Source organism: Nonomuraea sp. NPDC004702, from assembly GCF_053601695.1.
In genome coordinates, this window is the sequence record NZ_JBSGCE010000060.1 from 1 (window position 1) to 55,192 (window position 55,192).

52 protein-coding genes are annotated in these 55,192 nt (G+C 72.9%); 29 read left to right on the top strand and 23 right to left on the bottom strand.

Translation table 11 applies throughout. The features are described from left to right. Positions 1 to 47 precede the first annotated feature (47 nt). The 3 genes from ACWEJ6_RS42910 to ACWEJ6_RS42920 all read right to left on the bottom strand — a co-directional run bounded on the left by ACWEJ6_RS42910 (position 48) and on the right by ACWEJ6_RS42920 (position 3,368). Positions 48 to 530 carry a hypothetical protein gene (locus tag ACWEJ6_RS42910; protein ID WP_452431283.1) on the bottom strand — a complete coding sequence of 161 codons (483 nt, stop codon included), beginning with the start codon at positions 528 to 530 and terminating at the stop codon, positions 48 to 50. Positions 531 to 648: 118 nt separating this feature from the next. Then, entirely contained in the window at positions 649 to 1,761 is a 1,113-nt protein-coding gene (locus ACWEJ6_RS42915) for a DUF5925 domain-containing protein (RefSeq protein WP_358293268.1), read from the bottom strand. 56 nt (positions 1,762 to 1,817) lie between these two features. After that, positions 1,818 to 3,368, bottom strand: a complete 1,551-nt coding sequence (locus ACWEJ6_RS42920; RefSeq protein WP_452431284.1) for a serine/threonine-protein kinase — start codon at positions 3,366 to 3,368, stop codon at positions 1,818 to 1,820. 95 nt (positions 3,369 to 3,463) lie between these two features. Between ACWEJ6_RS42920 and ACWEJ6_RS42925 the strand changes: the two genes are divergently transcribed. From ACWEJ6_RS42925 to scpA, 5 genes are all read left to right on the top strand, one after another. Then, the gene (locus tag ACWEJ6_RS42925) at positions 3,464 to 5,329 is read left to right on the top strand and encodes a CASTOR/POLLUX-related putative ion channel (RefSeq protein ID WP_387669961.1); all 1,866 of its coding nucleotides are present in this window, start codon (positions 3,464 to 3,466) and stop codon (positions 5,327 to 5,329) included. Between the two features lie 41 nt (positions 5,330 to 5,370). Continuing rightward, positions 5,371 to 6,309 carry an S-methyl-5-thioribose-1-phosphate isomerase gene (gene mtnA / locus ACWEJ6_RS42930; RefSeq protein WP_452431285.1) on the top strand — a complete coding sequence of 313 codons (939 nt, stop codon included), beginning with the start codon at positions 5,371 to 5,373 and terminating at the stop codon, positions 6,307 to 6,309. A 78-nt stretch (positions 6,310 to 6,387) separates the two neighbouring features. After that, positions 6,388 to 7,167: an N-acetylmuramoyl-L-alanine amidase gene (locus tag ACWEJ6_RS42935; protein WP_397164170.1), complete on the top strand. Its 780-nt coding sequence runs from the start codon at positions 6,388 to 6,390 to the stop codon at positions 7,165 to 7,167. A gap of 45 nt (positions 7,168 to 7,212) precedes the next feature. Further along, complete coding sequence (locus tag ACWEJ6_RS42940; RefSeq protein WP_452431286.1) at positions 7,213 to 8,928, top strand: methylmalonyl-CoA mutase family protein; 1,716 nt, start codon at positions 7,213 to 7,215, stop codon at positions 8,926 to 8,928. Continuing rightward, complete coding sequence (scpA, locus tag ACWEJ6_RS42945) at positions 8,925 to 11,069, top strand: methylmalonyl-CoA mutase (RefSeq protein WP_364334009.1); 2,145 nt, start codon at positions 8,925 to 8,927, stop codon at positions 11,067 to 11,069. Before ACWEJ6_RS42940 ends, scpA begins: the two co-directional genes overlap by 4 nt. Before the next feature lie 91 nt (positions 11,070 to 11,160). Here scpA and ACWEJ6_RS42950 read toward each other — a convergent pair whose 3' ends face one another. Next, positions 11,161 to 12,888, bottom strand: a complete 1,728-nt coding sequence (locus tag ACWEJ6_RS42950) for a protein kinase domain-containing protein (RefSeq protein WP_452431287.1) — start codon at positions 12,886 to 12,888, stop codon at positions 11,161 to 11,163. Between the two features lie 101 nt (positions 12,889 to 12,989). Between ACWEJ6_RS42950 and meaB the strand changes: the two genes are divergently transcribed. The 6 genes from meaB to ACWEJ6_RS42980 all read left to right on the top strand — a co-directional run bounded on the left by meaB (position 12,990) and on the right by ACWEJ6_RS42980 (position 19,532). After that, positions 12,990 to 13,958 carry a methylmalonyl Co-A mutase-associated GTPase MeaB gene (meaB, locus tag ACWEJ6_RS42955; protein WP_352354119.1) on the top strand — a complete coding sequence of 323 codons (969 nt, stop codon included), beginning with the start codon at positions 12,990 to 12,992 and terminating at the stop codon, positions 13,956 to 13,958. Positions 13,959 to 14,266: 308 nt separating this feature from the next. Then, a complete protein-coding gene (locus ACWEJ6_RS42960) occupies positions 14,267 to 14,893 on the top strand; it encodes a hypothetical protein (protein ID WP_452431288.1) in 627 nt (208 codons plus the stop codon). A gap of 2 nt (positions 14,894 to 14,895) precedes the next feature. Continuing rightward, on the top strand, positions 14,896 to 16,503 hold the full coding sequence (locus ACWEJ6_RS42965; protein WP_452431289.1) for a CehA/McbA family metallohydrolase: 1,608 nt from the start codon (positions 14,896 to 14,898) through the stop codon (positions 16,501 to 16,503). A 177-nt stretch (positions 16,504 to 16,680) separates the two neighbouring features. Continuing rightward, entirely contained in the window at positions 16,681 to 17,301 is a 621-nt protein-coding gene (locus ACWEJ6_RS42970) for a TetR/AcrR family transcriptional regulator (protein ID WP_452431290.1), read from the top strand. Continuing rightward, positions 17,298 to 18,365, top strand: a complete 1,068-nt coding sequence (locus ACWEJ6_RS42975) for an acyltransferase family protein (RefSeq protein ID WP_452431291.1) — start codon at positions 17,298 to 17,300, stop codon at positions 18,363 to 18,365. Before ACWEJ6_RS42970 ends, ACWEJ6_RS42975 begins: the two co-directional genes overlap by 4 nt. 105 nt (positions 18,366 to 18,470) lie before the next feature. Further along, positions 18,471 to 19,532 (top strand): glycoside hydrolase family 19 protein, encoded by a 1,062-nt coding sequence (locus ACWEJ6_RS42980; protein WP_387669951.1) that lies wholly within the window; start codon positions 18,471 to 18,473, stop codon positions 19,530 to 19,532. A 19-nt stretch (positions 19,533 to 19,551) separates the two neighbouring features. Here the strand turns inward: ACWEJ6_RS42980 and ACWEJ6_RS42985 are convergent, their stop codons facing one another. Then, entirely contained in the window at positions 19,552 to 19,953 is a 402-nt protein-coding gene (locus tag ACWEJ6_RS42985; RefSeq protein WP_452431292.1) for a MerR family transcriptional regulator, read from the bottom strand. An 87-nt stretch (positions 19,954 to 20,040) separates the two neighbouring features. Here ACWEJ6_RS42985 and ACWEJ6_RS42990 point away from each other — a divergent pair, with 87 nt between their 5' ends. Further along, entirely contained in the window at positions 20,041 to 20,931 is an 891-nt protein-coding gene (locus ACWEJ6_RS42990) for an NAD(P)-dependent oxidoreductase (protein ID WP_452431293.1), read from the top strand. A 76-nt stretch (positions 20,932 to 21,007) separates the two neighbouring features. Here the strand turns inward: ACWEJ6_RS42990 and ACWEJ6_RS42995 are convergent, their stop codons facing one another. Continuing rightward, positions 21,008 to 22,777: an AMP-dependent synthetase/ligase gene (locus ACWEJ6_RS42995; RefSeq protein WP_452431294.1), complete on the bottom strand. Its 1,770-nt coding sequence runs from the start codon at positions 22,775 to 22,777 to the stop codon at positions 21,008 to 21,010. Positions 22,778 to 22,827: 50 nt separating this feature from the next. Then, on the bottom strand, positions 22,828 to 23,010 hold the full coding sequence (locus ACWEJ6_RS43000; RefSeq protein WP_352354135.1) for a hypothetical protein: 183 nt from the start codon (positions 23,008 to 23,010) through the stop codon (positions 22,828 to 22,830). 25 nt (positions 23,011 to 23,035) lie between these two features. Between ACWEJ6_RS43000 and ACWEJ6_RS43005 the strand changes: the two genes are divergently transcribed. The 3 genes from ACWEJ6_RS43005 to ACWEJ6_RS43015 all read left to right on the top strand — a co-directional run bounded on the left by ACWEJ6_RS43005 (position 23,036) and on the right by ACWEJ6_RS43015 (position 26,445). Next, a complete protein-coding gene (locus tag ACWEJ6_RS43005) occupies positions 23,036 to 23,572 on the top strand; it encodes a CGNR zinc finger domain-containing protein (protein WP_358293235.1) in 537 nt (178 codons plus the stop codon). A 223-nt stretch (positions 23,573 to 23,795) separates the two neighbouring features. Then, positions 23,796 to 25,406 carry an ABC-F family ATP-binding cassette domain-containing protein gene (locus tag ACWEJ6_RS43010; protein WP_452431295.1) on the top strand — a complete coding sequence of 537 codons (1,611 nt, stop codon included), beginning with the start codon at positions 23,796 to 23,798 and terminating at the stop codon, positions 25,404 to 25,406. A 37-nt stretch (positions 25,407 to 25,443) separates the two neighbouring features. Next, entirely contained in the window at positions 25,444 to 26,445 is a 1,002-nt protein-coding gene (locus ACWEJ6_RS43015) for a hypothetical protein (protein ID WP_387669945.1), read from the top strand. 72 nt (positions 26,446 to 26,517) lie between these two features. Here ACWEJ6_RS43015 and ACWEJ6_RS43020 read toward each other — a convergent pair whose 3' ends face one another. After that, a complete protein-coding gene (locus ACWEJ6_RS43020) occupies positions 26,518 to 26,775 on the bottom strand; it encodes a TFIIB-type zinc ribbon-containing protein (RefSeq protein ID WP_352331027.1) in 258 nt (85 codons plus the stop codon). Positions 26,776 to 26,834: 59 nt separating this feature from the next. Next, complete coding sequence (locus ACWEJ6_RS43025; RefSeq protein ID WP_364389668.1) at positions 26,835 to 27,689, bottom strand: phosphotransferase; 855 nt, start codon at positions 27,687 to 27,689, stop codon at positions 26,835 to 26,837. 40 nt (positions 27,690 to 27,729) lie between these two features. Here ACWEJ6_RS43025 and ACWEJ6_RS43030 point away from each other — a divergent pair, with 40 nt between their 5' ends. Both ACWEJ6_RS43030 and ACWEJ6_RS43035 read left to right on the top strand, forming a co-directional pair. After that, on the top strand, positions 27,730 to 28,041 hold the full coding sequence (locus tag ACWEJ6_RS43030) for a hypothetical protein (RefSeq protein ID WP_452431296.1): 312 nt from the start codon (positions 27,730 to 27,732) through the stop codon (positions 28,039 to 28,041). A 162-nt stretch (positions 28,042 to 28,203) separates the two neighbouring features. After that, the gene (locus tag ACWEJ6_RS43035; protein ID WP_452431297.1) at positions 28,204 to 29,100 is read left to right on the top strand and encodes a TIGR03619 family F420-dependent LLM class oxidoreductase; all 897 of its coding nucleotides are present in this window, start codon (positions 28,204 to 28,206) and stop codon (positions 29,098 to 29,100) included. On the opposite strand, the gene ACWEJ6_RS43040 is transcribed toward ACWEJ6_RS43035, so the two are convergent. The 3 genes from ACWEJ6_RS43040 to murQ are packed head-to-tail and all read right to left on the bottom strand — an operon-like array spanning position 29,097 to position 31,531. Continuing rightward, positions 29,097 to 29,477: a VOC family protein gene (locus ACWEJ6_RS43040; RefSeq protein WP_358293224.1), complete on the bottom strand. Its 381-nt coding sequence runs from the start codon at positions 29,475 to 29,477 to the stop codon at positions 29,097 to 29,099. The genes ACWEJ6_RS43035 and ACWEJ6_RS43040 overlap by 4 nt on opposite strands. A 4-nt stretch (positions 29,478 to 29,481) precedes the next feature. After that, complete coding sequence (locus ACWEJ6_RS43045; protein ID WP_452431298.1) at positions 29,482 to 30,576, bottom strand: serine hydrolase domain-containing protein; 1,095 nt, start codon at positions 30,574 to 30,576, stop codon at positions 29,482 to 29,484. A gap of 55 nt (positions 30,577 to 30,631) precedes the next feature. After that, the gene (gene murQ / locus ACWEJ6_RS43050; RefSeq protein ID WP_358293220.1) at positions 30,632 to 31,531 is read right to left on the bottom strand and encodes an N-acetylmuramic acid 6-phosphate etherase; all 900 of its coding nucleotides are present in this window, start codon (positions 31,529 to 31,531) and stop codon (positions 30,632 to 30,634) included. Positions 31,532 to 31,588: 57 nt separating this feature from the next. On the opposite strand from murQ, the gene ACWEJ6_RS43055 reads away from it, so the two are divergent. Continuing rightward, positions 31,589 to 32,701 carry an exo-beta-N-acetylmuramidase NamZ family protein gene (locus tag ACWEJ6_RS43055; RefSeq protein WP_387669941.1) on the top strand — a complete coding sequence of 371 codons (1,113 nt, stop codon included), beginning with the start codon at positions 31,589 to 31,591 and terminating at the stop codon, positions 32,699 to 32,701. A 2-nt stretch (positions 32,702 to 32,703) separates the two neighbouring features. On the opposite strand, the gene ACWEJ6_RS43060 is transcribed toward ACWEJ6_RS43055, so the two are convergent. The 8 genes from ACWEJ6_RS43060 to ACWEJ6_RS43095 form a co-directional block, all read right to left on the bottom strand. Beyond that, positions 32,704 to 33,558: a GNAT family N-acetyltransferase gene (locus ACWEJ6_RS43060; RefSeq protein WP_452431299.1), complete on the bottom strand. Its 855-nt coding sequence runs from the start codon at positions 33,556 to 33,558 to the stop codon at positions 32,704 to 32,706. Then, the gene (locus ACWEJ6_RS43065; RefSeq protein WP_352354161.1) at positions 33,558 to 34,568 is read right to left on the bottom strand and encodes an ABC transporter ATP-binding protein; all 1,011 of its coding nucleotides are present in this window, start codon (positions 34,566 to 34,568) and stop codon (positions 33,558 to 33,560) included. Before ACWEJ6_RS43065 ends, ACWEJ6_RS43060 begins: the two co-directional genes overlap by 1 nt. Next, complete coding sequence (locus ACWEJ6_RS43070) at positions 34,565 to 35,551, bottom strand: ABC transporter ATP-binding protein (RefSeq protein ID WP_387669939.1); 987 nt, start codon at positions 35,549 to 35,551, stop codon at positions 34,565 to 34,567. The genes ACWEJ6_RS43065 and ACWEJ6_RS43070 overlap by 4 nt, the downstream gene beginning before the upstream one ends. 3 nt (positions 35,552 to 35,554) lie before the next feature. Then, complete coding sequence (locus ACWEJ6_RS43075) at positions 35,555 to 36,460, bottom strand: ABC transporter permease (RefSeq protein ID WP_452431300.1); 906 nt, start codon at positions 36,458 to 36,460, stop codon at positions 35,555 to 35,557. Next, positions 36,457 to 37,464, bottom strand: a complete 1,008-nt coding sequence (locus ACWEJ6_RS43080) for an ABC transporter permease (protein WP_364333937.1) — start codon at positions 37,462 to 37,464, stop codon at positions 36,457 to 36,459. The genes ACWEJ6_RS43075 and ACWEJ6_RS43080 overlap by 4 nt, the downstream gene beginning before the upstream one ends. A gap of 3 nt (positions 37,465 to 37,467) precedes the next feature. Further along, positions 37,468 to 39,300, bottom strand: a complete 1,833-nt coding sequence (locus ACWEJ6_RS43085; protein ID WP_452431301.1) for an ABC transporter substrate-binding protein — start codon at positions 39,298 to 39,300, stop codon at positions 37,468 to 37,470. Positions 39,301 to 39,470: 170 nt separating this feature from the next. Next, positions 39,471 to 40,436, bottom strand: a complete 966-nt coding sequence (locus tag ACWEJ6_RS43090; protein WP_452431302.1) for a zinc-dependent alcohol dehydrogenase family protein — start codon at positions 40,434 to 40,436, stop codon at positions 39,471 to 39,473. Further along, positions 40,436 to 41,629: a M20 metallopeptidase family protein gene (locus tag ACWEJ6_RS43095; protein WP_452431303.1), complete on the bottom strand. Its 1,194-nt coding sequence runs from the start codon at positions 41,627 to 41,629 to the stop codon at positions 40,436 to 40,438. Before ACWEJ6_RS43095 ends, ACWEJ6_RS43090 begins: the two co-directional genes overlap by 1 nt. Positions 41,630 to 41,729: 100 nt before the next feature. Here ACWEJ6_RS43095 and ACWEJ6_RS43100 point away from each other — a divergent pair, with 100 nt between their 5' ends. From ACWEJ6_RS43100 to ACWEJ6_RS43120, 5 genes are all read left to right on the top strand, one after another. After that, entirely contained in the window at positions 41,730 to 42,470 is a 741-nt protein-coding gene (locus ACWEJ6_RS43100) for an HAD-IIA family hydrolase (protein WP_364334674.1), read from the top strand. Between the two features lie 163 nt (positions 42,471 to 42,633). Next, the gene (locus ACWEJ6_RS43105; protein ID WP_358293204.1) at positions 42,634 to 42,816 is read left to right on the top strand and encodes a hypothetical protein; all 183 of its coding nucleotides are present in this window, start codon (positions 42,634 to 42,636) and stop codon (positions 42,814 to 42,816) included. Positions 42,817 to 42,901: 85 nt separating this feature from the next. Continuing rightward, positions 42,902 to 43,825, top strand: a complete 924-nt coding sequence (locus tag ACWEJ6_RS43110) for an acyl-ACP desaturase (RefSeq protein ID WP_449920255.1) — start codon at positions 42,902 to 42,904, stop codon at positions 43,823 to 43,825. A gap of 64 nt (positions 43,826 to 43,889) precedes the next feature. Further along, positions 43,890 to 45,857, top strand: a complete 1,968-nt coding sequence (locus ACWEJ6_RS43115; protein WP_358293201.1) for an ABC1 kinase family protein — start codon at positions 43,890 to 43,892, stop codon at positions 45,855 to 45,857. A 96-nt stretch (positions 45,858 to 45,953) separates the two neighbouring features. Beyond that, a complete protein-coding gene (locus tag ACWEJ6_RS43120) occupies positions 45,954 to 46,487 on the top strand; it encodes an NADPH-dependent FMN reductase (RefSeq protein WP_352327446.1) in 534 nt (177 codons plus the stop codon). A 24-nt stretch (positions 46,488 to 46,511) separates the two neighbouring features. Here ACWEJ6_RS43120 and arfB read toward each other — a convergent pair whose 3' ends face one another. Continuing rightward, positions 46,512 to 46,922, bottom strand: coding sequence for an alternative ribosome rescue aminoacyl-tRNA hydrolase ArfB (gene arfB, locus ACWEJ6_RS43125; protein WP_387669927.1), 411 nt, complete (start codon positions 46,920 to 46,922; stop codon positions 46,512 to 46,514). A gap of 145 nt (positions 46,923 to 47,067) precedes the next feature. On the opposite strand from arfB, the gene ACWEJ6_RS43130 reads away from it, so the two are divergent. After that, a complete protein-coding gene (locus ACWEJ6_RS43130) occupies positions 47,068 to 47,847 on the top strand; it encodes a hypothetical protein (protein ID WP_387669926.1) in 780 nt (259 codons plus the stop codon). Positions 47,848 to 47,867: 20 nt separating this feature from the next. Here the strand turns inward: ACWEJ6_RS43130 and ACWEJ6_RS43135 are convergent, their stop codons facing one another. Next, positions 47,868 to 48,134, bottom strand: a complete 267-nt coding sequence (locus ACWEJ6_RS43135; RefSeq protein WP_387669925.1) for a helix-turn-helix domain-containing protein — start codon at positions 48,132 to 48,134, stop codon at positions 47,868 to 47,870. A gap of 155 nt (positions 48,135 to 48,289) precedes the next feature. Here ACWEJ6_RS43135 and ACWEJ6_RS43140 point away from each other — a divergent pair, with 155 nt between their 5' ends. From ACWEJ6_RS43140 to ACWEJ6_RS43150, 3 genes are all read left to right on the top strand, one after another. Further along, positions 48,290 to 49,111 carry a hypothetical protein gene (locus ACWEJ6_RS43140; RefSeq protein WP_387669924.1) on the top strand — a complete coding sequence of 274 codons (822 nt, stop codon included), beginning with the start codon at positions 48,290 to 48,292 and terminating at the stop codon, positions 49,109 to 49,111. Continuing rightward, complete coding sequence (locus ACWEJ6_RS43145; protein WP_452431304.1) at positions 49,108 to 49,698, top strand: HAD family hydrolase; 591 nt, start codon at positions 49,108 to 49,110, stop codon at positions 49,696 to 49,698. Before ACWEJ6_RS43140 ends, ACWEJ6_RS43145 begins: the two co-directional genes overlap by 4 nt. A gap of 95 nt (positions 49,699 to 49,793) precedes the next feature. Beyond that, on the top strand, positions 49,794 to 51,338 hold the full coding sequence (locus ACWEJ6_RS43150) for an alkaline phosphatase D family protein (RefSeq protein WP_452431305.1): 1,545 nt from the start codon (positions 49,794 to 49,796) through the stop codon (positions 51,336 to 51,338). 144 nt (positions 51,339 to 51,482) lie between these two features. Here the strand turns inward: ACWEJ6_RS43150 and ACWEJ6_RS43155 are convergent, their stop codons facing one another. Continuing rightward, entirely contained in the window at positions 51,483 to 53,420 is a 1,938-nt protein-coding gene (locus ACWEJ6_RS43155) for an efflux RND transporter periplasmic adaptor subunit (RefSeq protein ID WP_452431306.1), read from the bottom strand. A 176-nt stretch (positions 53,421 to 53,596) separates the two neighbouring features. Here ACWEJ6_RS43155 and ACWEJ6_RS43160 point away from each other — a divergent pair, with 176 nt between their 5' ends. Together ACWEJ6_RS43160 and ACWEJ6_RS43165 are read left to right on the top strand one after the other, a co-directional pair. Further along, positions 53,597 to 54,685 (top strand): efflux RND transporter periplasmic adaptor subunit, encoded by a 1,089-nt coding sequence (locus tag ACWEJ6_RS43160; RefSeq protein ID WP_452431307.1) that lies wholly within the window; start codon positions 53,597 to 53,599, stop codon positions 54,683 to 54,685. Then, positions 54,682 to 55,192 (top strand): ABC transporter ATP-binding protein (locus ACWEJ6_RS43165; RefSeq protein ID WP_452431308.1); only part of this gene is annotated, 511 nt, incomplete at its 3' end. The genes ACWEJ6_RS43160 and ACWEJ6_RS43165, both read left to right, overlap by 4 nt.

The following is a 55,192-nucleotide window of genomic DNA, read 5'->3' on the forward strand; positions in this document are numbered from 1 at the left end:
CGACCGCCGCCCACGCCTTGGCGTAGTGGTCCATCAGCTCGGGGTGCTCACCGGTGGAGTTCCAGAAGTGGTCGAAGGCCCGGATGACGCCGGTCCAGCTCGACGTGCCCGGCCACCCCGGGCGTGCTCACCGTGACCGGACGCTGCGGCAGGGCCGAGGCCAGCACGCCGAGAGAGGTCATCCGCGCGCCCTCGCCGCGCGCGGTGACCCTCAGCTGGAACGCCACGACCGGCCGCCTGGCCACGAACGTGTCCACGGCCACGTCGCCGTCCTCGTCGCCCTGGCCGGGCACCGAGGTGCGCGGCCCGTGCTCGGACCACCGGCCCATGACGTACCACTTGGTCAGCGTGCCCGCCCCGGTCCTGGCCCGCAGCTCCACCTCGACCCCGCCGCCCGGCGGGGTGCGCGCGGTCCACGAGGGCACGAGCTGGGTGGCCGCGAAGCCGACCCGGTGTTCCTCGCTGGTCCACGTGCCCCCGGGCACGGTGAGACGGGTGAAGGCGACGCGCGCCAGATCGACGGTGAGCACCAGCCATATTGTGGTTTCACACCCGGTGTCGCACATCGGTTGGTTTACGTACCAGCCCGGACGTGCCCCCGGCGCGCGGGACGCCGGGGACGCGCGTGGCGCCCCCGGCGGAGCCGGATCAGAGGTAGAGACCGGTGGACTCGTCCGTGCCCGCCGGGGCGATCGCGCGGCCGGCGCGCAGGGCGTACAGCTCGGCGAGCGTCGCCCCCGAGGCGCCCACGCCCTGCGACGACCCCAGCCAGGCGACGGCCTCGTCCCTGGTCAGCGGGCCCACCTCGATCTGCGCCAGGCAGCGTCCCGGACGGATCACGGCCGGGTGCAGGCGGGTCAGGTCTTCGTTCGTGGTGATGGCCACCAGCACGTCGCGGCCCTGGCCGAGCAGGCCGTCGGTGAGGTTGAGCAGCCGCGACAGCCCCTGCCCCGCCTGGGCCTTGGCGCCCGAGCTGATCAGCTCGTCGCAGTCCTCCAGCACCAGCAGTCGCCACCGCTGCGTGTCGTCGTCGGTGTCGTAGCCGACCGCCACCTCCATCAGGTAGCCCGGGTCGTTGAACAGCCGCTCGGGGTCGAGCACGCAGTCGACCTGGCACCAGTCGTGCCACTGCTTGGCCAGCGTGCGCAGCAGCGTGGTCTTGCCGGTGCCGGGCTGGCCGTGCAGCAGGATGAGCCGGCCGTTGACGTCGGCGGGCGTGGTGGCCATCAGGCGGCCGAGCGCCGGGCGCACCTGCGCCGAGTAGTTCGTGCCGATCTCGTCCCACGGCTGGGCGGTGATCGGCTTCTCCGACCGGTTGCCGCCGTGGGAGCCGCGCCACCAGAAGCCCATCTCGACGTGGTCGGCGTCGGGCATCGGCTCCTCGGCGCCGTCGATGCTCTCCTTCAGCACCGAGGCGGCCAGCTCCTCGCTCACCGCCGTCACGCTCACCGTGGCGGTGCGGTTGCGGTGCCGCACGACCCGCAGCGTCCAGCCCTCGCCGCAGATGAGCCGCGACTCCGAACCGTCCTCCACCTGCGCGGTGCGCAGCATCCGGCCCTCGGCCGGCTGCAACCGGGCGTCCGGACGTACGCGCTCCAGATTGGCCAGCTTGGACCAGGGCTGGACGCCGGTCGCGAACGGCGACAACGCCAGGGCGTCGATGACGTCGATCGCTGAGTCGGCGTCGTCGATCCAGATGTTCATCGGCAGCTCGGACGAGGAGTCCGCGCTGGGGAACGGCACCTCCCTGATCACAGACATAGGTAAAGGATCTCCTTCGTGGGCTCGGATGTCGAAGGGTTATACGAGTGGTTCGGTCACTTTTTGCCGAGATCGCCGGTCTGGGTGACCATGCCCAGGCCGGGCACGTCCCGCCAGGTGTAGGTGAGAGTGTCGCCTTCAAGCTCCAGCCAGACAGTACCCGGGATGCAGCCGCCCGTGGACGTCCCGAGGGAGAAAGTCAGCCGGTCCGGGCGTACCTCGGTCAGGGTGATCGTGGCGGCGCAGTCGACCTGGGAGTCCTTCTCCGTCCAGGCCGCCCGCGACTGGCCGGCCTTCAGTTCCACCGTGTTCTCTGCGCCGTCGGGGTCGAGCGGGTTGGTGGTGTCGGTGTGGCCGGACCAGGTGCCGGCGAAGGCGGCCGGGATCTTCAGATCGCCGGTGCCGCCGGGGGTCGCGGTGGCCGGCGCCGTGGCCGTCCCGGAGGTCGCGGCGGGTGTGGCGGGGCCGGTGGCCGTGGCCGGCGGGGTGGAGAGGGCGGCGGCGGCCGTGGACGGCGGCGGGGTGGACAGGGTGGCGGTCGAGCCGGGCGTGCGGGTGGTCAGCAGGACCACGCCGCCGGCCACGGCCAGGGCCAGCAGGGCCGCTCCGGCGCCGACGAGGGCACGGCGTCCCCGATTTCGGGCCGCGCGGCTCTCGCGCGTGTCGGCCGCCCCCGGATCGCCCCTCAGAGCCCCCGCTCCCGGCCCCGCTCCCGGCCCCGCTCCCGGCCCCGCTCCCGCTCCCGCTCCCGTGGCCGGGGTGGGGGAGACCAGGGTCATCAGGAGGGCGGCGGCCGTCGGGCGGTGGGCGGGGTCCTTGGCCAGGGCGCCGGCGACCGGCCCGCGCAGCCGGGGCGGCAGCGCCGACAGGTCGGGCTCGGCGTGCAGCACCCGGTGCAGCACCGCCGGCACGGTGTCCGCCCCGAACGGGCTGACTCCCGTGGCCGCGTAGACCATCGTCGCCCCCCACGCGAACACGTCGGAGGCCCCGGAGGCGGGCGAGCCCGCGATCTGCTCCGGCGACAGGTACGCGGGCGTGCCGACCAGCCCCGAGGTGTGCGTCGCCGCCCCCTCGGCCCTGGCGATGCCGAAGTCCACCACCCGCGGCCCGTCCGGCCCGAGCAGCACGTTGGACGGCTTGAAGTCCCGGTGGACGACCCCGGCCGCGTGGATGGCCGCCAGCGCGGTGGCCGTGCCGACCGCCAGGCGCTCCAGCTCCCCGCCGCGCAGCGGGCCGCGCCCGGCGGTGTTGCCAGCGGCGTTCCCAGCGGCGTTCCCAGCCGCGTTCCCGGCGGTGTTCCCGGCCACCCGGTCGGCCAGCGAGGGCCCGTCCACGAACTCGCTCACCACGTACGGCCGCGAGCCCCGCGTCGAGACGCCGAGCACGCGGGCCGTGCAGAAGGAGGCGATCGACTCCAGCGCGTCGAGCTCGCGCGCCAACCTGGCCCGGGTCTCCTGGTCGCCGGCGTTGAGCAGCTTGACCGCGACCGGCTCCCCGGAGGCGGAGTGGGCCAGGTAGACCACGCCCTGCCCGCCCTCGCCCAGACGCCCGGCCAGCCGGAAATCGCCCAGGAACGCCGGATCGTCCGGTGTGAGGGGGGTCACCATGGCGGCTAGGTTACCGGTCGCCATGCGGAAGCCAAGATCGCCCGGTACCTTGTGACGTCGGTTTAAATCACTCCTTACACGGAGGTATCGGGGAAGTGTCGAGGATCACGGTCCGCGAACGGGCGCGGTACTGGTTCGACAACACCATGTCCAGGGGGACGGCCTCGCTCATCGGCTGGCTCGCGGTGGTGTCGGTCGCGCTCATCCTCGTGGTGGCCGCGCTCACGCTCTGGCTCGCGCCCGACGAGCCCGACGGCGTCAGCGGCCCCGGGCAGGTGCTGTGGGTGGCCCTCATGCACGCCCTCACCCCCAGCAAGGTCGCCAGCGACAAGGGCTCGTTCGGCTACATGACCGTCATGTTCGCCGGATCGCTGGGCGGCATCTTCATCGTCAGCATGCTCGTCGGCCTGCTGTCCAACGGCCTCAAGCAGAAGGTGGACCGCCTGCGCAGAGGCCGCTCGCGCATCGTCGAGTCCGGCCACACCGTGGTGCTCGGCTGGTCCGACCAGATCTTCACGATCGTCACCGAGCTCGTCAAGGCGCACGCCAGCCAGAAGAACTCGGTCATCGCCGTCCTGGCCGACCGCGACAAGCTCGCCATGGAGGAGGACATCCGCGAGCACGTCGGCGACCTCGGCAGGACCCGCCTGGTCTGCCGCACCGGACGTCCCACCGAGCCGCGCGACCTCGGCCTGATGAACCTCACCGCCGCCAGGTCCGTCGTCGTGCTCTCACCCGAGGGCGAGGACCCCGACGCGCACGTCATCAAGATCCTGCTCGCCCTGGCCAAACGGGACGGCTCCCACCCGCCCGTGGTCGCCGCCCTGGCCTCCGCCCGCAACCTCGCCGCCGCCCGGCTGGCCGGCGGCGAGGACGTGCACCTCGTCGACTCCGACGACACCGCCTCCCGGCTGATCGTGCAGTCCTCCCGCCAGTCCGGCATGTCCGTCGTCTGCATGGACCTGCTCAACTTCGACGGCGGCGAGATCTACCTGCGCGCCGACGAGGAACTGGTCGGCGCCACCTACAGCAAGGCCCTGCACGCCTACGAGACCGCCGCCGTCATCGGCTTACGCGGCCCGGCCGGCGTCGTGCTCAACCCGCCCATGGACACCGTCATCACGGCGAAGGACCAGGTCGTCGTCATCGCCCACGACGACTCCCACATCACCCTCGCCACCGGCGAGCCCCCGATCGACGAACAGGCCGTCACCACCGCCGCCGCCCCGCAGCCCGAGCCCGAACGCACCCTCCTGCTCAACTGGAACGGCCGCGCCGAGCAGATCGTGCGCTACCTGGACGGCTACGTCTCCACGGGCTCGGTCCTGGACATCGCCGCCGACCACCCCAAGGCCGGCACCGGCCTGACCGGGCTGCGCACCCTCACCGTCAACGTCAAGGACTGCGACACCACCGACCGGTACGCGCTGGAATCCCTCGGCGTCGGCCTCTACCAGCACGTCATCGTCCTGTCCGACGACCGCTTCGACCCCCACCACGCCGACACCCGCACGCTCATGACCCTGCTCCAGCTCCGCGACATGCAGAGCACGCTCGGCGAGCACTACTCGATCGTCAGCGAGATGCACGACGAGGGCAACCGGGCGCTGGCCGAGGTCACCGAGGCCGACGACATCGTCATCAGCGACACCGTCATCGGCCTGCTGCTGGCCCAGCTCGCCGAGAACCGGCACCTCGCCGACGTGTTCGGCTACCTGTTCGACTCGCACGGCTCGGAGATCTACCCCCGGCCCGCCGCCTCCTACGTCCGGACCGGCACAGAGGTCACCTTCGCCACCATCGTCGAGGCGGCCCGGCGCAGGGGCGAGACCGCGATCGGCTACCGCGACAACGTCTCCAGAAACGTCCCGCCGCATTACGGAATCGTGCTGAACCCCGCCAAGAGCGACACCGTCGTCCTCGGCCGGGGGGACTCGGTGATCGTCCTGGCCGAACGCTGACCCCCGGCCCGGCCCAGGACCCGTCGGCTACCGTGTGCGGCGTGAGGACCATCGACTGGGCCGGCGACGCCGTCGAGCTCGTGGACCAGACCCTGCTGCCCGGCCGGTGCGTGCGGCTGCGCGTCGAGACCGTGGCCGAGCTCGTCGCGGCGATCAGGCGGCTGGCCGTGCGCGGCGCCCCCGCGCTCGGCGTGGCCGGCGCGCTCGGCGTCGTCCTCGCCGACGGCGACCTCGGCCAGATCGCCGAACTGCGCGCGGCCCGCCCGACCGCCGCCAACCTGGCCTGGGGCGTCGACCAGGCCGCCGCCCACCTGGACAAGGGCCGGCAGGCGGTGCTGGCGGCCGCGCTGCGGATCCGCGACGACGACATCGCCGCCTGCCTGGCCATGGGCGAGCGCGGCGCCGCCCTGCTGGAGGGCGACCGGCTGCGGATCATGACCGTGTGCAACACCGGCGGCCTGGCCGCGGTCGAACGCGGCACCGCCCTCGGCGTCGTCCAGACCCTGCACGAACGCGGCCGCCTGGCCGAGGTGCTCGCCCTGGAGACCCGCCCGCTGCTCCAGGGCGCCCGGCTCACCACCTGGGAACTGGCCAGGATGGGCGCGCCGCACCGGCTGGTCGCCGACTCGGCGGGGCCGTACCTGCTGGCCAAGGGCGAGGTGGACGCGGTGCTCATCGGCGCCGACCGCATCGCCGCCAACGGCGACACCGCCAACAAGATCGGCTCGTACGCGCTCGCGCTCGGCGCCGAACGGGCCGGAGTGCCGTTCATCGTGGTCGCGCCCGAGTCCACCATCGACCCCGCCACCCCGACCGGCGACCACATCGAGATCGAGGATCGCGACCCCGAGGAGATCCTCACCGTCGGAGGTGTACGCCTGGCCCCCGAGGGCACACAGGCGCTGAACCCCGCGTTCGACGTGACGCCGCACGATCTGATCACCGCGATCGTGACCGAACGGCGGGTGATCAGACCGTGAAATAGCGCGATCCCCGGACCTGCTCACCTCGCTGGCGTTACGCTCGGTCGTCCCGATATCTACTCTCGGAGAGCACTCGTGGACATCGATCTGGTGTTACGCCGCGACTGGCAGGCCCGCGCGCCCCGCGGCTCCTACACCCAGCTTGACTCGACCAAGGGCGTCAAGGTCCACTACACCGGCGGCCGGGTCGAACCCGCCATCGTGTCCGACCACGCCGGCTGCGTCTCCCTCGTGCGATCGATCCAGGCGTACCACATGGACGGCAACGGCTGGATGGACATCGGCTACAGCTTCGTCGCCTGTCCGCACCGGAAGGTGTTCGAGGGGCGGGGGCTGCATCACCTGCCGGCGGCCAACGGTCCCGGGCTCAACGCCGGTCACTACGCCGTGCTCGGGCTGGTCGGCAACGCCGGGCTCGTGCAGCCGCCCGACGCGATGCTGGACGCCGTCCTCGACGCCGTCCAGTACGTGCGCGACCGGGGCGGCGCCGGCAAGGAGATCAAGGGCCACCGCGACGGCTACTCGACCGACTGCCCCGGCGACCCCCTGTACGCCTGGATCAAGCGCGGCGCCCCCCGCCCCGGCGGCGGCACCACCCCGCCGCCGCCCAAGGGCGCGCCGCCCTTCCCCGGCCGGTTGCTGAAGTACCCGCCGGTCATGGAGGGCGAGGACGTGCGCACCTGGCAGCGGCAGATGCACAAGCGCGGCTACGACCTGACCGTCGACGGCGCGTACGGCGCCCGGTCCCGCGACGTGTGCCGCGAGTTCCAGCGCGAGCAGGGCGTCGAGGACGACGGGATCGTGGGCCCGCTCACGTGGAGGCTGGCCTGGGAGGCGCCGACGGCTGACGGGTAACCCCCGGATTACTGCGGCGGCCGGGCAGCGCCTACTATCCGTTGCATGGAACTGGCAGCGGGCTTTCCTCCCACCACTCGCGACGACTGGCGGAGGCTGGCGGTCGAGGTCCTGCGCAAGTCGGGGGTCGAGGCGGGCTCGCCCGAGGAGGCGCTGTCCAGCCCGACCTACGACGGCGTGCCGGTCATGCCGCTCTACGACGCGGGCGACCTGCCGGGCGATCCGGGGCTGCCGGGCGCGCCGCCGTTCACGCGGGGGGCGCGGGCGCGGCCCGGCTGGGACGTCCGGCAGCGGCACGCCGTGGCCGACCCCGAGGCGGTGCTGGCCGATCTGGAGAACGGCGTCACCTCGCTCTGGCTGGTCGTCGGCGACGGCGCGATCCCGGTGGGCGCGCTGCCCGCCGTGCTGAAGGACGTCTACCTCGACCTGGCCCCGATCGTGCTGGAGGCGGGGGAGCGCACGCGGGAGGCCGCCGAGGCGCTGTTCGGCCTGGCCGCCGCGCAGGGCGTCACGCCCAGCGGCAACCTGGGCGCGAGCGGCGTCGAGGCGGCGGAGCTGGCCGGGCGGTGCGTCGCGGTCCCGGGGCTGCGCGCGGTCATGGTCGACGCCACGCCGTACCACGACGCGGGCGGCGCCGACGCCGAGGAGCTGGGCTGCTCGATCGCGCGGGGCGTGGCCGAGTTGCGCACGCTCACCGGCGCCGGCCTCACGGTTGAGCAAGCGCTAGGCCAGATTGACTTCCGGTACGCCGCCACCGCCGACCAGTTCGCCACCATCGCCAAGCTGCGCGCGGCGCGCCGGTTGTGGGCCAGGGTGGCCGAGGTGTGCGGCGCCGCCGAGCACGGCGGCCAGCGCCAGCACGCCGTCACCAGCGCGGCCATGATGACCGCCCGCGACCCCTGGGTGAACATGCTGCGCACCACGCTGGCCTGCTTCGCGGCGGGCGTCGGCGGGGCGGAGGCGGTCACCGTGCAGCCGTTCGACGCCGCGCTCGGCCTGCCCGACGCCTTCTCCCGGCGCATCGCCCGCAACACGCAGTCGCTGCTGCTGGAGGAGTCGGGGATCGGGCGGGTGGCCGACCCCGCCGGCGGCTCCTGGTACGTCGAACGCCGCACCGCCGACCTGGCCGAGCGTGCCTGGGCGTGGTTCCAGGAGATCGAGGCCGCCGGAGGCGTTGAGGCCGCCGGCGAGCTGATCGAGCGGCGCGTCGCGGCCACCCGGGCCCGCCGCGACGACGACATCGCCCACCGCCGCTTCCCGATCACCGGCGTCAGCGAGTTCCCCGATCCCGGCGAGAAGCCGCTGCGCCGGCCGCCCGCCCCCGCCGGGCGGCCGGTGGCCCGCTACGCCCAGGAGTTCGAGGCGCTGCGCGACGTCGCCGACGCCCTGCCCGAGCGTCCGAAGGTGTTCCTGGCCACCATCGGCCCGGTCGCCGCGCACACCGCGCGAGCCTCCTTCGCCGCCAACCTGTTCCACGCCGGCGGCCTGGCCACCGAGACCGCCGGGCCGGGCGCCGACCCCGAGCAGATCGCCACCGCCTTCGCCGTGAGCGGCGCCGCCGTCGCCTGCCTGTGCTCCACCGACAAGCTGTACGCCCAGCACGCCCGCGCCGTGGCCGCCGCCCTGCGGCACGCGGGCGCGAGACGCGTCTGGCTGGCGGGGAAGGGAGACTACGAGGGCGTGGACGCCTGCCTCTACGCGGGGTGCGACGCGCTCGCCGTGCTCCGTCAGACGTTCGAGGACCTGGAGGTGCTGCGATGATCCCCGACTTCTCGGGCGTCCCGCTCGGGCCGGGGGCCGGCTCCGGCGCGGCGGCCGTCCCCGGGGGCGAGGTGTGGGAGACGCCCGAGGGCATCGGGGTCAAGCCGCTCTACACGGCCGCCGACCTCGACGGGCTCGACTTCCTGCGCACCTATCCCGGCGCGGCCCCGTACCTGCGCGGGCCCTACCCCACCATGTACGTCAACCAGCCCTGGACGATCCGCCAGTACGCGGGCTTCTCCACGGCCGAGGACTCCAACGCCTTCTACCGGCGCAACCTGGCGGCCGGGCAGAAGGGCCTGTCGGTCGCCTTCGACCTGGCCACGCACCGGGGCTACGACTCCGACCACCCGCGCGTGGCCGGCGACGTGGGCATGGCCGGGGTGGCGATCGACTCCATCTACGACATGCGGCAGCTCTTCGACGGCATCCCGCTCGACCGCATGTCGGTGTCGATGACCATGAACGGCGCGGTGCTGCCCGTGCTCGCGATGTACATCGTGGCGGCCGAGGAGCAGGGCGTCGCGCCGGAGGAGCTGGCCGGGACCATCCAGAACGACATCCTCAAGGAGTTCATGGTCCGCAACACCTACATCTATCCGCCGGCCCCTTCGATGCGCATAATCTCGGATATTTTCGCTTATACGAGCGAAAAGATGCCGAAGTTCAACTCGATCAGCATTTCTGGGTATCACATCCAGGAAGCCGGGGCGACCTGCGACCTCGAACTCGCCTACACCCTCGCCGACGGCGTCGAGTACCTGCGCGCCGGGATCGCCGCCGGGATGGACGTCGACCGGTTCGCCCCCCGGCTGTCGTTCTTCTGGTGCATCGGCATGAACTTCTTCATGGAGGTCGCCAAGCTGCGCGCCGCGCGGCTGCTGTGGGCCAAGCTGGTGTCGCGGTTCGGGGCGGCCAACCCCAAGTCGCTGAGCCTGCGCACGCACAGCCAGACCTCCGGCTGGTCGCTCACCGCCCAGGACGTCTTCAACAACGTCGCCCGCACCTGCGTCGAGGCCATGGCCGCCACTCAGGGCCACACCCAGTCGCTGCACACCAACGCCCTCGACGAGGCGCTCGCGCTGCCCACCGACTTCTCGGCCCGCATCGCCCGCAACACCCAGCTTCTCCTGCAGCAGGAGTCGGGCACCACCCAGGTCATCGACCCCTGGGGCGGCTCCTACTACGTCGAGCGGCTCACCCACGACCTCGCCGAGCGCGCCTGGGCCCACATCGAGGAGGTCGAGGCGGCCGGCGGCATGGCCAGGGCCATCGAGGCGGGCCTGCCCAAGCTGCGCATCGAGGAGGCCGCGGCCCGTACCCAGGCGCGCATCGACTCCGGCCGCCAGCCGGTCATCGGGGTCAACAAGTACCGCGCCGCCGACGACGAGCCCATCGAGGTGCTCAAGGTCGACAACAGCGCCGTACGCGCCCAGCAGCTCGACAAGCTGGCCCGTCTCCGGGCCGAGCGCGACGGCGAGGCCGTGCAGCGTGCGCTCGACGCGCTCACCAAGGCCGCCGAGAACCCCGCGCCGGGCCTCGACGCCAACCTGCTCAAGCTCGCCGTGGACGCCGCCCGCGCCAAGGCCACCGTCGGCGAGATCTCCGATGCCCTGGAGCGGGTGTTCGGCCGGCACGCCGAGCAGGTGCGTACCATCTCCGGTGTGTACCGCGACGAGTCAGGCAACGCCGAGGCCATCGAGCGCGTCCGCCTGGCCTGCGCCGACTTCGAGCGGGACGAGGGCCGCCGCCCGCGCATCCTGGTCGCCAAGATGGGCCAGGACGGCCACGACCGGGGCCAGAAGGTGATCGCCACCGCCTTCGCCGACCTGGGCTTCGACGTCGACGTCGGCCCGCTGTTCCAGACGCCGGAAGAGGTGGCCAGGCAGGCGGTCGAGGCCGACGTGCACATCGTGGGCGTCTCGTCGCTGGCGGCCGGGCACCTCACGCTGGTGCCCGCGCTGCGGCGCGCCCTGGCCGACCTCGACGCGGCGGACATCATGATCGTGGTGGGCGGCGTCATCCCGCCGGGCGACCACGACGAGCTGCGCGCCGCCGGCGCCGCCGCCATCTTCCCGCCGGGCACGGTGATCGCCGACGCCGCCCTCGATCTGCTCCGGACGCTCACCGGCCGCCCGTAGCGCTCTCCGGACCCTCGCCGGCCGCCCGTAGCGCTGCGGGCGGCTCGGCGGGTCACCGGCCGCCCGTGACCCTTCGGGCGGCTCGCCCGGGTCAGAGGGCGTCGTCGCAGATGGTGACGGCGACGGTGCGCTGACGGGTGACCGGCGCGGTGATCCGCAGCGTGACGCTGTGGGGGCCGGCGGTCGTCAGCGCGGTCGGCGAGGTCAGGTGGCGGGGGGCGTCCTCGGCGACCGTGGCCGAGGAGCGGGCGGTGACCGTGCCGTCGACGATCCAGGTGTACCGGAGGGTTACCGGGTCGCCGGTCCTGGTCACCGCCGCCTGGAGCCGTACCGCGCCGTCCCAGCAGTCGCCGTTCCTGGTGCCGCCGGACGGGCGCAGGGAGGCCAGGGTGAGGCGGTCGGGGGCCGGGGTGGCGCCGGAGGTGCTCTCGTCCTGCGGGCCGGGGACCGGTGTGCGGGTGTGTCGTGGGCGTCGGGTGGGGGAGGTCGCGGTGCCGGGGGTGGGCGCGGGGGTGGGGGCGGTGGTCACGTCGGCCACGTGGGTGGCCTTGGGCGTGGGCGTCGAGGGAGTGAGCCACACGATCGCGCCCGACAACACCAGCACGGACACCCCGGAGACCCCGGCCACCATCGCGGTCTTCACCCGCCGCCGCACCTTGACCTTGGGCGCGCTTCCCGGCGTGGCGGCCTGTGGGGCGGGGGCCTGTGGGGCCGGGGCCTGTGGGTCCGGCGATCCCCCGTGGGTGAGGGGTGGCGTGCCCGCGACAAGACGCAGTCCGGTGGTCCCCGACGCGACCCCGGGCCCTGCGGCGGGCGCCGGGCGAGCCGGCGCCCCGGGGGCCGCCGGGCGGGTCGGCGTTCCGGCGGGTGCCGGGCGAGGCGAGGGGCCGGCGGGTGCCGGGTGGGGTGGCGCTCCGGCGGGTGCCGGGCGGGTCGGGGGTCCCGACGGTGCTGGGTGGGTCGGGGGTCCCGACGGTGCCGGGTGGGGTCGGGGTCCTGAGGGTGCCGGGTGGGGGGAGGGGCCGGAGGTGGCGGCGGGGATGGTGAGCAGGTGGCGGAGGACGTCGGCCATGGGCGGGCGGCGGGCGGGGTCCTTGGCCAGGCAGGCGAGGACCACGCCGAGCAGCGGTTGCGGCAGGTCGCCGGTGCGGGGTTCGTCGTGCAGGATGCGGTTGATCACCGCCGGCAGCGAGTCCTCGCCGAACGGCGGCATCCCCGTCGCCGCGAAGACGAGCACCGACGCCCACGCGAACACGTCCGCGGGCGCGCCCGCCTCCCGTCCCGAGAGCTGCTCGGGCGCCATGTACGCGGGCGTGCCCGTGATGGCGCCGGTCGCGCTCACCCCCGTCCCGAACGCCGCCGAGACGCCGAGGTCGGTCACCCGCGGACCGTCCGGCCCGAGCAGCACGTTGGACGGCGTGAAGTCGCGGTGCGCGACGCCCGCCCGGTGCGCCTCGGCCAGTGCCGTCGCGGTCGTCACCGCCAGCCGCCGCAGCTCGTCCGCGCCGCGCAGGGCGCCGGCGTCCTGGAGCGAGGGCCCGTCCACGTACTCGGTGACGACGTACGGCCGGCCCCTGACCGAGGCGTCCAGCACCCGCGCGACGCAGGACGGCTCCACGGCACGCGCGGCGGCGATCTCCCTGGCGAACGGCTCACCGGCGGTGACGCCCTCGGCGAGCACCTTGACGGCCACCGGACCGCCGTCGCGCCCGCGGGCGAGGTAGACGACACCGTGGCCGCCCGCGCCGAGCCGCCCGGCCAGCCGGTAGGGTCCCACCGCCGCCGGGTCGCCCTCGCGGAGGGGTTCGACGTTGGGCATGAGGGGAGTGACTCCTGTGACGGCTGTGATCAGAACTCCAGCACCTTACTGGCAAATAACCGGACTTGTCAGAAGTTAGGCTGATCAATGAGAAGAAAGGGGTGAACCGCGTGCGCTCGCTGGAGGACTACGCCCAAGGCGTACGGGCAGGCTCCCGTACGTGGATCGCCCGCGCGATCACCCTGGTCGAGTCGACCAGACCGGACCACATGGCGCTGGCCCAGCGGCTGCTCGTCGAGCTCACCCCGCTGTCCGGCCGGGCCCGCCGGGTCGGCGTCTCGGGCGTGCCCGGCGTGGGCAAGTCCACCTTCATCGACGCGCTCGGCACGTACCTCACCGGCCAGGGGCACCGGGTGGCCGTGCTGGCCGTCGACCCCTCCTCGACCAGGACGGGCGGCAGCATCCTCGGCGACAAGACCCGGATGGCCCGGCTGTCGGTCGATCCGGCCGCGTTCATCCGCCCGTCGCCGACCTCCGGCACGCTCGGCGGCGTCACGAAGGCGACCAGGGAGGCCATGGTCGTGGTGGAGGCCGCCGGGTTCGACGTGGTGCTGGTCGAGACCGTCGGGGTCGGGCAGTCGGAGACCGCCGTGGCCGACATGGTGGACACGTTCCTGCTGCTCACCCTGGCCCGTACCGGCGACCAGCTCCAGGGCATCAAGAAGGGCGTGCTGGAGCTGGCCGACGTGATCGCGGTCAACAAGGCCGACGGCGAGTACGAGCTCGCGGCCAGGAAGGCGGCCAGGGAGCTGGCCGGAGCGCTGCGCATGCTCCGCTCGGACGCCGGGCCGCCGCCCGTCCTGACCTGCAGCGGGCTCACCGGCGACGGTCTGGAGGAGTTGTGGCGGCGGATCCTGGCCCATCAGGACTCGCTGGACCTGGCCGCCAAGCGCCGCCGTCAGCAGGTCCAGTGGACCTGGACGCTGGTCCGCGACCGCCTGCTCGCCGAGCTGCGCCACGACCCCGAGGTGGCGGCGATCACGGCGGAGGTCGAGCGGGAGGTGCTGGCGGGGGAGCTGACCCCCGCGCTCGCCGCCGACCGCCTGCTGTCGGTGTTCAAACGGCCCTGACACCCGGCCGTGGCTGTTCGAGCGCCCCTGACGTCCGGCTGTCGGTGTTCGAGCGGCCCTGACACCCGGCCGTCGCTGTTCGAGCGGCTCTGACGTCCGGCTGTCGGTGTTCGAGCGGCCCTGACGTCCGGCGGCGGGCGTTCGAGCGGCCCTGACGTCCGGCTGCGGGCGTCGGGAGCTCTCCACTCCCCGGAGGAACAGACTTGCGCCCGCGGGAGAAATATCCGCATCCGCAGCGTCATCTCCGATCCGACGGCTTGAGCGGGACATGTCACGATGTCGCGCAACCGACGTGGGGAGATGCGCAGATGTGTGCGGAACCGATGCTGCCCGGAACGGTCGCGGAGGCCCTGGAGGAGTACGGTCGCCTGCTGGCCGAGCACGGCATCACCTGGGGCGAGCCGGAGATCCACTACGTGAAGTTCTTCGCCCGGCGCAGGGTGCTGCCGCCCTCGCTGTTCGGCACGTTCTGGCGCCTGGCCTTCGAGGAGGCCGCGCGGCTGCACCCGGGGCAGCCGATCGACCGGCTGGCCGCCCACCTCGCCGAGCCCGACTACGACCGGGTGCTGCGCGACGCCCTCGCCGGCGAGCTGCCGTCGCACCTGACCGCGCTGCGCGTCGGCCCCGACCGGATCGAGCTGCGCGGAGCGCCGATCACCGTCCTGACCCCGGGAGAGCCGCACTCGGGCCCGCACTCGGGCGCGCACTCGGGCCCGCACTCGGGCCCGCGCGAAGTGGGCGCGGTGCCGGTCGCGGACGCCCGGCCCGCGACGGCCGTTGAGGCGCCGCTGTCGCCCTCCGGGCGCGGTGCGGAGAAGATCTTCCTGCTCGTCGACTCCTCCCGCGACACCCCCTGCCCGGTCAGCGTGGACGACGTCCGCCGCGAGCTGGCCCCCACGGGGCCTGGCTGGTCGAGGCCGACGCGGGCAGTGTGATCGTGGCCGACGGGCAGCGCGTCCGGCTCGACCCCCTGCTGCGCCCGGTCCCCGCCGCCCGGCTCACGCTGGTGGCGGGGGAGCCGTGCCGGTGGAGCGTCGCCTCCCGGGACGGCCGCGGCTGGTACCCGCCCGGCGTCCCGGCCCGGCACGACTACCACGGCAGGCCCTACTTCCACGGTGACGGCCGCACCCTCGACGTCCCGGCCGAACCGCTGACGATCACCGTCACCCGCGGCATGGAGTACACCGAGTCCGCCCTGGACGTCACCCTCGCCCCGGGCGAGGAACGCGTGGTCCGGCTCACCCCGGAACGCCTCTACGACGCCGCCGCCCGCGGCTGGTACGGCGGAGACCTGCACGTCCACCTCAACTGGGCCGGCGACCTGGTGGGCCTGCCCGCCGACGCGGCCGCCGCCCAGCTCGGCGAGGACCTGCACGTGCTCAACCTGCTCGCCGGGAACGTCTCGGGGCCGCGCGTCTACGACCGGGAGGCCCTCGACCACTGGGCGGGGGAGGACCTGCCCTGGTCCGACGCCACCCACCTGGCCCGCATGGGCGTCGAGTACCGCAACGACCTGCTCGGCCACGTCTACGCCTTCGCCCCGGAGCGCGCGCCGGGCCGGTTCCACACCGGGTTCGCCGGCGACGCCGACTGGCCGCCGAACGCCGAGGGGCTGCGCGAGTTGCGCGGCCTCGGCGCGGTCCTCGGCTACAGCCACCCCTTCGCCACGCCGCTCGCCGACGGCGACCCGCCCAGGGCCGTCGTCTCCCCGGCGCCGCGCAACTGCGCGGCCCGCGAGCTGGTCGCCGACGCCGCGCTCGGCCTGGTGGACAGCCTCGACGTGCTCACCCACGCCTCGATCCCGTCCACGGCGGCCGTCTACCGGCGGCTGATCGGCGCCGGCAACCGGCTGGCCGTCACCGCCGGGACCGACTCGATGATCTCCTTCACGCGTTCGGACAACCAGTCCAACCCGCCCGGCTGGGCCCGCGTCTACGCCCGGGTGGAGGGCGAGCTGACCGCCCGCGCGTTCGCCGACGCGGTACGGGCGGGCCGCACGTTCGCCACCACCGGCCCGTGGCTGGAGCTGACGGTGGACGGGCACGGCCCCGGCCACGTCATCGACGCCCGCCCCGGCGACCTCGTCCGGGTCACCGCCACCGCGATCGGCCCGGAGGTGGCCGCCGTGCGCGTCCGCACGGCCGAGGGCGTGCGCGCGGGCGCGGAACGGCTCCCGCCTGGCGAGCGGCACCCGGCGGGCGAACGGCACCCGGCGGGCGAGCGGCGCCCGGACGGGGAGGAGCGCCTGACCGTGACGGCCGACCTGCGCGTGGACGAGCCGACGTACGTGCTGGCCGAGGTCGTGTGCGACCCCCACCCGCGCACCATGACCGGCACCGGCTACGCCCTGACCAGCCCCGTCTACGTGGACCTGGCCGGCCGCCGGGTGGCCAGGCGGGACGACGTGCGCTGGTGCCTGGAGTGGCTGGACCTGCTGGAGGAGCTGATCAGGTCGCACGCCCGCCTGACCGCCCCCGGCCAGCTCGCCGACCACATCGCCCTGCTGGACCAGGCCAGAGAGGTCTACCGCGACCGCCTGTCCTGACCCCGGCGCGTCCCTGACCCCGGCGCGTCCCTGACCCCGGCGCGATGCCTGACCCCGGCGCGTCCCTGACCCCGGCGCGTCCCTGACCTCTCGCGGTCCCTGACCTCTCGCGGTTTCCGACCCCTGTGCGACCCCTGACCCGCCCGCGTTTCTGGCCGCTTGTGCTAGATTTTGGCCATGCGGTCAGAAAATCAGTCGGGTGGCCAGAAGGCGCGCTCGTTCATCGAGGAGGCCAGGCGGGCGCAGATCATCGCCTCGGCCGTGGAGGTGATCGCCGAGGTCGGGTTCGGTCAGGCGTCGCTGGCGCGCATCGCCCAGCACGCGGGCATCAGCAAGGGCGTCATCTCCTACCATTTCGCCGGCAAGGAAGAGCTGATGGAGGAGGTGGTCAACAGCGTCTACGGCGAGATCGCCGCACACGTCATGGCGCGGATGGAGGGCGTCGAAGGCCCCACCGCCATGGTGCGCATGCACATCCTCGCCGTCGCCGAGCACATGCGCGACCACCGCACCCGACTCAAGGCCCTCGGCGAGATCTTCTACAACCTGCGCACCGCCGACGGGGAGCCGCGCTACGGCGTCAACGCCAACGACGAGCTCTACCAGCTGATGGAGCAGATCTACGCCTACGGCCAGTCCAGCGGCGAGTTCCGCGACTTCGACCGCCGCGTCATGGCCATCACCCACTTCTCCGCCATCGACGACATGTTCGCCTACTGGGTGGCGAACCCCGACCACGACCTCGACGCGCACGCCGCGGAGCTGGCCGACCTGTTCGAGAGGGCATGCAGGCGATGAAGACCGAGACCGGCACCAGACTCCTGGCCGTCGACAACCTGCGCGTGCTGCTGACCGCGCTGGTCGTCGCCCATCACGTCGCCGTCACGTACGGCAACATCCCGCTGTGGTACTACACCGAGCCGGCCGCCGACCCCTCCGGGACGGCGCTGGACATCCTGGTGGTCTTCAACCAGGCGTTCTTCATGGGGTTCTTCTTCCTCATCTCCGGCTTCTTCACCCCCGGCTCCCACGACCGCAAGGGCGGGCGCGCGTTCGTCCGCGACCGGCTGGTCAGGCTCGGGGTGCCGCTGCTGGTCTTCCTCCTGCTGCTGCGGCCGCTGCTCACGATCGGCGAGCACGGCATGCCGTTCTGGAAGTGGTACATCGTCTCGTGGGACCCGGGGCCGATGTGGTTCGTCGAGGTGCTGATCGTCTTCGCCCTGCTCTACGCGTGGTGGCGGCGTGCCGGTGGACAGCGGGCCGACGCGGAGAGGGCCGGGGCGCCGAGTCTCAAGGGGGTCGTGCTGTTCACCCTCGGGCTGGCGGCGGCCACGCTTCTGTGGCGGATCCCGGTGCCCCAGGGCACGTACGTGCCGGTGCTCGGGCTGCCCACGCCCTACTTCCTGCCGCAGTACGCGGCGATGTTCGCGGCCGGCGTGGTCGCCTTCCGGCGCGGCTGGTTCGAGGCGCTGCCCAGGCGGGCCGGGCGGGCCGGGTTCGCCGTCGCGGGCGTGGCGACCGTGGTGTTGCTGCCGCCCGCGGCCCTGACCACGGGCCTGGTCGCGGTCGCGATCAACGCGCTGTGGGAGTCCGTGTTCGCGGTCGGCATGATCGTCGGGCTGGTGGTGCTGTTCAGGGAGCGGTTCGCCGAGCAGGGGCCGCGCGGCAGGTTCCTGGCCGGCAACGCCTATGCGGTCTACGTCATCCACCCGCTGGTGCTGGTCGCCGTGGCCTGGGCGGTGCGGGGGCTGCACGCTGCGGCGGTCGTCAAGTTCGCCCTCGTGCTGGCGGTGTCGCTGCCGTTGTGCTGGGGGCTGGCGTACGCGGTCCGGTCGTTGCCGGGGGCCAGGCGCGTCCTCTGACCGCGGGCTTGACTTTGGGCCTTGCCGGGCCCTTGGCGGCGTGCCACCATCGCGCTAACTCTTAGGAAACTTTCTTAAGAGATTCCGTGAAGGGAAGTGATCGGGGTGCGCCGGAGCCTGACGCTGTTCGCCGCCGCGCTGCTGGTGGCGGGCGTCCTGTCGGCCGTCGTGCCGGCCCCGCCGGCCGGGGCGGCCACGTGCGCGACGCCGTGGAACGCCTCGACGGCCTACAACGGCGGCGCGGTGGTGTCCCGCGGCGGGCACAACTGGTCGGCCAGGTGGTGGACGCAGAACGAGACCCCCGGCACCGCCGCGGTCTGGGCCGACCAGGGCGCCTGCGGCGGCGGTACCCCCACGCCCGGCTGCGACCACCCGAACTGGGTGGCCGGCCGGTACTACGCCACCGGCAGCATCGTGCGCTACACCGACGGCAACTACTACATCGCCGTCCACGACAATCCCGGCTACGACCCCGTGATCAGCACCTGGTACTGGGACCCGTACGCGTGCGACGGCGGCGGCACGCCCACCGACCCGCCGGACCCGGGAGGCTTCGTGGTGAGTCAGGCGCAGTTCGACCAGATGTTCCCCGGCCGCAACTCCTTCTACAGCTACAGCGGCCTGACCACGGCGATCGCCGCCTTCCCCGCCTTCGCCGGGACCGGCTCGGCCACCGTCAGGAAGCAGGAGGCCGCCGCCTTCCTGGCCAACGTCAGCCACGAGACCGGCGGGCTGGTCTACATCGTCGAGCAGAACACCGCGAACTACCCGCACTACTGCGACGCGACCCAGCCCTACGGCTGCCCGGCCGGGCAGGCCGCCTACTACGGCCGCGGGCCCATCCAGCTGAGCTGGAACTTCAACTACAAGGCCGCCGGCGACGCCCTCGGCATCAACCTGCTGAACGACCCCTGGCAGGTGGAGCGGAACGCGTCCGTGGCCTGGAAGACCGCGCTGTGGTACTGGATGACCCAGAACGGCCCCGGCACCATGACCCCGCACGACGCCATGGTCAACAGCCGCGGCTTCGGCGAGACCATCCGCAGCATCAACGGCAGCCTGGAGTGCAACGGCGGCAACCCGGGCCAGGTGCAGAGCCGGGTCAACGCCTACCAGCGCTTCACCCAGATCCTCGGCGTCGCCCCCGGCGGCAACCTGTCCTGCTGACCGCCTCCCCGGCGCCCGATCAGGCCGGCCGCGCTCCCGCGGGGGCCCGGCCGGCCTCATCGGCCGGCACGCGCCGCTCGGTGGTCTCCAGGTAGCCGCGCAGGGCGCGCCGGGAGCGGCTGAGCGTGTCGATCTGCTCGTCGAGGCCGCGCAGCCGGGCGCGCAGCGTGTCCAGCAGCTCGGGGCAGGGCACCAGATCGGGGTCGGGGCCCGTGACGCAGGGCAGCAGGTACGCGATCTCGTCGGTCGACAGCCCGGCGTCGAGCAGCTTCCTGATCTGGGCCACGGTCAGCACGGCGCCGTCGTCGTACTCGCGGTAGCCGCTGGCGCGGCGGCTGGGCTCCAGCAGGCCCTGGGCCTCGTAGTAGCGCAACTGGTGCGGGCGGACGCCGGTCCGCCGGCTCAGGTCACCGATCAGCACGGCCGTCCCCCTTGACCTTCATACCGGTCTGAACGTTGACGATTCTCCCATAGCTGCTGAACCACCTCTTTTGGGAGAGCGACTGTGATGACGAAGGAAAGCCGTACCCCCGTGACCGTCCTCGGCCTGGGGCTGATGGGAGAGGCACTGGCCGGGGCGTTCCTGCGCGACGGCCGGCCGACGACCGTCTGGAACCGTACGGCGGCCAAGGCCGACCGGCTGGCCGGGCAGGGCGCCGCACGGGCCGGGTCGGCGCTGGAGGCCGTGACCGCCGCCCCGCTCGTGGTCGTCTGCCTGACCGGGTACGACGCCGTGCGCGAGGTGCTCGACCCGCTGGGCGCCGCCCTGGACGGCCGGGTCCTGGTCAACCTCACTTCCGGCACCTCCGCCGAGGCCCGCGACACCGCCGCGCGGGTGGCCGGGCACGGCGGCGCCTATCTCGACGGCGCGATCATGACCACCCCCGCCGCCATCGGCACCCCGGCGGCCGCCCTGCTCTACAGCGGCCCGCGATCGGCCTTCGACCTGCACGAGCCAGCCCTGCGCAGCCTCGGCGGGGCGACGACGTACCTCGGCGCGGACCACGGCCTGTCGGCGCTCTACGACGTCGGGGTGCTGAGCCTGATGTGGAACATCCTCAACGGCTTCCTCCAGGGCGCCGCGCTGCTCGGGGCCGCCGGGGTGGAGGCGGCGGCGTTCGCCCCGGTCGCGCGGAACGGCGTCGAGACCGTGGCCGGCTGGCTGGCCGACTACGCGCGGCAGATCGACGAGGGCGCGCACCCGGCCACCGACTCGACCCTCGACACGCACGTCGCCGCCATGGACCACCTCGTGCACGAGAGCGAGTCGCACGGCGTGGACGCCACGCTGCCGCGCTTCATCAGGGAGCTGGCCGGCCGGGCCGTCGCGGCGGGCCACGGCGGCGCGGGCTACACGGCGCTGATCGAGCAGTTCCGCAAGCCCTCCGGCCAGGAGTGAGACGACGGGCCCCGGCGCCAGGCTCGCCGGCCGGCGGCGGGTCCTCGGGCCCGCCGCCGTCGGTCGGCGGGCGTCGTCAGTCGGCGTAGAAGCCGTCGAGGACGTCGGCGTGGCGTTCCTCGACGGCCTTGCGCCTGATCTTGAGGCTGGGCGTCAGCTCGCCGGTCTCCACGGTGAAGTCGCCGGCCAGGATCGCGAACTTCTTGACCGTGGCGTAGCTGGCCTGGTCGGCGTTGACCTGCCGGATCGCCTTGTCGACCTCCTCGCGCATGCGCGGGTGCCCGCACAGCGCCTCGGGGTCGGCCGGCAGCGACTCGGCCTCGGCCCACGGGCGCACGACGTCCATGTCGAGGGTGACCAGCGCCGTCACGTAGTTGCGGCGGTCGCCGTGCACGAACACGTGCGAGGCGAACGGGCAGGCGGCCTTGATCCGGCCCTCCAGGTAGGTGGGGGCGACGTACTTGCCGCCCGAGGTCTTGATCAGCTCCTTCTTGCGGTCGGTGATCAGCAGCCGGCCGGCCTGGTCGAGCTCGCCGATGTCGCCGGTGTGCAGCCAGCCGTCCGCCAGCGCCTCGGCCGTCTCCTGGGGCAGGCCGTGGTAGCCGCGCATCACGCCGCGCCCGCCGATGAGGATCTCGCCGTCGTCGGCGATGCGGACCTCGGTGCCCGGCAGCGGCGGGCCGACCGTGCCGAACCGCACCGACTCGGGACGGTTGAGGAAGCTGCCCGCCGACGACTCGGTCAGGCCGTACCCCTCCAGGATCGTCAGGCCGGCGCCGTCGAAGAACTCGGCCACGTCCCGCGACAGCGGCGCGGCCCCGGAGATGAAGAAGCGGATGCGGCCGCCGAAGCGCGCCCGCAGCTTGGCGAAGACCAGCCGGTCGGCCAGCGCGTGCTCGACCCGGGTGGTGAGCGGGACGGCCGCCTCGCGCTGCCGCGCCCTGCTGACCCGCAGGCCGGTCTCCCGCGCCCACTCGAAGACGCGCAGCTTGACCCCGCCCTCGCGGCGCACGGTGGCGACGACCGTGTTGTGGATCTTCTCGAAGATGCGCGGCGCGGCCGCCATCACGGTCGGGCGCAGCGCCCCGAGGTTGTCGGCGATGCGGTCGAGGCGGCCGTCGATCGCGGTCGGCACGCCGATGTCGATCATCACGACCTCCAGCAGCTTGCCGAACGAGTGGGACAGCGGCAGCCACAGGAAGTGCAGGTCGGCGGGGGACAGCAGGCCGATCTCGCGGACCGAGCCGGCCGCGAACAGCCAGTTGTCGTGGGTGAGCTCGACGCCCTTGGGACGTCCGGTGGTGCCGGAGGTGTAGATGAGCGTGGCCAGGTCGTCCTGGGCGATGGCGTCCACCAGGGCGTCGTAGTCGTCCGGCGCGTCGCCCTCGCCCTGGCCGACCGAGTCGAGGGTGACCACCCAGCCGTCGTCGCTCGCCGAGCCGTCGACGACCACCACGCGCGTGACGTCGGGCAGCTCCTTCTGCACGGACCTGAGCTTGGCCACCTGCTCGTCGTCCTCGGCGATGACGATCGTGCTGCCGGAGTCGGTGATGACGAAGGCGCACTCGGCGGCCGTGTTCGACGGGTAGATCGTGGTGGTGGCCGCGCCCGTGGAGAGCACGGCCAGGTCGGCGAGGATCCATTCGAGCCTGGTCGAGCAGAGGATCGACACGCGCCTGCCGGGCCCCGCGCCGAGCCTGGACAGCCCCAGCGCCAGTCCGCGGACGCGCTCGCCGACCTCGCTCCACGACAGGGAGGTCCACGCCTCGCCCGACGGCACCCGGTACGCCTCGGCGTCGGGGGTGGCCGCGATCCGGTCGCGCAGCAGGGAGGGAATGCTGGACATGCCTGACCTCCTGAGGGGTGTGCCGCCGACTCTAGGACGAGTGCGCCGGATCAGTCGATGGCCGTGATCGACCTGCCGCCGGCCGGGGGCGGGCCGGCGCTGGCGACCGTCCTGGACGTGCGCACCTCCCATGCGCCGCAGGCGCAGCGCAGGTAGGAGACCAGGCCCTCGGAGGTGCGGTGGGAGGAGACGAGGGTCAGGGCGAAGGGGTCGTGCGGCTCTCCGGGATGCATGACTCCAACCTGATGTAATGACCTTGTGCATTTCAACACTTACGGCGGCAACGGCGCCGAACTCGCCGCGGCCCTGGTCAACGCGAGCGACTTCAGCCCGGCCGCGGTGCGGGAGACGCTCACGGCCAACGCCATGTGGCGCACGGACGTCACCCCGGCCCAGGCGGCGGAGCTGGCGGCCTGGGCGCGCCGGCTGGCCCCCGTCTTCGGGGAGCCCGACCTCGGCGTCCAGGTGCGGCTGATCAACGAGTTGCTGGAGATCACCGCGTCCAGGCCGCACATCAGCACCCACGACGGCCTCGAACCCCACCTGCACTTCTTCTCCGCCGAGGCCGACATCGTCTCCAGGGCCAAGGACACCACCGCGGGCGGGCTGGCCATGGCCGTGTGCTTCTCCGACGGGCGGCGGCTCGGGCGGTGCGACCGGACGGGGTGCGAGACCGTCTATGTGGACACCTCGCGTAACGGGCGGCGCCGGTTCTGCTCGCTGACCTGCGCGAACCGGGTCAACGTGGCCGCCCATCGCGCCCGGGACGTTGCCCGTCGGTCGTGTTTCGGGTAGTGTGTCGGGGTCGTATCGCCGACCCCTGGGGGCAGCTGACGTGAGGATCTGAGGCCGCGGGCACCGCGCCTACCGCCCGGTCACGGGCTCTGTCGCGTGCGCACCTCGACCTCGGCGACCTCTTCGCCCCGGTTCTTCCCAGCTCAAGCTGTCCGGTTGTCGCGCGCGCAGCGGTGTTCCCGCCAAGTCACGAAATTTCGATTTTTGTGATGGGAGCCGCCACATGTCTTTTTCCATTGTCGTCGATCACGTGTCCTTCGGCTGGCCCGACGGGACCATGGTGCTCGACCGTCTCGACGCCGCCTTCCCCGCCGGGCGTACCGGGCTCATCGGGGCGAACGGGTCGGGCAAGTCCACCCTGCTCAAGATCATCGCCGGGGAGCTGACCCCGGGATCGGGCTCGGTCTCGGTCACCGGCGAGGTGGGGTACCTGCCGCAGAACGTGCCGCTGGAGGGCAGCCGCACGGTGTCCGACCTGCTGGAGATCAGCGGGAAGCGGGCCGCGCTGCACGCCGTCGAGAGCGGCGACGTCGCCGAGGAGCACTTCACCGCCATCGGGGACGACTGGGACGTCGAGGAACGCGCGCGGGCCGAGCTCGACCGGCTCGGGCTCGGCCACGTCGGGCTCGACCGCACGGTCGCGACGCTGTCGGGCGGCGAGGCCGTCATGGTCGCGCTGGCCGCCCAGATCCTCAAGCGTCCCGCCGTGCTGCTGCTCGACGAGCCCACCAACAACCTCGACCTGGACGCCCGGCGGCGGCTCTACGCCGCGGTCTCGGCGTACCCCGGGGTGCTGGTCGTGGTCAGCCACGACCGGGCGCTGCTCGACCTCGTGGACCAGGTCGCCGAGCTCCGCGACGCCGCCGTGCGCCTGTACGGCGGCAATCTGAGCGACTACGAGGAGCAGGTCGCCGCCGAGCAAGAGGCGGCCGAGCGCACGGTCAGGACCGCCGAGGGCGAGGTGCGGCGGCAGCAGCGCGAGCTGATCGAGGCCAGGACCAAGCTCGACCGGCGCAGCCGCACCGCGCGGAAGGCGTTCGAGAACAAGAAGGTGCCCAAGATCGTCGCCGGCGGGCTCACGATGAAGGCCCAGGTGTCGGCGGGCAAGCACCGTGCGCTGCACCAGGAGCGGCTGGCCGCGGCCAGGGGCAGGCTGACCGAGGCGGAGCTGGCCGTGCGCGACGACGCCGAGATCCGCGTCGAGCTGCCCGGCACCGCCGTCCCGGCCGGCCGGACCCTGCTGACGCTGCCGCTCGACCCTCCCGGCCGTTCCGGCGGCCCCGACGGCACGCCCGGCCGGGAGGGGCTCAAGGCGCTCGACCGGCTGGTCGTCCGGGGCCCCGAACGCATCGCGCTGCTCGGGCCCAACGGGTCGGGCAAGACGACCCTGCTGCGCCGGATCGTCGAGCACGGCGCGCACGTCCCGGTGGGGGACCTGCCGCAGCGGCTGGACGTGCTCGACGACGCCCTGAGCGTCGTGGACAACGTCCGGGCCGTGGCGCCGGCCGCCTCGGTCAACGACGTGCGGGCGCGGCTGGCCCGCTTCCTGTTCCGCGGCACGCGGGCCGACCAGCCCGTGGGCACGCTGTCGGGCGGCGAGCGGTTCCGCGCCGCCCTGGCCGCGCTGCTGTCGGCCGATCCGCCGCCGCAGTTGCTCCTGCTGGACGAGCCGACGAACAACCTGGACATGTCCAGCGTTCGCCAGCTCTCCCAGGCGCTGGCGGCCTACCGGGGCGCGCTCGTCGTGGCCAGCCACGACGTCCCGTTCCTGGAGACGCTGGGGATCACCCGGTGGCTGCGACAGGATCGGGATGAGGGACTGGCCGAATCGTAATTGACGTCTGGGGATCAACCGGGCAATAGTGGGGCAGGTGGCTTCACCCCGGTTGATCTCCTGCGTTCTCGCCCTGGCGACGGTGACGCTCGCCGCCTGCTCCTCTCCGCCGCCGCTGACCGGCGGTGAGCCGAAGGTCAGCGGCGTGGCGGACGGCAAGGGCGGAGCCTTCAGCGGCGATCCCAGTGGCGATCCCGGCGGGGACCCCTCGTCGGGGTCCAGCCCCGCCGTCAGCGCCCTGACGCCGGAGGCGTACAAGGGCGAGCTCGACAGCAGGCACAAGGCGATGACCGGCGCGATCAGCGGCCTGGCCGGCGCGCGCGGCGTCCAGGCGCTCAACCAGCGCGTGGACAAGGCCGAGCAGGCGCTGAGCGGCGCCGCCGACGCCCTGTCCGCGATCGCCCCGCCCGCCGAGATCCGCGCCCAGCACGACGCGTACGTCACCAGCCTGCGCGACTTCGCCACCGAGCTCGGCTCCACGGCGGGCAAGGTCGGCAGCCGCGAGCTGTGCACCCCCTCGGCCGTGCTGAGCGACCTGAACACCAAGCTCACCGCCCTGAACAAGGCGGGCGAGGCGCTGCAGAGCGCCGGCGACTACCCGGCCGACGTCGTCACCGTCAAGGCCGGCGGCAAGCAGAACAGGCGGCTGAAGAACGGCGCGTTCATCCGCCGGACCTCCCTCGGCGGACGCAGCTCCCTGGAGGTCGACAACGGCGGCACCCGCGACGCCGTCGTCACGGCGGTCAGGGGCGGCGGCAAGACGTTCAGCGTGTACGTGCGCAAGAAGGCCAAGTTCAAGGTCAGGGGCGTGCCCGACGGCACGTACAAGATCTACTTCACCCACGGCGTGGACTGGGACGGCAAGAGCCGGTCCTTCAGCCGCCAGTGCAGCTTCGAGCGGTTCCAGAAGTCGGTGAAGTTCAAGACCACGGTCACCGCCACCCAGATCCTCTGGCACGACTGGCGGGTCACCCTGCACGCCATCTCCGGCGGCAACGCCCGCACCGCGCCCGTCAACCCCGACGACTTCCCGAGCTGACCCTCCAGAGCCGGGCCCGCACACGCGAAAGGGCCGCGCGAACGCGCGGCCCTTTTCCGGCTGCCGGGACGATCAGGTCGAGAACAGCATGCCCACCCAGCTGCGCTGGCGGTGGTGGCCGTAGTGGTGACCGCCGTGGTGAGGGGCGCCCCAGGCCGGCCCGGGGGCGGGGGGCGGCGGCGGAGCGGCGTGGTACTGCGACTCCATGCGGGTCAGGGTCTCCAGCTCGCCATAGTCGAGGAAGATCCCACGGCAGTTGTCGCACTGCTCGATGTGGACGCCGTTGCGCTCATATGTCCGCATGTTGCCGCGGCACTTCGGGCACTGCATCTAAGTCGCTCTCCTTGGATCCGGGGTCTCAGGCTGAAACCTACCGCGTGCGGCCCCCGTCACGCTCGGACGATTCTGCTGCACGATTCGATTAACGCGTGCTCCACCTCGTCGAGTTCCCGGTTCTCGCGCTCGGCGTTGAGCACGGCCACGGCGGCCAGTTGCACGGTCAGCGCCCGGGCCGGCAGGTCGAGCCGCTGCCAGGGATCGTCGCCCTGGCCGAGCGCGGGGCCGCCCGAGGCCAGGTACGCGCCGAGGAACCGCTCCCAGACGGCCGGCTCCAGCAGGCCCGCCGCGTACCAGGCGGCCGGTCGCGCCAGGTCCCAGGCCGGGTCGCCGACGCCCAGGTCGTCGACGTCGATGAGCAGCCAGCGGTCGCGGCAGACGAGCTGGCCCAGGTGCCAGTCGCCATGGGTGAGCAGGCCCGGCACCGGGGCGGGCTCGGGCAGCTCCTTGAACGCGTGCCTGACGAGCTGCTCGACCGGGCCGTCGCCGCTCATCCTGGACACCGCGCGGGCGGCCCGCGCCGGGCCCCCGGCGGGCGGCATCGGCGGCACCACCGTCAGGGGGACGGCGTGCAGCCGGGCCAGCAGCCGCGCGCCCTCCTCCCAGGGGGCGGACCCGGGATCGTCGTGGGGGACCGGCCGGCCGGCCGGCCAGACGCTGACCGCGCGGCCCGCCGCCGTCAGCACCTCGGCCTCCAGCGGGGCCAGCAGCACGCCGTTGACCGCGGCCGCGGCGGCGGCCCTGAGTCGGGCGCGCAGCGGCTCCACCTCGTCGCGGGCGGAGTGGGCCTTGACCACCACCTCGCCCATCCGTAACACGACCACGTCGGTGCGTGTCTGGTGTCGCACGGGCTCGCCCGTGCCGCCGTACGCCGCGGCGATGCCCGCCAGCTCCTCCTCTAGACCCACTCGTACAGAGTATTGGGCAGTGTTGGGGGTAAATGCCGTCGTGATGGCGGGAGCGAGGGAGTGGGCGGCGCTGGCGCGCGAGTGGCTGAGGGCGAGCTCGCCGCGGGCCGCCCAGGCGATGCGCGAGCACGATCAGGAGGCCGCCCGGCGCCGCCGTGAGCGGCGTCCGGCGGCGCGCCGGGGGAGGCCCGTGGACCAGGAGGCCGCCCGGGAGCCGGCGCGGTGGGCGGTCGAGCCGGCGGCGGACGGTCCGGGCCAGGAGGAGATCGAGCGGGCGCGTGCGGCGCTGGCGCGGGCGACCTCGCTGGAGCGGGCGCGGGCCCGGGCGCGGCGGGAGCGGGGACACGGGTGACGGATGAAGCCGCCCGAGCCCTCGCGAAGGGCCGCCGTCAGGCGCTGCCGAGGCTGACCGCGCCTACTTCCTGAGCCAGAGATCAGAAAGATGCCCTTTTTGTTGATCTTGTACCTTTCGTGTGGTGGGAGATCACGCACCCGGGTCGGTCAGACTGGGAGCATGAGAATCGGTTTCGCCGTACCCCAGTCAGGGCCCTGGGCCACACCGGAGAACATGCGCCGCGTCGCCGCGCGGGCCGAGGAGCTGGGCTACCACGAGCTCTGGACGTTCCAGCGGCTGCTGTACCCCGTCGGGCATCCCATGGGGCCGACCTACCGCAGTGTCCACGACCCGCTGGTCACGCTGGCGCACCTGTCCGGCGTCACCCGGACGATCCGGCTGGGCGTGGCCGTGGTGAACGCGTACGTGCAGCCGGTCGTGCTGGCCAAGCAGCTCGCCACCCTGCAGACCCTCTCCGGCGGCCGGGTCAGCGCCGGCATCGGGCTCGGCTGGGTGCCGGAGGAGTTCGAGGCCGCGGGCGTAGGCATGGAGCGCCGCGGGCGCCGGGGCGAGGAGTTCGTCGAGCTGCTGCGCAAGGCGTGGACGGAAGACGTCGTCGAGCACGACGGCGAGTTCTACCGGGTGCCGGCCTCCCACATGGACCCCAAGCCGGCGCCGGGGCCGCCGCAGGTGCTGCTGGGCGGCACCGCCGAGGTCGCGCTGCGCCGGGCCGGCCGGCTGGCCGACGGCTGGATCAGCTCCAGCAGGGAGGACCTGTCGGCGGTCGCGGGCCGGATCGCATTGATCAAGGAGGCGATCGCCGGCGCCGGACGCGACGCGGCCTCGTTCCGCTACGTGTGCCGCGGCGTCACGCAGGTGCGGCCCGTCGGCGCCGAGGACGCCCGCCGGCCCCTGACCGGCACGTACGACCAGATCAGGCAGGACGTCGCCGCCCTGGCCGCAGAGGGCGTCACGGACGTCTTCCACGACCTCAACTTCGACAAGGAGATCGTCACCGCCGACGCCGGGGAGGCGATGCGCCGGGCCGAGGAGGCCCTGGAGGCGCTGGCGCCCTAACCGCCGCCGTAGGGGACCGTGATGATCTCCAGGTTGTGCCCGTCGGGGCCCGACCAGTAGAGCCCGCGGCCGCCGTCGTGGGTGTTGATCACGCCGGGCCTGGTGTGCCCCGGATCGGCCCAGAACGTCAGGCCGCGGCTCCTGATCCGCCCCCAGATCTGGTCGAACTCCTCCTCGCCGACGAGGAAGGCGTAGTGCTGCGGGGTCACCTCGCCGTCGGCCTGCATCACGTCGAGCGAGACGTCGTTGGCCAGCGTCACGACCCGGAACGGGCCGTAGACCGGCGCGGGCTCCAGGCCGAGGACGTCGACCAGGAAGGCGGCCGTGGCGTCCCGGTCGGTGGCGGCGACGATGGTGTGGTTCAGCTGCACGGGCATGCGTTCACGCTACGTGCCGCAGCGCCTCGGCGGCCACCGCGCACCGCAGCTCGCGCATCCCCGGCCGCCCGCGCACCGGATGGACGGCGTTGGTCAGCAGCACCACGGTCAGCCCGCGGGCCGGATCGACCACCAGCGACGTCCCGGTGAACCCGGAGTGGCCGTAGGCGCCGCTCAGCGGGCCCACGATGCCGGGGGCGCCGATCCGCACGCCGAGCCCGTGCCGGAAGGCGGCCCCCTCCGCCCCCTGGTCGCGGGTCATCTCCGCCACGCTCGACGGGCTCAGCATCGCGCCCCCGCCCAGCCGCAGCGCCTCCCCGAAGGCCAGCAGGTCGTCCGCCGGGGCGAACAGGCCCGCGTGCCCGGCCACCCCGCCCAGGGCGTGGGCCGTCTCGTCGTGCACCTCGCCGCGCACGCAGCCGGGGCCGGGGCGTTCGGGCTTGAACTCGGTCGCCGCGACGCGCTCGACCGGCCCGCCGCCGCCGACCGGGCGGTAGCCGGTGCCGGGGAGGCCGAGCACGTCCGTGATCCGGGCGCGGACCAGGACGTCGAGCGGGGCGGACGCGGCCAGCTCGGCGATCCGGCCGGCCATCACCATGCCGACGTCGCTGTAGAGGTAGGGGCCGCCGACCGGGCCGGTGACCGGCGTGGTGAGCATCGCGGCCATGCGCTCGTCCGGCCCGGCCTGCGCAAGCTCCAGGTCGATCCGGCGGGTCGGCGTCAGGCCCGCCGTGTGGGTGAGCAGGCGGCGCAGCGTGATCCGCGGGTCGGCCCCGGGGAGCCACGACCGGACCGGCTCGTCCAGGTCGAGCAGGCCCTCCTCGGTGAGCGAGAGCACCGCCGCGGTGGTGAAGAGCTTGCTGACCGAGGCCAGGTCGAACACCGAGTCCCGGCGCGCGGGGGGCCGATCGGCGGCGAGCGTCCCGGGGGCCCCCGGCCCGGCGTCCGATCCGGTGGCCGGCTCGGCGTCGGCGTACCTGACCAGTTCGCCCACCGCCGCGGCGGCGGTCACCGTGCCGTGCGCGGCGATCAGCGCGACCGCTGCCGGGCACACCTCGGGCACCGCGGCGGCCAGCAGGCGCTCCAGCCGGTCCGACATCCCCGTTCCCCCCTCGTCAGTCCCCGATGGCGCCCCGGCGCCTCCGGCCCGTACGTCAGCCGCTGAGCGCGTCGCTGAGCCGCTCTCCGTGCGACTCCAGCAGCGCGCGGGCGGCGTCGGGGTCCAGGCCGTGCTGGATCATCACCACGGCCGTCTTCGCCTGCCCGCCGGCCGCCTCCAGCGCCGCGCCCGCCGTCGCGGCGTCGGCCCCGGTGATCTCGCGCACCATGCGCAGCGCGCGGGAGGCGAGCTTGCTGTTCATGGCCGACATCTCGATCATCTTGTTCCCGTAGGTCCGGCCCAGCCGGACCATGGAGATCGTCGAGATCATGTTGAGCACGAGCTTCTGCGCCGTGCCCGCCTTCAGCCTGGTCGAGCCCGCCACCACCTCGGGCCCCACGACGACCTCGATCCCGTGCTCGGCGGCGGCCGACAGCGGCGCGCCCGTGTTGCACGACAGCGCCGCGGTCAGCGCCCCCCGGCCGGCGGCCTCGGCCAGCGCGCCCAGCACGAACGGGGCCCGCCCGCTGGCCGACACGCCCACCACCGAGTCGAGCGCGCCCACCTCCAGGTCCTTCATGGCCGCCGCGCCCGCCTCGGCGTCGTCCTCCGCGCCCTCGATGGACCGGGTCAGCGCCTCCGGCCCGCCGGCGATGACCCCCTGCACCAGCGAGGGGTCGGTGCCGAACGTCGGAGGGCACTCGCTGGCGTCGAGCACGGCCAGCCGTCCCGAGGTGCCGGCGCCGACGTACAGCAGCCTGCCTCCCTCGGCCATCCGGGCGGCGATCGCGTCGATGGCCGCCGAGATCGCCGGGACGGCCGCGGCCACGGCCACGGGCACCTCGGCGTCGGCCTGGTTCATCAGTCGGGCGATCTGCTCCGTCGGCAGCCGGTCGATCTGGCTGTAGCGGGGATCGCTCTGCTCGGTGGACAGCTCGGGCAGCGGATCAATCATGACGCTAATTTCCACCCTTTACTTCTCAGTTGTAAATATCTTTCAGAGAATGGATCCATGTCACACGTACGCACCGGAGCCGAACGGCTGGCCGCGGACCCCGCGCTGGCCGGCGGCGCCCGTCTCGGCCTGATCACCAATCCCACCGGCGTCCTGCCCGACCTGACCCCCACGACCGACGCCCTGCTGGCCGCGGGGCTGCCCCTGACCGCGCTGTTCGGCCCCGAGCACGGCCTGCGCGGCACGGCCCAGGCGGGATCGAGCGAGCGCGACGCGGTGGACCCCGCGACGGGACTGCCGGTCTACGACACCCACGAGCTGTCGGGCGACGACCTCGACCGCGTGGTCGCCGCCTCCGGCGTGGACACGCTGGTCTTCGACATCGCCGACGTGGGCGCCCGTTTCTACACCTTCGTGTGGACCATGTACGACCTGCTGGCCTCGGCCGCGCGGCTGGGCCTGCGGTTCGTGGTGCTGGACCGGCCCAACCCCCTGGGCGGGACCGTCGAGGAGGGCCCCCTGCTGGACCCGGCGTTCGCCAGCTTCGTGGGCCGCTTCCCGCTGCCCGTGCGCCACGGCAGGACCGCGGGGGAGCTGGCGGCGCTGTTCGGCTTCGACGCCGACCTGCGGGTGGTGACGATGGAGGGCTGGCGGCGGGACATGAGCTGGGCGGAGACCGGCCTGCCCTGGGTGATGCCCTCGGTCAACATGCCGACCCCCGACACCGCGCTGGTCTACCCGGGCACCGGGCTGTTCGAGGGCACCAACTTCTCCGAGGGCCGCGGCACCACCCGGCCGTTCGAGCTGGTCGGGGCGCCGTACGCGGACGAGCGCTACGCGGCCGCCCTGAACGGGCTGGAGCTGCCGGGGGTGCGGTTCAGGGACACCTGGTTCACCCCGACGTTCCACAAGCACGCGGGCCTGCCCGTCCGCGGGGTGCAGCTGCACGTGCACGACCCGCGGGCCTTCCGGCCGGTGCTGACCGGGTTGTCGATGCTGCACACGGCCCGCGTCCTCTACCCGGACGACCTGGTCTGGAAGGGCGAGGAGCTGTTCCTCGACCTGCTCTGGGGCTCCGACACGCTCACGCGCTGCCTGGAGGCCGGGGACGACCCGCGCGAGCTGTGCCCGCCGCCCGGCCGCCCCGAAGGACATCTGCTCTACAGCTGACATCAGGCCAGATCGCGCCGGTAGAGCCAGAAGACGCGTTCGGCTCGCGCGCCCACGGCGCGCGAGTAGAACCGCAACGGCCCCACCCATCCGATCTCGGCGCTCTCCTGACAGGCGGCCCGCTGCTCGGCCAGGCAGCGGCGCAGCAGCACCCCGCCGAGGCCGAGCCCGCGGGCGTCCGGAGCGGTGCCCATCGGGCCGAACCAGGCCGGCCGCGCCCCCCAGGCGGCGAAGGCCAGGACGCGCCCGTCGCGCTCGGCGTAGTGCAGGCCGGTCGCGTTGGCCGCCTCCCAGGCCCACCGCTCGTTCCAGTGCTCCTCGACGAACGCGGCCACGGCCGAGCGGTCGGCGCCCGCCGCCCGCACCCTGACGCCCGCCCGCTCCAGCCGCGCCAGGTCGTCCTCGACGGACAGGTCGGCCCGCAGGTCGGCGGTCATGTTCCAGGCGACGTGGTAACGCTCGTAGCCCAGGCTCTCGGCCAGGCAGGCGGCCGCGGTGTACCGCACGTCGATGCCGGGCCAGGCGTAGCAGGGCGGGTTCCCGGCGAAGCGCGCCTGCCGCACGCCGTGCCCCCGCAGCCACTCCTCGGCCGCGCCCACCAGCGCCCGCCCGTGCCCGCGGCCCTGGACCGAGGGGTGCACGGCCAGCAGGTCCAGGTGCCCGACCTCGGGGTCCCTCGACGAGACCGACGTCATCACCACCCCGCCGTCGGTCGCGAGGGCCGTCCAGCGGCGGTCGGCGGGCGGCTCGGCCAGGCGCCGGACCAGGTCGGGAGCCTCGGACGCGTCCAGCGTCAGCGCGGCGGCGGCCACCCGGGCGGCCTCGGCCAGGTCCGCGCCGCGGACGGTGGGCGACATCACACCTCGCTCATCGGGCGCGCGATCACGTCGCGCCGCTCGGGGTAGAAGCACGCGTGCTGCTGCGGCACGCCCTCGGTGATCTGCAGCAACGGCCGCTCGCCCGCGCACCGCTCGCCTTGGAAGGGGCAGCGGCGGGCGAACAGGCAGCCCTCGTCGGCCTTGCTCTCGTCCAGCGACTCCAGCGGCGTCACCGGCTGCGCGCCGGGCTCCTCCAGGCCGTGCAGCACGGGGATGGCCGACAGCAGCGACTGCGTGTACGGGTGCACCGGGTCGGCGATGACCGTGTCCACCGGGCCGCGCTCGACGACCTGGCCGCGGTAGATGACGTAGAGCTCGCCGTCGTCGCCGATGTAACGGGCGGTGGCCACGTCGTGGGTGATGAACAGCACGCTCACGCCCAGCCGCTCGCGCAGGTCCTTCAGCAGCGCGAGGATGCCCAGCCGGAGCGAGACGTCGATCATCGAGACGGCCTCGTCGGCGACCAGCATCTCCGGGTCGACGGTCAGCGCGCGGGCGATGACCACCCGCTGCCGCATGCCGCCCGAGAGCTGGTGCGGGTAGCGCCCCAGCACCGAGCCCGGGTCGAGGCCCACCATCGACAGCACCTCGGCGGCCCGCTCCTCGATCCACTCCTTCGACCGCCCGGTCTGCCCGGCCCGCAGGCTGAGCGGCGCGTACAGCGTCTGGTGGATGGTCCGGGTCGGGTTGAGCGCCGAGTACGGGTCCTGGTGGATCATCTGGATCTTGCGGAAGTACGGCTGGCGCCTCTTCTGCTTGAGCCCCGACATGGACACGTCGCCGATGACGATCTCGCCCTCGTCGTAGGTCTCCAGCCCGGCGATGATCCGGCCCAGCGTGGTCTTGCCGCAGCCGGACTCGCCGATGAAGGAGGCCGCGCCGCCCTTGGGGATGGAGAAGTCCACCCCGCGCAGCGCCCGCACCTCCCGCCCGGCCAGCACGTTGCCGCGCTGCTTGTACGTCTTGACGATGCCGGTCCCGGTGATCACGCGTGCTCCTTCACGGTCACGGCGTGGCAGGCCACGACCCTCGATCCATGCGCCACGGCCTGCGGGTCGACGGTGTCGCACACGTCCATGCGCAGCGCGCAGCGCTCCCTGAACACGCAGCCCTCCTTCGGCACCGTGGCCAGCGTCGGCGGCCGGCCGGGCAGCGCCTGGGCCTCGGCGATGTCGCCCACGAGCCGGGGGATGGCCCTGATCAGGCCCCGCGTGTAGGGGTGGCTGGGGGAGCCGAGCACGTCGCGGGTGGGGCCCTGCTCGACCAGGCGGCCGCCGTACATGACGACCAGGCGGTCGGCGACCTCGGCCACGACGCCGATGTCGTGCGTGATGACCAGGGTGGTCAGGCCGCGCTCGGCGTGCACCTCGCGGACGATCTTCAGGATGTTCGCCTGAGTGATCATGTCCAGGGCGGTCGTCGGCTCGTCGAGCACCACCAGGTGGGCGTTGAGCACCAGCGCCAGCATGATGCCGACCCGCTGGCGCATGCCGCCGGACAGCTCGTGCTGGTGCGAGTCGAGCACGCGCGCGCCGTCCAGGCCCATCCGGCCGAGCAGCTCCTTGGCCTCGCGGACCAGGCCGGGCAGGTCCTCGACGCCGTGCGAGCGGCCCAGGTCGAGGAGCTGTTTGCCGACCGTCTTGAGGGGGTTGAGCGAGTTCTGGGCGGCCTGGAAGACGTACCCGATGTGCCGGCCGCGGGCCTTGCGCAGCTCCTCGCCGGCGAAACCGGTCACGTCGCCGAGACCGTCGATCTCGACGCTGCCCGCGGCGATCCTGCCCGGCGGCTGCACCGCGTTGAGCAGCGACAGCGCCAGCGTGGACTTGCCCGAGCCGGACTCGCCGACGATGCCGGTGATCGTGCCGGGCTCCAGCGTCAGCGTGACGTCCCGGACGGCGGGCAGTTCGCCCGCGGGGGTCTTGTAGACGACCGTCAGGCCGTCGATGCGCACTCCCGGCGCTTGTTCGGCCACTTGCTACTCCTCGCGCAGCCGGGGGTTGAAGATCTCGTCCATGGCGTCCACCACGAGCACGATGCCGAGCGTGAGCAGCAGGATCGCCAGCAGCGGCGCCAGCAGGTAGCCCAGCGCGTTCGGCGTGATCATCGCGCCCGCCTGGAACACGGCGAGGTTGAGCATCACACCCCAGTTGTCCGACTCGTACGGCAGCACGCCCAGGAAGAACAGGCCCACCTGCGAGTAGACCGCGCCGGTGACCGCGATGAGCATGTTCATCGCGATGTAGGGCGCCATGCTCGGCAGCAGCTCCTTGCCGATGATGTGCGTGGTGGACAGCCCGAGCCCGCGGGCGGCCTCGATGAACCCGCGCTCGCGCAGCGACAGCGTCTGCGCGCGCACCGCCCGCGCCACGCCGCCCCAGCCGAGCAGGCCGAGCACCAGGCCCATCTGGAAGGGGTTGCCGAACTTCCACACGGTCGCCAGCACCAGCAGCAGCGGCAGGCCGGGGATGGTGAGCTTCATGTCGGTCAGCCGCATGAGCACGGTGTCCCAGCGGCCCCGCTTGAAGCCGGAGAACAGGCCGATCGCGGTGCCGGCGACGACCGTGATGATCGCGGTGACCAGGGCGGTGAGCAGGACGTAACGCGAGCCCTTGATGACCAGCGCGATCACGTCCCGGCCCTGCGGGTCGGTGCCGAACCAGTGGTCCCAGCTCGGCGGCTGGGTGATCGCGCTCGCGTTGCCCGGCAGGTGCTCGGGCAGCAGCATCGGCCCGATCACCGCCATGACGATGAAACCGGCGATGATGACGACCCCGGCCATGCGGCTGGGCTTGCGCTTCATCACCCGCCAGACGCCGTTCCAGAAGTTGCGGCGCATGGCCGAGGCGGCCGGCGCGGCCTCCGGGATGAGCGTGGCGCTCACGAGCCCTCCTCTCCGCTGCGCACCCGCGGGTCGATGACCGTGTAGAACAGGTCCGCGACGATGTTGGCGATGATCGTGCCGACCGTGATCAGCAGGAACGCCCCGCCCATCAGGCCGTAGTCGCGGTCCTGGACGCCGCTGATCAGCAGCCAGCCGAGACCCGGGTAGTTGAAGATCTTCTCGATGAAGACCGCGCCGCCCAGCAGCAGGCCCAGCGACAGGGCGAGCATGGTGAACAGCGGCAGGATCGCGTTGCGCGCGATGTAGCGGAACACGATCGAGCGCTTCATGCCGCGCAGTTCGGCGGCCAGGATGAAGTCGTCGCCCAGCACGGTGACCACGCTCGACTTCATCGCCAGGATCCAGCCGCCGTAGGCCGACAGCGCGTACGTGGCCACCGGCAGCACCGCGTGCTCGACCAGCGAGCCGATGTAGCCGGCGTTGAACCCGGGCTCGAACAGGATGTCCACCGAGCCGTCGGCCGGCAGGATCGGGAGCAGCGTCGCGAAGATCACCACGAGCAGCATCGCCAGCACGTACTGCGGGATGCCGTGCAGCAGCGAGCCGGAGATGGCCAGGGCGTCGCCCAGCTTGCCGGTGCGCTTGATGGCGGCGTACACGCCGAGCAGGATCCCGACGAGGAAGCTCAGCAGCGTGCCGGCCAGCACCGGTAGAACGGTCCACTTGGCCGCGTCGGTGAGCACGTCGACCACGGAGGTGCCGGGCCGGCTGACCGACATGCCGAGGTCGAGGTGGAGCAGGCCGGTCATGTAGTCGGTGTACTGCTGCCACAGCGTGCCGTCGGGCAGGAAGCCGTAGAGGACCTTGACGGCCTGCGCGGCGGCCTCGGGCGACATGCCCTGCTCGACCAGCTTCTCGTAGCGGGCGGCCATCGGGTCGCCGGGGATGTTGTTGATGATGAAGAAGCTGATCGTCGCGACTACGAGGATCATGACGAACCCGCGGGCCAGGTGGCCCGCGAGTCGTCGTGCGATGAGCGCCATGAACTACGACTTCGCCTTGATCATGCCGAGCTGGATCCAGACGCCCGAGGGCAGGACGCCGGCGCCCATGCGCAGGATCTCGTCGTCGTGCGGCCAGCCGGTGAAGCGGCTGTTGTTGACGAACTGGGTGTTGACGTAGTCCCAGAGCTGGATGACCGGGAGGTCCTGGTTGGCGGCCTTGGCCAGCTGAGCCATGATCGGCTTGGCCTGCTCCTCGGTGGCCGAGTTCAGCTTGCCGGTCAGCTCACCGGGGTTGATCTTGGCGCCGTCGACCTCGATCTCCTCGGGGCCGCCCATCCAGTTGCCGGCCTTGCCGGGCTCGGAGTGCTTGACCTTGCCCGCGACGTTCGTCCAGCCGTTGGAGGCGCCGTACAGGCGCTGGTAGATGTCGTACGGCGCGGGGCCGAGCGCCATCAGCCAGAAGCCCACGTCGTACTTGCCGGCCGCCAGCTCCTCCAGGTAGAGGGGGTAGTCGGCGGTCGTGACGACCTCGGCGTCGACGCCGGCCTTGACGAGCTGGCTCTTGATGTTCTCCTGGGCCGACAGCCAGTCGGAGAAGCCGGCGGGCGCGTGCATGGAGACCTTCCACGCCGAGCCGTCGGCCAGCGTCCACTTGCCGTCCTTCTTGGTGAGGCCGGCCTCCTTGAACTCGGCCTCGGCCTTGGCCACGTCGGGCGCGTACGGCTCCAGCTTGGGCAGCTCGTCGGGGATCCACGCCTGCGCGGCCTTCTGGTGGATGCCGCTGGTGGTGACCGCCGCCGTGCCGCCCTCGGGCGAGGCGACCTTGGTGACCTCCTCGCGGTTGATCAGGTAGGCCAGGCCGCGCCGCACGTGCACGTTGTCGTACGGCTTCTTGGACTGGTTGAAGGCCATGCTCACCGCGACCGGCGAGTAGCCCTTGATGACCTCGTTGCCGGCGGCCGCCTTGATCCGGTTCATCACGTCGGACGGGGCGGCGGTGAAGCCGGCGTGGTCGAGCTTGCCCGCGGTGAGGTAGTTCCAGATCTGCTCGTTGCCGGTGTAGTTGAGGAACTTCACCTGCGCCGGCGCCACGTTCGCGGCGTTGTAGAAGTACTTGTTCTTGACCAGCAGCGCCTCGGACGGGTTCACCCGCTCCAGCACGAACGGGCCGGCCGAGGTGTCCTTCGGCGGGGCGAAGGTGAGCACCTTCTCGCCCAGGCCGGTGATGGTCTCGCGGGCCTTGTCGGCCTCGGCGCCCTCGCCCCTGGAGGCCTTGAGCTGGTCCCAGAAGTCCGCGGGGAGCACGCTGCTCCACACGTGGGAGGGCAGGACGAACGTGTCGAGCACGCCGCGGGCGAACTTGGGGCTCGGGTTCGCCATGTCCTGGGTGATCTTGAGGGTGTGGTCGTCGACCACGGTCACGTCCGCCGCCGCGCCCGCGGCGCCCGGCGTGATGGAGAACGCCGTGCTGCCCTGGGTGTAGGCGATGCCGATGGACATCTTGACGTCCTCGGCGGTGACCGGCTTGCCGTCGGACCACTTGGCGTTCGGCTGGAGCTTGAGGGTGATCGCCGAGTTGTCCGGCGCGATCTCCCAGCTCTCCGCGATGCCGGGGAGGGCCTGGTTGGGGTCGGTCAGGTGGTTCTTGACCCAGCCCAGCTTCATCGCCGTGTAGCCGGGGAAGGAGTTGCCCTTCGGGTTGTACGGGTTGGCCGGGGCCGTGGCCTCCAGGCCGGGCCTGTTGACGTCGATCGTGGTGAAGAGCCCGCCACCACCACCGCTCGAGCCGCCGGACTTGTTGTTAGTACCACCGCTGCACGCCGCTGTGGCGGTGGCGAGGCCCAGCAACGCCACTACCGCTGCCAGTCGCTTCATCTGCCGCTCCGGGGGATGTCGGACCTGTTGAGGATCTGTAGGGAATTGACCGGACCCTACGGTCGCCAGCAGGCAGCGTCAATAATCTCCAGATGTTGTGAGTGTAATGTAACTTTCCTTCATAGAGGTCCGCCGTGGCGCCAATCTCCATCGTGCGACGGGGCGGGGCTTCAGTCCACGACCAGCACGGCGGCGCCGCTGACGCGGTCGGCGGCCAGATCCGCCAGCGCCCGGCCCGCCTCCTCCAGCGGGTAGAGCGTGGTCGCCACCCGCGGCGGATGGGCCAGCGCCAGCTCCAGATAGGCCCGGCCGTCGGCCCTGGTGTTGGCGGTCACGCTGCGCAGCGTGCGCTCCTGGAACAGGTGCCGCTCGTAGTTCAGCGCGGGCACGTCGGTCAGGTGGATGCCGGCGATCGCCAGCGTCCCGCCGCGGTCGAGCGCCTCCAGCGCGGGCGGCACCAGGTCGCCGACCGGCGCGAACAGGATCGCCGCGTCCAGCGGCTCGGGCGGCCGGTCGCCCGCCGAGGCCGCGCCCAGCTCCAGCGCCAGCTCCCTGGAGGCGTCGGACCTGGTCACGGCGTGCACCGTGGCGCCCTGCGCGATGGCCGCCTGCGCGGTGAGATGGGCCGAGGAGCCGAAGCCGTAGATGCCGAGCCGGCCGCCCGGCGGCAGGTCGCAGCGGGCCAGCGCCCGGTAGCCGATGATGCCGGCGCACAGCAGCGGCGCCAGCCGCTCGGCCGGCACGTCGTCCGGCAGGGGGTAGACGTAGCCGGCGGGGGCCACGACGTACTCGGCGTAGCCGCCGTCGGCGTCCCAGCCGGTGTAGGCGGAGTCCGGGCAGAGGTTCTCCGTGCCGCGCAGGCAGTAGCGGCACCGGCCGCACGTCGAGCGCAGCCAGGCCACCCCCACCCGCTCGCCGGAGCCCTCGACCCGGCCCACCACCTGGTGCCCGGGGGTGGTCCGCGGCCGCCGCGGCGCGAGGTCGCCCTCGGCCAGGTGCAGGTCGGTCCGGCACACGCCGCACGCCTCGACCCGGACCAGCACCTCGCCGGGGCCGGGCTCGGGGACGTCCCGCTCGACCCGCACGAGCGGGCCGGTCGCCATCGGCCCCGGCCGGTCCACCACCCAGGCGCGCATCACGGCCTCGACAGGCGCTCGTAGGCCAGCGAGGCGTACAGCGCGGCGCCGTCGGGCAGCACGGAGTCGTCGAAGACGGCGTCCGGCGAGTGGTTGTAGGGCGCCGTGGCCGGGTCGCGGTCGGGCGGGCAGGCCCCCAGGAAGACGAACGCGCCCGGCACCTCCTCCAGCACGTACGAGAAGTCCTCCGACCCCATGACCGGCTGCGGCGCCACGAAGTAGCGGCCCGGCCCGAACAGCTCGTCGGCGGTCGCCGAGACGAACCCGGCCTCGCCCTGGTCGTTGACCGTCACCGGGTACCCCATGCCGAACGACGTCTCGACCGCGAGCCCGTGCGCGGCCGCGATGCCCTCGACCACCTCCACCAGACGCCGCTTGACCAGCCTCCGGTGCTCCTTGCTGAACGTGCGCACGGTCGCCTCGAAGCGCGCCTCGTCGGGGATCACGTTGTCGGCCGAGCCGCCGTGGAAGGTGCCCACGGTGATCACCACGGGGTCGAACACGTCGAACGTGCGGGTCACCATCGTCTGCAACGCCGTCACCATCTCGCAGCCGGCCGCGATCGGGTCCTTGGCGCGGTGGGGGCTCGACCCGTGCCCGCCGGTGCCCTTCACCGTCACGCAGAACACGTCGGCCGCGGCCATCATCGGGCCGCCCCGCGAGGCGAACAGCCCCGGCGGCAGCATGGCCGACACCACGTGCATCCCGTACGCCGCCACCGGCCGGGCGCCGGCCGCGTCGAGCACGCCCTCGCCGATCATGTGCTTGGCGCCGTCGTGCCCCTCCTCGCCCGGCTGGAACATGAAGATCACGTCACCGGCGACGTCCGCGCGCCGCGCGCTGAGCAGCCGGGCCGCGCCGACCAGCATGGCGGTGTGCAGGTCGTGGCCGCAGGCGTGCATCTGGCCGACGTTCTGCGAGATGTAGGGCAGGTCGTTGCGCTCGGTCACCGGCAGGGCGTCCATGTCGCCGCGCAGCAGCACCGCGGGGCCAGGCCGGCCGCCGCGCAGCACCGCGGTGACCGAGCTGAGGGTCTTGCCGGTGGTGATCTCCAGGGGGAGCCCGTCGAGCGCGGCCAGCACCTTCTCCTGCGTCCTCGGCAGTTGCAGGCCGAGCTCGGGGGTGGTGTGCAGGGAGCGGCGGAGCTGGATGAGTTCGTCCCGCATGTCCAGGGCGGATTCAGTGAACGACATGATGAACATTGTTCACGTGTGCGGCGAGAAGTCGACAAGGCACGCTCGATACCATGAACGGGTGACTCAGCGTAAGCGGATCGACTCCTGGTTGTCCGACATGGACGGCGTCCTCGTCCACGAGGGGCGGCCGATCCCCGGTGCGGACGAATTCATCAAACGGCTCAAGGAGTCCGACAAGAAGTTCCGGGTCCTGACCAACAACTCCATCTACACCCAGCGCGACCTGTCGGTGCGCCTGGCCGGCGCCGGCCTCGACGTGCCCGCCGAGTCCATCTGGACCTCCGCCCTGGCCACCGCCCAGTTCCTCGACGACCAGCGTCCCGGCGGGTCGGCGTACGTGATCGGCGAGGCCGGCCTGACCACGGCCCTGCACGAGGTCGGCTACATCCTGACCGACCTCGACCCCGACTACGTCGTGCTCGGCGAGACCCGCACCTACAGCTTCACCCAGATCACCCGGGCGATCCGGCTGATCGAGGCCGGCGCCCGCTTCATCGCCACCAACCCCGACCCGATCGGCCCCTCCACCGAGGGCTCGCTGCCGGCCTGCGGCGCGGTGGCCGCGATGATCACCAAGGCCACCGGCGTCGAGCCGTACTTCGTGGGCAAGCCCAACCCCCGCATGATGCGCAGCGCGCTCAACGCCATCGAGGGGCACAGCGAGACCACCGCCATGATCGGCGACCGCATGGACACCGACATCGTCTCCGGCATGGAGGCGGGGCTGTTCACGATCCTGGTGCTGACCGGCGTCACCCAGCGCGACCAGATCGACCGCTTCCCCTACCGTCCCTCGCTGGTCGTCGAGTCGGTCGCCGACCTCGTCGACCTGATCTGAGCGCGGTGGCTCGCCCGGGATGACAAGTCTTCTTCCGGGGCGCGGAGGATCGTGGCCCGGAAGAAGAAAACCACTCCCGGCGGCCGCCGTCCGGCGGCGCGGCGCGCGCCCGGCTGCGATCCTTGGTAGCGGAAGGTGACTTACCGAATGCGAGGAGGCGGCCGTGTGGCGTGAGGAGCCGGGGGAGCAGGGCGCGGAGGCGGAGCTGGCGACGCTGCGCGTCGAGGTGACCGAGGAGCTGCGGTTCGTCAGGACGGCGATGGCCGAGGAGTTCAACTCGCTGCGCTCGGAGATCCTCGACCTCAACATCAAACTGGACCGGCTGCTGCAACACGTCGGCATTTAGGACAACGAGGTCGACACCGCATCACATGGCCTTCGGGTAGCCTAACCTACGGTCCCGTAACCTGAAGGAGAAGATCTTTATGGCGATGTCTCAGACGGAACTGCTGCACGAGCTCGAACCCGTCGTGGGCGTGGAACTCGATCGCCACAACGCGACGGCCAAGGAGTGGTTCCCGCACGAGTACATCCCGTGGAGCGAAGGGCGTGACTTCGACGGCATCTACGGCGGCCAGGCGTGGCAGGAGGGCGACTCGAAGATCCCCGAGGCCGCCCGCATCTCGCTGATCGTCAACCTGCTCACCGAGGACAACCTGCCCAGCTACCACCACGAGATCGCCACCACGTTCGGCCGTGACGGCGCGTGGGGCACGTGGGTCCACCGCTGGACCGCCGAGGAGGACCGCCACGGCACCGCCCTGCGCGACTACCTCACCGTCACCCGCGCGGTCGACCCGGTCGCGCTGGAGCGGGCCCGCATGCACCACATGGAGCAGGGCTTCGTCACCGAGTACAACACCATGCTCCAGCAGCTCGCCTACGTCTCCTTCCAGGAGCTGGCCACCCGCATCTCCCACCGCAACACCGGCAGGGCCTCCGGCGACGAGGGCTGCGAGCGCCTGCTCGCCCGCATCGCCGCAGACGAGAACCTGCACATGCTCTTCTACCGCAACCTGCTCAAGGCGGCCTTCGAGCTCGACCCCAACCAGACCATGCGCGCGGTGACCGACGTCGTCACCACCTTCCAGATGCCCGGCACGGGCATGGAGGGCTTCGCCCGCAAGGCCATGATCATCGCCCACGAGGGCATCTACGACCTGCGCCTGCACCTCGACGACGTGCTCATGCCGGTGCTGCGCCAGTGGGCGGTCTTCGACAAGACCGGGCTCGACGCCGAGGGCGAGCGGGCCCGCGAGGAGCTGTCGGCGTTCCTGGCCAAGACCGAGGTCACGGCCGCCAGGTTCGTCGAGCGCCGCGACGAGCGCCGCGCCCGCGCCGCCGCCAGGGGCTGACACCGGGCCGCCGCCGGGCCGCCGCCGGGCCGCCGCCCGCGCGGCCGTGGCATGATCCCTCCTCATGGAGCTCCTGGGCACGCTGTTCGTCTCGCTCGCCATCCTGGTGATGATCCTGCTGCTGGCGACGGCGGCCCAACGCCTGCTCGGGGTCAGGTTCGGCGCGTTACGCACCTTCCTGGCCGCGATGGTGGCCTGGGGCCTGGCCCAGCCGATGCTGACGCCGGTGATCGCCTCGTTCGGGCCGGTCAACCCGGAGACCACGCCCGACGCGGGCGCGCTCGGGCTGCTGCTCCTGATCGCCATGTGCATGGTGCTCATCCCCATGGTGATCCTGGTGCTGGCCGAGGCGCTGGTCCCGCCGGGCTCGGTGCCGGGGCCGCTGGAGGTGCTGCGCTCGCTGCGCGGCCGGATCCGCCGGGCCCGGCGCTACTCGCAGATCACCAGGATCGCGTTCCGGCACGGCCTCGGCCCCTACCTGCGGGGCCGTGGCGAGAGCCTGGAGGACAGATCGGGCAAGGTGCGCCTGGCCAGGTCGCTGCGCCAGGCGCTCGACGACGGCGGCGTCACCTTCGTCAAGCTCGGCCAGGTGCTGTCCACCCGGCGCGACCTGCTGCCGGCCGAGTTCATCGACGAGCTGGGCCGCCTGCAGGACCACGTCGCCCCCGCGCCGTGGGAGCGCATCGAGCCGGTGCTCGCCGCCGAGCTGGGCGGGCCGGTCGAGGAGGTGTTCGCCGCCTTCGACCGGACGCCGCTGGCCGCCGCCTCCATCGGCCAGGCCCACACCGCCCGCCTGCACACCGGCGAGGACGTCGTGGTCAAGGTGCGCAGGCCGGGCATCGAGGGCGTGGTGGCCCAGGACCTCGACATCGTCCGCCGGCTGGCCGCCACGCTGGAGTCCAGGACCCGGTGGGGGCGTTCGCTGGGGCTGCGCGACCTGGCCGAGGGGTTCGCCGTCGCCATCCGCGAGGAGCTGGACTTCCGCGTCGAGGCCGCCAACATGGCCGCCGTGGCCGCCTCCGGCAGCGGCGGCGTCACCTACCCTGAGCCGTTCCCCGCCCTCTGCACCGAGCAGGTGCTGGTCATGCGGCGCCTGTCGGGCGGGCCGGTCACCGCGGCCGCCCCCGGCCAGGGGCCCGCGCTGGCCCGCGACCTGCTCGACTGCCTGCTCAGGCAGATCCTCGTCGAGGGCGTCTTCCACGCCGACCCCCACCCGGGCAACCTCATGCTGCTCGACGACGGCACGCTCGGCCTGCTCGACTTCGGCTCGGTCGGCCGCCTGGACGGCTCCGTCCGCTCGGCCCTGCAGCGTTTCCTGCTCGCGATGAACCGGCAGGACCCGCTCGGCGTCACCGACGCGCTGCTGGAGGTCGTCCCGCGGCCGGAGGAGATCGACGAGGCGGCGCTGGAGCGGGCGCTCGGCCAGTTCATGGCCAGGCATCTCGGGCCCGGCATGGACAGCGTCCAGATGTTCACCGACCTGTTCAAGATCGTCTCGGAGTACGGGCTGTCCATCCCGCCCGAGGTGGCCGCCGTCTTCCGGGCCCTGGCCACGCTGGAGGGCACGCTCGTGCGCCTGTCGCCGGGCTTCAACCTGATCGGCGAGGCCCGCGCGTTCGCCGGGCGCTACCTGGCCGAGCGGGCCGGGCCGGAGTCGGTCAAGGAGGCCGTGGGCCAGGAGCTGGCCGCGCTGCTGCCGATGCTGCGCCGCCTGCCGCGCCGGGTCGAGCGCATCGCCAGCGCCGCCGAGCACGGCAGGTTCAGCCTGAACGTCCGGCTGCTGGCCGACGACCGCGACCGCCGCTACGTCACCGGCCTGGTCCACCAGGTGCTGCTCACCGTGCTCGGCGCGACGGCCGGGCTCATGGCGGTGCTGCTGCTCGGCATCGAGGGCGGGCCCGTCGTGGTCGGCACCACGAGCCTGTACCAGCTCCTCGGCTACAACCTGCTGGTGATCGCCTCGATCATGGTGCTGCGGGTGCTCGCGCTGATCTTCCGACGCCCGCCTGACCAGGAGCGTCACCGGCGCTGAGGCGAAGACTGAGCTGCTTTTGACCTCGGGCTGGTCTTGGACATCCGAGGCATCGGGAAGTTTCCAGGTGACACCGGAACGCCTGGGGAGCAGTAGGTGAAAATCATCGGGATCGCCGCCAGTCTCCACGCGGGGTCATTCATCAACAGATTGCTGGACGCAGCGGGCGGCGAACTGCCGGAAGGCGTACGGTTCGAGATCTGGACGGGGATGGGCGACGTCCCGCCGTACCAGCCGGGCAAGGTGCCGGTGGCGGCCAGGGAGCTGCTCGGGCTGGTCGCCGGGGCGGACGCGGTGCTGCTGACGGCTCCCGAGCACAGCCTGCTGCCGCCGGAGCTGACGTACACGCTGGAATGGCTCTCGGCCGGCGACGTGCTGTCCGGCAAGCACGTGGCGGTGATGAGCGCCAGCGCGCGGGCGTGCGGCGCGATGTGGGCGCAGGCGGAGCTCTACAAGCAGCTCCAGGGCGCGGACGCGGTCGTCATGGGCGCCGAGCTGGTCATCTCGCCGGCCTGCCCGCACTTCGACGACGACGGCCACCTCACCGACCCCGTGCTGCGCGGCCAGGTGCGCGCGGTGATCGGGCAGCTCTGCCCGGCGGGGGTCAGGGAACCGGCGTTCTCGCTCTGATCCCGGCGTGCTCCCGGGGCGGGCTCAGTGGGGGTCGCGGCGCAGGCGCTTGACGTCGGAACGGTGCTTCTTGCCCGCGATGCGGCGCTCGACGGCGCCCCGGCTCGGCTTGGTGGGGCGGCGGCGCTTGGGCGGCGGCGCGACCGCCTCCCTGACGCGCTGGGCCAGCCGGTGGCCGGCGGCCTCCCTGTTGCGCAGCTGGGACCGGTACTCCGAGGCCACGACGGTGATCGTGGTGGCGCCCAGGCGGTCGAGCGCGCGGGCCTTGAGCGCGGGCGGGATCGCGGTGCTCGCGGCCACGTCGAAGATCAGCTCCACCCGGCTGTCGGTGGTGTTGACGCCCTGACCGCCCGGACCTGAGGAACGGGAGAAACGCCAGACGAGCTCGACGTCGGGGATGACGATCGAGTCGTTGACGACCAGCGGGCCGGGCATGGTGGTGGCTCCTGTTCCGGATGAATGCGCCTTGCTCAGATGAGTGTCACCGTATATGAGCGACATATGCCGTCCGCAACGGCATTTTCAATCACTGTCCCCGCTGCGAATATGGAGAGAACATTTCGCGGGAAGGGCTCATTCCATGGACCCGAAGTGGGTCGCGCAGGCGGCGCTGACCGTTGGGCTCGCCGTGGTCTCCGCCGTCGTCTTCCTGCTGCTGAGGTGCCAGGGGAAGGGCCGGCCCTTCGGGCCCGCCGGGCGGCGGCTCGCGGTCGCCATCAGCCTGCTCACCGGCGGTCTGTCCGCCGGCGTCGCGCTGGCCGGGCACGCATTGCTGAGCGACTCGCTGGCCACCGTCCTGGGCGCGGCCGCGCCGAGCGGCCTGTGGCTCGGCCAGATGCGCGCCAGGCAGGACGAGCGGCGCTCGCTGGCCCGGGAGGCGGCCACGTTCTGGCTGGTGTCGCTGCTGGCCCGGCTGGACCAGGCGATGGCCGAGGACGAGCGCGTCTGGTGCGAGAAGCGGGTGGACCCGTCCTGGAACGTCTACGAGCTGAGCCTGGCCGCGGCCCGGTACCACGAGCGCATCCGCGACCGCCTGTCGGCCGACGACCGGCGGCGCGAACGGGTGCACGCCCGCCTGGACGCCGTCGAACGCAGGCTGGACGTGGCCGCGCTGATCGAGGACGGCGCCGCCCGCTCGAAGGTGGCCACCGCGCTCACCCTCTCCCGCCACACCAGGACCCCCAGGTACGAGCGCTACCTCGGCAACCTCCACCGGCTGCACGGCGTGCTGCGGCACGACGCGGAGAACGACGTGCTGCGCCTGCTGGCCGCGGCCTACCGGGCCGGCTACCGCTCGCTGCCGGGATACGTGCCGCCGTCACGGGCCCGCGGCGGCGAGCACATCGCCCGCGCCCGCTGACCGGGCGTGGCGGCCGGCGCTCAGGCCAGGGCGGCGGGGGAGTCCTCGGCGTCGCCGAGCGTGAGCTCCAGGCGGGCGCCGAGCGCGTCGACGACCGCGCCGAGCGTGCGCAGCGTCAGGTTCTCGTCGCCGGAGAGTATCTGGCTCACCCGGCCGGGCGAGACGCCCAGCGACGTGGCCAGATCGGCACGGGTGATCTTGTGTTCCCGCATGTACCACGTGATCTCGTCGACGACCTCTTGGGCGAGACCGCCCACCTCGTCACGGGGGTTCCGGCGAAAGGCCATGTCGGTCTCGCTCTCGACGCTGTCCGTCCTCGTGACTCCACTTTAGCTCTACCTAAACCTTTAGGCAAGACTAAACTCCGGTGGCTCTTGACGGGCGGGGACGGGCGGCGTATGCCAATATCCGCGGAAAGATCGAGCGGTCAGGGGGAGGCGCTGTGACGGCCATCGTGGGCGTGCACGGGATCGGCAAGTACAACTACTACCTGGAGGCCGGCGGGTCGGCCACCGGGGCCGCCGCGGCCATGCGGCTCAAGTGGGACCGCTACCTGCACGCGGCGCTCGGCGGCGAGACGGCCGCCTACTTCAGCGAGGTCGCCTACTTCTCCCACCTGCTGCGCGACCCCAAGCCAGGGGAGAGCTCCCCGCAGGCGGCGGCCCGCGTCGAGGCCGCCACCCAGCAGGTGCTCGTCGAATGGGCCAAGGACCTCGGGCTCGGCGAGCACGTCACCGGCGCGCTCAAGTCGTTCACCGGATGGCTGCTCGGCAAGCTCGACAGCAGGTCGGCGGCGTTCGCCAAGCTGTTCGCGCCCGAGGTCGCGGTCTACCTCACCGACCAGGAGCGGCGCGAGAAGTGCCGGCTGGCCGTGGCCGACGCCATCCGCAGGAACCGGCCGCGGGTGGTCATCGCCCACTCGCTCGGCAGCGTCGTGGCCTACGAGGCCCTGTGGGCCAACCCCGACCTGCCCGTCGATCTGCTGCTGACGCTCGGCAGCCCGCTCGGCATGCGCAACGTCGTCTTCGAACGCCTGCTGCCCGCCCCCGTCAACGGCCTCGGCGAACGCCCCAGGAACGTCGCCCGCTGGGTGAACATCGCCGACAAGGACGACATCGCCGCCATCCCGCCCGCTCTGCGCGCCAGCTTCACCGGCGTGGACGTCGAGGAGCTGGTCAACCTCGACTGGATCGACTTCCACACGGCCGAGAAATACCTGGGCTGCCCGGCGCTCGACCCGCATCTGCGACCATTCCTTGCATGACGTGGATTGTGTTCGACTACGGCAACGTCCTGTCCCTGCCGCAGCCCGCGGCCGACGCCGAGGCCATGGCGCTCGCCGTCGGCGTGGAGCCCGAGGCGTTCCTGCGCCGCTACTGGGAGCACCGCCTGGAGTTCGACCGGGCGAGCCTGAGCCCCGTCGGCTACTGGTCGGCCGTGCTGGACCGGGCCGCCACCCCTTCCGAGGTCGCCCGCCTGGTGGCCATGGACGTCGCGAGCTGGGCCTACCCCGACGAGGGCACGGTCGCCGTCCTCGGTGAGGTCCTCGACGCGGGCGACGGCGTGGCGCTGCTGTCCAACATGCCCGTCTGCATGGCCGACGGCCTCGACGAGCTGCCCTGGATCGCCGCCATCGGCCACCGCTTCTACAGCGGCAGGATGGGCCTGGTCAAACCCGACCGGGAGATCTTCGACGAGGTCGCCCGCGAGCTGGGCGCCGACCCGTCCGAGATCGTCTTCGTCGACGACCGGGCCGAGAACGTCGAGGGCGCCGAACGCGCGGGCATGACCGGCGTGCTCTTCACCGGCGCCGCCGCGCTCCGCAAATCCCTGCGCGAGCTGCCCCGCTGACCTCCCGCCGGGCGACCGGCGCTGTTCACCCACGCTTGACTCCGCTGTCATGACGGGGCCACGACGGGGTCAGCGCGGGCGGACATACCTGGAGCGTGGACCGCAGAACGTTCCTGACAGCGGCGGCAGCCGGCCTCGTCGCGCCCCGCGCCGTCACCTCGCCCGCCTCCGCCACGACACTCAGATCCGATCCGTTCACCCTCGGCGTGGCCTCCGGCGACCCCTCCGCCGACGGCTTCGTCCTGTGGACCAGGCTGGCCGTCGACCCGCTCGGCGGCGACGGCCGCGGCGGCATGCCCGCCCGCGACGTCGAGGTCGACTGGCAGGTCGCCACCGACGAACGGTTCTCCTCGGTCGTGCGGTCGGGCACCGCGACCGCACGACCGCGCGACGCCCACAGCGTGCACGTCGAGCTGGACGGGCTGGAGCCCGGCCGCGACTACTTCTACCGGTTCAGGAGCCAGGGCAGGCTCTCGCACGCCGCCCGCACCCGGACGACGCCCGCCGGGGAGAGCCCGCTCACCTTCGCCGTGGCCGCCTGCGCGCACTACGAGCACGGCTACTACACCGCCTACCGCCGCCTGGCCGAGCAGGAGCCCGACCTGGTCGTCTTCCTCGGCGACTACATGTACGAGTACGGCCCCAGCGGCTACACCGCCCTGGCCGGACGGGTGCGCACGCACACGCCGGGCAAGTGCGCCACCCTCGCCGACTACCGGCTGCGGCACGCCCAGTACAAGAGCGACCACGACCTGCAGGCCGCGCACGCGGTCGCGCCCTGGCTGGCGGCCTTCGACGACCACGAGATCGAGAACAACTGGGCCGGCCCCGTCTCCAGCACCGGCGCGCCCGGCTTCGCCCGCCGCCGCGCCGACGCCTTCCGCGCGTACTACGAGAACATGCCGCTGCGCCGCGCCAGCCTCCAGGGAGCGGTGCTGCGCATCAACCGGCGCGTCTCCTGGGGGACGCTGGCCCGCTTCCACCTGCTGGACACCCGCCAGTTCCGCGACGACCAGGCCTGCCTGGACGGGGTGCGGGCCGGCTGCGACGAACGGTTGTCCGACGGGCGCACGCTGCTCGGGTCCGCCCAGTGGCGATGGCTGGAGGAGGGGCTGAGCGGGTCCGGCGCCCGGTGGAACCTGCTGGGCCAGCAGATCCTGATGGCCCAGCGCGACTACAGGATCGGGCCGGGCCGCGAGGTGAACCTCGACTCCTGGGACGGCTACGCCGCCGAGCGCACCCGCCTGCTCGGGTCGCTGTCGGGCACCTCGAACCCCGTCGTCCTGACCGGGGACGCGCACATGCACCACCTGGCCGACCTCAAGACCGACTTCGACGACCCGGACTCGCCGGTGGTGGCCAGGGAGCTGGTGACGTCGTCGATCGCCAGCGACGGCGACGGCTACCGGGACCGCACGTGGATCGCCGAGGCCCTGCAGGAGAACCCGCACATCTCCTACATCGACCAGCGGCGCGGCTACCTCATGGCCCGGCTGACCCGGGACGAGCTGTCGGTGGACTTCCGCACGCTCGACTACATCTCCCGCCGCGGCGCGCGGGCCCGCACCGCCCACCGGCTCACGATCCCGGCCGAACCGCCCCGCTCAGCCGCCGGCCGGGCCGCGCCCCGCCATGGCTGAGGGACGGCGGGGCACGCAGCCTTCGCCGGCTGGGACGGCGGGATCCGCGGTCTTCGTCGGCCGGGGAGCTGCGGGGGTGCGGGCCTCGTCGGCTGAAGGTTCGCTGGGAGCGGGCTGAGGGCCGGCTGGGAGCCGGGGCGGGGGTCAGGCGCCCGGCCAGGTCGCGTCGGGGAACTCGCCGGTGGTGGTGCCGGACATGACGACCTGGTCCTGTTCGTCCAGACCTGAGGTGATCTGGACGTACTGGTCGCCGCGGACGCCGGTGGCGACCACCTTCGCGGCGTCGTGCCCGCCCGAGCGCACGGTGACCACCTGGGCGCCGTCGGAACGGCTGCGGACGGCGGCGGCCGGGACGTAGATCGCGTCCTTGGCCTCGGCGGTGGTCACCGACACCGTGGCGGTCTGGCCGAGCATGAGCCCGGCGGGCGGCTCGTCGAAGGCCAGGGTGACGGAGTAGCGGACGAGCCGGTCCTCGACCGTGGCGGTCGGGGCGATCGCGGTGACCCTGCCGCCGTGGCGCTCGCCGGGACGGGTGGCGAGGGTGATGGCGGCCTGCTGGCCGAGCCTGAGCCGGTTGACGTCCGACTCGGTGACCATGGCCTGGACCTGGAGCTCGTTCAGGTTGCCGAGGCTGATGAAGGTGCCGGTGCCGGCCGTGTCGCCGACCCGGCCCGCCACGGACAGGACGGTGCCCGAGGTGGGGGCCACGATGCGGGTGGCGCGCACGGCGTCGGCGGCCTCCTCAAGAGCGGCTTCGGCGCGGTCGACGTTCGCGGCGGCCTGGTCCTCGGTGATCCCGCCTCTGGCGCCGTCCTTGGGGGTGGTGGCGGTCCTGGTGGTGGTGTCCCGGGAGGTCGTGCCGGGTGAGCAGGAGCCGGTGGGACGGGCGGATGTCGTCGCGCGCGGCTTGGCGGTGGCCTTCGCGGTGGGCTTGGCGGTGGGCTTGGTGGTGGGCTTGGCGGTCGCGGACGGGGGCGCGGTGGTCGAGGGCCTGGCCGTGGCGGGCGGCTCGGCGGTGGACGGGCCGCCCGGTGTGGACGGTTCGCCGGGGTTGGACGGTGTGCCGGGGGTCTGGCTACTTCCGGGGGTGCCGCCTCCGGGGGTGCCGCCTCCGGGGGTGCCGCCGCCGGGCGGGGTCACCGTCACGGTCACCGTCGCCGTCACCGTGGCCGTCGCGGTGACCGTCACCGTGGGCTGGGGCTCGGAGGGCTCGTGAGTGGGGGTGGGGGTTGCGGTCGGGGGCCGGCTGTGAGCTGGGGACGCGCCGGAGCTCCGCGTCGAGGAGGGGGAGGCGGCCTTGCTCGCCTTGGTGGCGGGTGCGCCGGTAGGCGCGGCGGTGGTCGCCGTGGCGGTCGTGGCGCTCGTGGCGGTGGTGGGCGGAGTGGTGGCGGGCGAGGTGGTGGTAGGCGGGGTGGTCGGGCCGAAAACGCCCTCGCCCGCCGAACCTCCGCCGACAGCCGTGCCCGGGCCGCCCGTCGCCCCAGGGACGGTCGCGCCCCCAGGGGCGGCGGCGCTGCCGGGAGTGGCAGCGGCGCCGGTGTCCGGGGCGGGGGAGGTGGCGGGGCCGGTGCCACCAGTGGTCGGGGTGGGGTTCGAAGTGACCGGCGGTGTGGGCTTCGAGGAGGCTGACGGGGTGGGGCAGCTGCCGGCGTTCGGCGACCCGGCGGAGAACGGCGAACCGGTGGTCCCGGTCCCGGTGGTTCCGGTGGTTCCGGTGGAGCTGGCGGTGGTGGCGGTGGTGAGGGATTCTTGGGCGGCGGAGAGGTCGGCCTTGGCGGCTGCGTACGCCTCGCGGGCCTCTCGTCCGTCGATCCTGGCCAGCACCTGGCCCTTGGTCACCTTGGTCCCGACCTTGACGTACACCTTGGTCACCGGGCCGGACGAGCCGAACGCCAGGTCCCGGCGGGCGCCGTCCACGGTGTTGCCGGCGGCGCTGACCAGGGCCGTGACCGGGCCCCGCTGGGCGGCGGCGAGCCGTACCCGGACGGCGGGCGGGTCGTCGTCGCGGAGTGCCAGCGCCAGGCCCGACCCGGCGACGAGCACGGCCAGGGCGAGCCCGCCCAGCGCGAAAGTCGGTCTCATGGCCGCCCATCCTGGCCGACCAGCTTCACGGCAGCCTGCGAGCAGCCTGAGAGTTCGCTGTGTGACCCCGCCCGGGCCCGGGTTGTCAGCGAACGTTCAGCTCCGTCACGGCTGCGGCGCAGGCTGGTGTGCAAGGGTCACCGGCTGTGAAGGTGTCGACAAGGCGCAGAGCGCTGATGACCAACGGAGCGCTGGGCGTGCTCCTGCTGGGCGGGGCCACGCTCGCCTACGTCCAGCTCGGCACGGACCGCGCGGCCGGCGAGACGGCCGTGCGCACGGTGACCGCGAGCCGCGGCTCGGTGTCCGCGTCGGTGTCCGCGTCGGGCGCGGTGGCCAGCTCCAGGACCAGGTCCCTGTCGTTCGGCACGGGCGGCACGGTCGAGCGGATCTACGTCAAGGCGGGGGACAAGGTCGACAAGGGCGACATCCTGGCCAGGCTCGACGACTCCGCCGCGCAGGAGAGCCTGTCGGCGGCCAAGGCCACGTACCGGAGCGCGGTCGACGAGGGCACCGGCACGGCCGCGCTCTACGCCTCCTACGTCAAGGCGCGCAACGCCTACCGCGAGGCCGAGCGCACGGTCGCGGCCACCGTCCTGCGAGCCCCGTTCAAGGGCACGGTCACGGCGGTCAACGGATCCGTCGGCGGCACCGCCTCCGGCTCGGGCGGAAGCCAGAGCCAGTCCCAGGGCCAGTCGCAGAGCGGCGGCAGTGGGAACAGCACAGGGACGGGCGGGTTCGTCGACCTGGCCGACACCGGACGGCTCCAGCTCGTGGGCACCTTCACCGAGTCCGACGTCGGCAAGCTCGAACAGGGGCAGAACGCCACCGTCACCTTCGACGCCCTGCCGGGGGTGACCGCCGACGGCAAGGTCACGCAGATCCAGCCGATCGCCTCCACCAGCAACAACGTCGTCCAGTACCCGGTCACGGTCACCTTCACCAAGGTCCCCGCGCAGGTCCGGCTGGGCCAGACCGCCACCGTCGAGGTCGTCGTCGGCAGGGCGGAGAACGTCGTCACCGTCCCCTCCACCGCGGTCTCCACCAGCGGCGGCCAGACCACGGTGACCCTGCTCAGGGACGGCCGCCAGGTCAGGACCCCGGTCGAGGTCGGCGTCCGGGGCACGGCGCTCACCGAGATCAGGTCCGGGGTGTCCGAGGGCGACCAGCTCGTGCCGCCCGCGACCGGCACGCAGAGCACCAACCAGCGCGGCGGGTTCGGCGGCGGCTTCCCGGGCGGCGGCGGCATGCCGGGCGGCGGGCGATGACGGCCCCCGCCACCGCGACGGCGGCCCCCGTCCTGCGGGTGAAGGACCTGGTCAAGGAGTACGGCGAGGGCGACGCCAAGGTCCACGCCCTGCGCGGCGTCAGCCTGGACGTCGAGCGCGGCGACTACGTCGCCGTCATGGGCGCGTCCGGCTCCGGCAAGTCCACCCTGATGAACATCCTCGGCTGCCTCGACGTGCCCACCTCCGGCACGTACCAGATCGACGGCGCCGACGTGGGACGGCTGGCCGAGCACCAGCTCGCGATCCTGCGCAACCGCAGGGTGGGGTTCGTCTTCCAGTCCTTCAACCTGATCCCGCGCATGAGCGCGCTGGCCAACGTCGAGCTGCCGCTGGTGTACGGCGGCGTCGGCCCGGCCGAGCGGCGCTCGCGCGCCCTGGCCGCGCTGGAGCAGGTCGGGCTGACCGACCGCGTGCGGCACGAGCCGAACCAGCTCTCCGGCGGCCAGCAGCAGCGCGTGGCCGTGGCCAGGGCGCTGGTCACCGCCC

Excerpts from the sequence above, each read along its gene's own strand:
- ACWEJ6_RS43100 (WP_364334674.1), top strand. The coding sequence starts at position 41,730 with ATGGACGGCGTCCTCGTCCACGAGGGGCGGCCGATCCCCGGTGCGGAC.
- ACWEJ6_RS42995 (WP_452431294.1), bottom strand. The coding sequence starts at position 22,777 with ATGTCCAGCATTCCCTCCCTGCTGCGCGACCGGATCGCGGCCACCCCC.
- ACWEJ6_RS43130 (WP_387669926.1), top strand. The coding sequence starts at position 47,068 with ATGGACCCGAAGTGGGTCGCGCAGGCGGCGCTGACCGTTGGGCTCGCC.
- ACWEJ6_RS43055 (WP_387669941.1), top strand. The coding sequence starts at position 31,589 with ATGTCACACGTACGCACCGGAGCCGAACGGCTGGCCGCGGACCCCGCG.
- ACWEJ6_RS42960 (WP_452431288.1), top strand. The coding sequence starts at position 14,267 with ATGTGTGCGGAACCGATGCTGCCCGGAACGGTCGCGGAGGCCCTGGAG.
- ACWEJ6_RS43080 (WP_364333937.1), bottom strand. The coding sequence starts at position 37,464 with ATGGCGCTCATCGCACGACGACTCGCGGGCCACCTGGCCCGCGGGTTC.
- murQ (WP_358293220.1), bottom strand. The coding sequence starts at position 31,531 with ATGATTGATCCGCTGCCCGAGCTGTCCACCGAGCAGAGCGATCCCCGC.
- ACWEJ6_RS43090 (WP_452431302.1), bottom strand. The coding sequence starts at position 40,436 with ATGCGCGCCTGGGTGGTGGACCGGCCGGGGCCGATGGCGACCGGCCCG.
- ACWEJ6_RS42970 (WP_452431290.1), top strand. The coding sequence starts at position 16,681 with ATGCGGTCAGAAAATCAGTCGGGTGGCCAGAAGGCGCGCTCGTTCATC.
- ACWEJ6_RS43085 (WP_452431301.1), bottom strand. The coding sequence starts at position 39,300 with ATGAAGCGACTGGCAGCGGTAGTGGCGTTGCTGGGCCTCGCCACCGCC.
- ACWEJ6_RS43135 (WP_387669925.1), bottom strand. The coding sequence starts at position 48,134 with ATGGCCTTTCGCCGGAACCCCCGTGACGAGGTGGGCGGTCTCGCCCAA.
- ACWEJ6_RS43060 (WP_452431299.1), bottom strand. The coding sequence starts at position 33,558 with ATGTCGCCCACCGTCCGCGGCGCGGACCTGGCCGAGGCCGCCCGGGTG.
- ACWEJ6_RS43095 (WP_452431303.1), bottom strand. The coding sequence starts at position 41,629 with ATGTCGTTCACTGAATCCGCCCTGGACATGCGGGACGAACTCATCCAG.
- ACWEJ6_RS43160 (WP_452431307.1), top strand. The coding sequence starts at position 53,597 with ATGACCAACGGAGCGCTGGGCGTGCTCCTGCTGGGCGGGGCCACGCTC.
- ACWEJ6_RS43010 (WP_452431295.1), top strand. The coding sequence starts at position 23,796 with ATGTCTTTTTCCATTGTCGTCGATCACGTGTCCTTCGGCTGGCCCGAC.
- ACWEJ6_RS42915 (WP_358293268.1), bottom strand. The coding sequence starts at position 1,761 with ATGTCTGTGATCAGGGAGGTGCCGTTCCCCAGCGCGGACTCCTCGTCC.
- ACWEJ6_RS43035 (WP_452431297.1), top strand. The coding sequence starts at position 28,204 with ATGAGAATCGGTTTCGCCGTACCCCAGTCAGGGCCCTGGGCCACACCG.
- ACWEJ6_RS43000 (WP_352354135.1), bottom strand. The coding sequence starts at position 23,010 with ATGCATCCCGGAGAGCCGCACGACCCCTTCGCCCTGACCCTCGTCTCC.
- ACWEJ6_RS43115 (WP_358293201.1), top strand. The coding sequence starts at position 43,890 with ATGGAGCTCCTGGGCACGCTGTTCGTCTCGCTCGCCATCCTGGTGATG.
- ACWEJ6_RS42990 (WP_452431293.1), top strand. The coding sequence starts at position 20,041 with ATGACGAAGGAAAGCCGTACCCCCGTGACCGTCCTCGGCCTGGGGCTG.
- ACWEJ6_RS43145 (WP_452431304.1), top strand. The coding sequence starts at position 49,108 with ATGACGTGGATTGTGTTCGACTACGGCAACGTCCTGTCCCTGCCGCAG.
- scpA (WP_364334009.1), top strand. The coding sequence starts at position 8,925 with ATGATCCCCGACTTCTCGGGCGTCCCGCTCGGGCCGGGGGCCGGCTCC.
- ACWEJ6_RS43020 (WP_352331027.1), bottom strand. The coding sequence starts at position 26,775 with ATGCAGTGCCCGAAGTGCCGCGGCAACATGCGGACATATGAGCGCAAC.
- ACWEJ6_RS42975 (WP_452431291.1), top strand. The coding sequence starts at position 17,298 with ATGAAGACCGAGACCGGCACCAGACTCCTGGCCGTCGACAACCTGCGC.
- ACWEJ6_RS43040 (WP_358293224.1), bottom strand. The coding sequence starts at position 29,477 with ATGCCCGTGCAGCTGAACCACACCATCGTCGCCGCCACCGACCGGGAC.
- ACWEJ6_RS42940 (WP_452431286.1), top strand. The coding sequence starts at position 7,213 with ATGGAACTGGCAGCGGGCTTTCCTCCCACCACTCGCGACGACTGGCGG.
- ACWEJ6_RS42950 (WP_452431287.1), bottom strand. The coding sequence starts at position 12,888 with ATGCCCAACGTCGAACCCCTCCGCGAGGGCGACCCGGCGGCGGTGGGA.
- ACWEJ6_RS42920 (WP_452431284.1), bottom strand. The coding sequence starts at position 3,368 with ATGGTGACCCCCCTCACACCGGACGATCCGGCGTTCCTGGGCGATTTC.
- arfB (WP_387669927.1), bottom strand. The coding sequence starts at position 46,922 with ATGCCCGGCCCGCTGGTCGTCAACGACTCGATCGTCATCCCCGACGTC.
- ACWEJ6_RS43110 (WP_449920255.1), top strand. The coding sequence starts at position 42,902 with ATGTCTCAGACGGAACTGCTGCACGAGCTCGAACCCGTCGTGGGCGTG.
- ACWEJ6_RS43155 (WP_452431306.1), bottom strand. The coding sequence starts at position 53,420 with ATGAGACCGACTTTCGCGCTGGGCGGGCTCGCCCTGGCCGTGCTCGTC.
- ACWEJ6_RS43045 (WP_452431298.1), bottom strand. The coding sequence starts at position 30,576 with ATGTCGGACCGGCTGGAGCGCCTGCTGGCCGCCGCGGTGCCCGAGGTG.